At 48.2% G+C, this 57,671-nt stretch carries 53 protein-coding genes, 1 tRNA gene, 1 pseudogene and 1 riboswitch (1 of these 56 running past the window's edge); of the genes and pseudogenes, 19 read left to right on the top strand and 36 right to left on the bottom strand.

From position 1 onward, the window contains the following. Nucleotides 1-568, bottom strand: partial view of an efflux transporter outer membrane subunit gene (locus tag Q0X97_RS06820; protein ID WP_302067221.1) — the 5' portion only. It extends 830 nt beyond the left edge of the window; 568 of the gene's 1,398 nt are visible here — the first part of the coding sequence; it begins with the start codon at nt 566-568; its stop codon lies off the left edge, out of view. Between the two features lie 64 nt (nt 569-632). Continuing rightward, nucleotides 633-1,124: a MarR family transcriptional regulator gene (locus Q0X97_RS06815; protein WP_085389347.1), complete on the bottom strand. Its 492-nt coding sequence runs from the start codon at nt 1,122-1,124 to the stop codon at nt 633-635. 582 nt (nt 1,125-1,706) lie between these two features. Beyond that, nucleotides 1,707-1,751: riboswitch (PreQ1 riboswitch) on the top strand. A gap of 4 nt (nt 1,752-1,755) precedes the next feature. Between Q0X97_RS06815 and queF the strand changes: the two genes are divergently transcribed. Next, nucleotides 1,756-2,229 carry a preQ(1) synthase gene (queF, locus tag Q0X97_RS06810; RefSeq protein ID WP_085389346.1) on the top strand — a complete coding sequence of 158 codons (474 nt, stop codon included), beginning with the start codon at nt 1,756-1,758 and terminating at the stop codon, nt 2,227-2,229. A 203-nt stretch (nt 2,230-2,432) separates the two neighbouring features. Next, entirely contained in the window at nt 2,433-3,113 is a 681-nt protein-coding gene (locus tag Q0X97_RS06805) for a 7-cyano-7-deazaguanine/7-aminomethyl-7-deazaguanine transporter (RefSeq protein WP_302067222.1), read from the top strand. 66 nt (nt 3,114-3,179) lie between these two features. Here Q0X97_RS06805 and Q0X97_RS06800 read toward each other — a convergent pair. Together Q0X97_RS06800 and Q0X97_RS06795 are read right to left on the bottom strand one after the other, a co-directional pair. After that, a tRNA-Arg gene (locus Q0X97_RS06800) sits at nt 3,180-3,254 on the bottom strand. A gap of 14 nt (nt 3,255-3,268) precedes the next feature. Next, a complete protein-coding gene (locus Q0X97_RS06795; RefSeq protein ID WP_302067223.1) occupies nt 3,269-4,243 on the bottom strand; it encodes a polyprenyl synthetase family protein in 975 nt (324 codons plus the stop codon). 243 nt (nt 4,244-4,486) lie between these two features. On the opposite strand from Q0X97_RS06795, the gene rplU reads away from it, so the two are divergent. Both rplU and rpmA read left to right on the top strand, forming a co-directional pair. Beyond that, nucleotides 4,487-4,795 (top strand): 50S ribosomal protein L21, encoded by a 309-nt coding sequence (gene rplU, locus Q0X97_RS06790; RefSeq protein ID WP_302067224.1) that lies wholly within the window; start codon nt 4,487-4,489, stop codon nt 4,793-4,795. A gap of 19 nt (nt 4,796-4,814) precedes the next feature. Continuing rightward, nucleotides 4,815-5,087, top strand: coding sequence for a 50S ribosomal protein L27 (gene rpmA, locus Q0X97_RS06785; RefSeq protein WP_085389342.1), 273 nt, complete (start codon nt 4,815-4,817; stop codon nt 5,085-5,087). A gap of 386 nt (nt 5,088-5,473) precedes the next feature. Here the strand turns inward: rpmA and Q0X97_RS06780 are convergent, their stop codons facing one another. Next, nucleotides 5,474-6,748 carry a hypothetical protein gene (locus tag Q0X97_RS06780; protein WP_302067225.1) on the bottom strand — a complete coding sequence of 425 codons (1,275 nt, stop codon included), beginning with the start codon at nt 6,746-6,748 and terminating at the stop codon, nt 5,474-5,476. Nucleotides 6,749-7,326: 578 nt separating this feature from the next. Then, nucleotides 7,327-8,010 (bottom strand): hypothetical protein, encoded by a 684-nt coding sequence (locus tag Q0X97_RS06775; protein WP_302067226.1) that lies wholly within the window; start codon nt 8,008-8,010, stop codon nt 7,327-7,329. 249 nt (nt 8,011-8,259) lie between these two features. Between Q0X97_RS06775 and Q0X97_RS06770 the strand changes: the two genes are divergently transcribed. The 3 genes from Q0X97_RS06770 (at nt 8,260) to Q0X97_RS06760 (ending at nt 11,231) form a co-directional block, all read left to right on the top strand. After that, a complete protein-coding gene (locus Q0X97_RS06770; protein ID WP_302067227.1) occupies nt 8,260-9,540 on the top strand; it encodes an NAD(P)/FAD-dependent oxidoreductase in 1,281 nt (426 codons plus the stop codon). A gap of 155 nt (nt 9,541-9,695) precedes the next feature. Beyond that, nucleotides 9,696-10,076 (top strand): MAPEG family protein, encoded by a 381-nt coding sequence (locus tag Q0X97_RS06765; protein ID WP_302067228.1) that lies wholly within the window; start codon nt 9,696-9,698, stop codon nt 10,074-10,076. Nucleotides 10,077-10,307: 231 nt separating this feature from the next. Further along, nucleotides 10,308-11,231: a BPSS1780 family membrane protein gene (locus Q0X97_RS06760; protein ID WP_302067229.1), complete on the top strand. Its 924-nt coding sequence runs from the start codon at nt 10,308-10,310 to the stop codon at nt 11,229-11,231. Between the two features lie 95 nt (nt 11,232-11,326). On the opposite strand, the gene ppk1 is transcribed toward Q0X97_RS06760, so the two are convergent. From ppk1 to Q0X97_RS06745, 3 genes are all read right to left on the bottom strand, one after another. Further along, on the bottom strand, nt 11,327-13,384 hold the full coding sequence (gene ppk1, locus Q0X97_RS06755; RefSeq protein ID WP_302067230.1) for a polyphosphate kinase 1: 2,058 nt from the start codon (nt 13,382-13,384) through the stop codon (nt 11,327-11,329). Nucleotides 13,385-13,692: 308 nt separating this feature from the next. Continuing rightward, a complete protein-coding gene (locus tag Q0X97_RS06750) occupies nt 13,693-14,634 on the bottom strand; it encodes a YheT family hydrolase (protein ID WP_302067231.1) in 942 nt (313 codons plus the stop codon). Then, complete coding sequence (locus Q0X97_RS06745; protein WP_302067232.1) at nt 14,631-15,278, bottom strand: phosphatase PAP2 family protein; 648 nt, start codon at nt 15,276-15,278, stop codon at nt 14,631-14,633. The genes Q0X97_RS06750 and Q0X97_RS06745 overlap by 4 nt, the downstream gene beginning before the upstream one ends. Before the next feature lie 852 nt (nt 15,279-16,130). On the opposite strand from Q0X97_RS06745, the gene tkt reads away from it, so the two are divergent. Beyond that, nucleotides 16,131-18,122, top strand: a complete 1,992-nt coding sequence (gene tkt, locus Q0X97_RS06740) for a transketolase (RefSeq protein ID WP_302067233.1) — start codon at nt 16,131-16,133, stop codon at nt 18,120-18,122. Between the two features lie 76 nt (nt 18,123-18,198). Here tkt and luxS read toward each other — a convergent pair whose 3' ends face one another. After that, nucleotides 18,199-18,705 (bottom strand): S-ribosylhomocysteine lyase, encoded by a 507-nt coding sequence (luxS, locus tag Q0X97_RS06735; protein ID WP_302067234.1) that lies wholly within the window; start codon nt 18,703-18,705, stop codon nt 18,199-18,201. A 120-nt stretch (nt 18,706-18,825) separates the two neighbouring features. Continuing rightward, complete coding sequence (gene ppc / locus Q0X97_RS06730; protein WP_302067235.1) at nt 18,826-21,528, bottom strand: phosphoenolpyruvate carboxylase; 2,703 nt, start codon at nt 21,526-21,528, stop codon at nt 18,826-18,828. A gap of 279 nt (nt 21,529-21,807) precedes the next feature. On the opposite strand from ppc, the gene moaC reads away from it, so the two are divergent. The 5 genes from moaC (at nt 21,808) to Q0X97_RS06705 (ending at nt 27,433) form a co-directional block, all read left to right on the top strand. Next, nucleotides 21,808-22,308, top strand: a complete 501-nt coding sequence (gene moaC, locus Q0X97_RS06725; protein WP_302067236.1) for a cyclic pyranopterin monophosphate synthase MoaC — start codon at nt 21,808-21,810, stop codon at nt 22,306-22,308. Between the two features lie 21 nt (nt 22,309-22,329). Continuing rightward, a complete protein-coding gene (locus Q0X97_RS06720) occupies nt 22,330-23,073 on the top strand; it encodes a HesA/MoeB/ThiF family protein (protein WP_302067237.1) in 744 nt (247 codons plus the stop codon). Nucleotides 23,074-23,286: 213 nt separating this feature from the next. Then, the gene (gene msrAB, locus Q0X97_RS06715) at nt 23,287-24,864 is read left to right on the top strand and encodes a bifunctional peptide-methionine (S)-S-oxide reductase MsrA/peptide-methionine (R)-S-oxide reductase MsrB (RefSeq protein WP_302067238.1); all 1,578 of its coding nucleotides are present in this window, start codon (nt 23,287-23,289) and stop codon (nt 24,862-24,864) included. A gap of 136 nt (nt 24,865-25,000) precedes the next feature. Then, a complete protein-coding gene (locus Q0X97_RS06710; RefSeq protein ID WP_302067239.1) occupies nt 25,001-26,806 on the top strand; it encodes a DUF294 nucleotidyltransferase-like domain-containing protein in 1,806 nt (601 codons plus the stop codon). A 9-nt stretch (nt 26,807-26,815) separates the two neighbouring features. Then, nucleotides 26,816-27,433 (top strand): 3'-5' exonuclease, encoded by a 618-nt coding sequence (locus tag Q0X97_RS06705; RefSeq protein ID WP_302067240.1) that lies wholly within the window; start codon nt 26,816-26,818, stop codon nt 27,431-27,433. 125 nt (nt 27,434-27,558) lie between these two features. Here the strand turns inward: Q0X97_RS06705 and plsX are convergent, their stop codons facing one another. From plsX to Q0X97_RS06685, 4 genes are all read right to left on the bottom strand, one after another. Further along, nucleotides 27,559-28,623 carry a phosphate acyltransferase PlsX gene (gene plsX / locus Q0X97_RS06700; protein ID WP_302067241.1) on the bottom strand — a complete coding sequence of 355 codons (1,065 nt, stop codon included), beginning with the start codon at nt 28,621-28,623 and terminating at the stop codon, nt 27,559-27,561. A gap of 253 nt (nt 28,624-28,876) precedes the next feature. Continuing rightward, nucleotides 28,877-29,404 (bottom strand): phosphoribosyltransferase, encoded by a 528-nt coding sequence (locus tag Q0X97_RS06695; protein WP_302067242.1) that lies wholly within the window; start codon nt 29,402-29,404, stop codon nt 28,877-28,879. Between the two features lie 139 nt (nt 29,405-29,543). Further along, nucleotides 29,544-29,723: a 50S ribosomal protein L32 gene (gene rpmF / locus Q0X97_RS06690; protein WP_004283533.1), complete on the bottom strand. Its 180-nt coding sequence runs from the start codon at nt 29,721-29,723 to the stop codon at nt 29,544-29,546. A gap of 37 nt (nt 29,724-29,760) precedes the next feature. Continuing rightward, nucleotides 29,761-30,264 carry a DUF177 domain-containing protein gene (locus Q0X97_RS06685; protein ID WP_302067244.1) on the bottom strand — a complete coding sequence of 168 codons (504 nt, stop codon included), beginning with the start codon at nt 30,262-30,264 and terminating at the stop codon, nt 29,761-29,763. Nucleotides 30,265-30,315: 51 nt separating this feature from the next. Between Q0X97_RS06685 and Q0X97_RS06680 the strand changes: the two genes are divergently transcribed. Next, the gene (locus tag Q0X97_RS06680) at nt 30,316-30,906 is read left to right on the top strand and encodes a nucleoside triphosphate pyrophosphatase (RefSeq protein ID WP_302067245.1); all 591 of its coding nucleotides are present in this window, start codon (nt 30,316-30,318) and stop codon (nt 30,904-30,906) included. A 145-nt stretch (nt 30,907-31,051) separates the two neighbouring features. Further along, nucleotides 31,052-31,762, top strand: a complete 711-nt coding sequence (locus tag Q0X97_RS06675) for an SAM-dependent methyltransferase (RefSeq protein ID WP_302067246.1) — start codon at nt 31,052-31,054, stop codon at nt 31,760-31,762. A gap of 293 nt (nt 31,763-32,055) precedes the next feature. Here Q0X97_RS06675 and Q0X97_RS06670 read toward each other — a convergent pair whose 3' ends face one another. The 16 genes from Q0X97_RS06670 to Q0X97_RS06595 form a co-directional block, all read right to left on the bottom strand. Beyond that, nucleotides 32,056-32,523 carry a chemotaxis protein CheX gene (locus tag Q0X97_RS06670; RefSeq protein ID WP_302067248.1) on the bottom strand — a complete coding sequence of 156 codons (468 nt, stop codon included), beginning with the start codon at nt 32,521-32,523 and terminating at the stop codon, nt 32,056-32,058. 1 nt (nt 32,524) lies between these two features. Then, the gene (locus Q0X97_RS06665) at nt 32,525-32,890 is read right to left on the bottom strand and encodes a response regulator (protein WP_302067249.1); all 366 of its coding nucleotides are present in this window, start codon (nt 32,888-32,890) and stop codon (nt 32,525-32,527) included. 32 nt (nt 32,891-32,922) lie between these two features. Beyond that, complete coding sequence (locus Q0X97_RS06660; protein ID WP_302067250.1) at nt 32,923-35,136, bottom strand: ATP-binding protein; 2,214 nt, start codon at nt 35,134-35,136, stop codon at nt 32,923-32,925. Between the two features lie 482 nt (nt 35,137-35,618). Then, nucleotides 35,619-35,774, bottom strand: coding sequence for a 50S ribosomal protein L33 (gene rpmG / locus Q0X97_RS06655; RefSeq protein ID WP_003684373.1), 156 nt, complete (start codon nt 35,772-35,774; stop codon nt 35,619-35,621). Nucleotides 35,775-35,805: 31 nt separating this feature from the next. Next, nucleotides 35,806-36,039 carry a 50S ribosomal protein L28 gene (gene rpmB, locus Q0X97_RS06650; protein ID WP_085389316.1) on the bottom strand — a complete coding sequence of 78 codons (234 nt, stop codon included), beginning with the start codon at nt 36,037-36,039 and terminating at the stop codon, nt 35,806-35,808. Nucleotides 36,040-36,361: 322 nt separating this feature from the next. Then, a complete protein-coding gene (purH, locus tag Q0X97_RS06645) occupies nt 36,362-37,939 on the bottom strand; it encodes a bifunctional phosphoribosylaminoimidazolecarboxamide formyltransferase/IMP cyclohydrolase (RefSeq protein WP_302067251.1) in 1,578 nt (525 codons plus the stop codon). Nucleotides 37,940-38,022: 83 nt separating this feature from the next. Beyond that, nucleotides 38,023-38,265, bottom strand: a complete 243-nt coding sequence (locus tag Q0X97_RS06640) for a Fis family transcriptional regulator (protein WP_085389582.1) — start codon at nt 38,263-38,265, stop codon at nt 38,023-38,025. 81 nt (nt 38,266-38,346) lie between these two features. Continuing rightward, nucleotides 38,347-38,970 carry a LysE family transporter gene (locus Q0X97_RS06635; RefSeq protein ID WP_302067252.1) on the bottom strand — a complete coding sequence of 208 codons (624 nt, stop codon included), beginning with the start codon at nt 38,968-38,970 and terminating at the stop codon, nt 38,347-38,349. 142 nt (nt 38,971-39,112) lie between these two features. Continuing rightward, the gene (gene dusB, locus Q0X97_RS06630; RefSeq protein WP_302067254.1) at nt 39,113-40,111 is read right to left on the bottom strand and encodes a tRNA dihydrouridine synthase DusB; all 999 of its coding nucleotides are present in this window, start codon (nt 40,109-40,111) and stop codon (nt 39,113-39,115) included. A gap of 175 nt (nt 40,112-40,286) precedes the next feature. Then, nucleotides 40,287-40,487: a hypothetical protein gene (locus Q0X97_RS06625; protein WP_302067255.1), complete on the bottom strand. Its 201-nt coding sequence runs from the start codon at nt 40,485-40,487 to the stop codon at nt 40,287-40,289. 12 nt (nt 40,488-40,499) lie between these two features. Then, a complete protein-coding gene (gene pepP / locus Q0X97_RS06620; protein WP_302067256.1) occupies nt 40,500-41,804 on the bottom strand; it encodes a Xaa-Pro aminopeptidase in 1,305 nt (434 codons plus the stop codon). 113 nt (nt 41,805-41,917) lie between these two features. Then, a complete protein-coding gene (locus tag Q0X97_RS06615; protein WP_302067257.1) occupies nt 41,918-42,292 on the bottom strand; it encodes a VanZ family protein in 375 nt (124 codons plus the stop codon). A 66-nt stretch (nt 42,293-42,358) separates the two neighbouring features. Beyond that, the gene (locus Q0X97_RS06610) at nt 42,359-42,580 is read right to left on the bottom strand and encodes a dioxygenase (RefSeq protein ID WP_302067258.1); all 222 of its coding nucleotides are present in this window, start codon (nt 42,578-42,580) and stop codon (nt 42,359-42,361) included. 815 nt (nt 42,581-43,395) lie between these two features. Continuing rightward, nucleotides 43,396-44,724 (bottom strand): DUF3482 domain-containing protein, encoded by a 1,329-nt coding sequence (locus Q0X97_RS06605; RefSeq protein WP_302067259.1) that lies wholly within the window; start codon nt 44,722-44,724, stop codon nt 43,396-43,398. A gap of 81 nt (nt 44,725-44,805) precedes the next feature. After that, nucleotides 44,806-45,483, bottom strand: coding sequence for a hypothetical protein (locus tag Q0X97_RS06600; RefSeq protein WP_302067260.1), 678 nt, complete (start codon nt 45,481-45,483; stop codon nt 44,806-44,808). 63 nt (nt 45,484-45,546) lie between these two features. After that, on the bottom strand, nt 45,547-46,905 hold the full coding sequence (locus Q0X97_RS06595; protein WP_302067261.1) for a DUF2868 domain-containing protein: 1,359 nt from the start codon (nt 46,903-46,905) through the stop codon (nt 45,547-45,549). 165 nt (nt 46,906-47,070) lie between these two features. Between Q0X97_RS06595 and Q0X97_RS06590 the strand changes: the two genes are divergently transcribed. From Q0X97_RS06590 to efeB, 4 genes are all read left to right on the top strand, one after another. Continuing rightward, nucleotides 47,071-48,120, top strand: a complete 1,050-nt coding sequence (locus tag Q0X97_RS06590) for a hypothetical protein (protein WP_302067262.1) — start codon at nt 47,071-47,073, stop codon at nt 48,118-48,120. Between the two features lie 270 nt (nt 48,121-48,390). After that, nucleotides 48,391-49,227: an iron uptake transporter permease EfeU gene (efeU, locus tag Q0X97_RS06585; protein ID WP_302067263.1), complete on the top strand. Its 837-nt coding sequence runs from the start codon at nt 48,391-48,393 to the stop codon at nt 49,225-49,227. Nucleotides 49,228-49,241: 14 nt separating this feature from the next. Continuing rightward, nucleotides 49,242-50,411, top strand: coding sequence for an iron uptake system protein EfeO (gene efeO, locus Q0X97_RS06580; protein WP_302067264.1), 1,170 nt, complete (start codon nt 49,242-49,244; stop codon nt 50,409-50,411). An 82-nt stretch (nt 50,412-50,493) separates the two neighbouring features. Next, nucleotides 50,494-51,771: an iron uptake transporter deferrochelatase/peroxidase subunit gene (gene efeB, locus Q0X97_RS06575; protein ID WP_302067265.1), complete on the top strand. Its 1,278-nt coding sequence runs from the start codon at nt 50,494-50,496 to the stop codon at nt 51,769-51,771. A gap of 76 nt (nt 51,772-51,847) precedes the next feature. Here efeB and Q0X97_RS06570 read toward each other — a convergent pair whose 3' ends face one another. The 5 genes and pseudogenes from Q0X97_RS06570 to Q0X97_RS06550 all read right to left on the bottom strand — a co-directional run. Further along, entirely contained in the window at nt 51,848-52,708 is an 861-nt protein-coding gene (locus tag Q0X97_RS06570; RefSeq protein WP_302067696.1) for a PoNe immunity protein domain-containing protein, read from the bottom strand. 494 nt (nt 52,709-53,202) lie between these two features. Next, nucleotides 53,203-54,126, bottom strand: coding sequence for a PoNe immunity protein domain-containing protein (locus Q0X97_RS06565; RefSeq protein ID WP_302067695.1), 924 nt, complete (start codon nt 54,124-54,126; stop codon nt 53,203-53,205). A 432-nt stretch (nt 54,127-54,558) separates the two neighbouring features. Further along, entirely contained in the window at nt 54,559-55,422 is an 864-nt protein-coding gene (locus tag Q0X97_RS06560; RefSeq protein ID WP_302067694.1) for a PoNe immunity protein domain-containing protein, read from the bottom strand. 257 nt (nt 55,423-55,679) lie between these two features. Further along, a complete protein-coding gene (locus Q0X97_RS06555; protein ID WP_302067693.1) occupies nt 55,680-57,248 on the bottom strand; it encodes a hypothetical protein in 1,569 nt (522 codons plus the stop codon). Continuing rightward, a pseudogene (locus Q0X97_RS06550) lies at nt 57,248-57,671 on the bottom strand (hypothetical protein); the annotation flags it as partial. The pseudogene Q0X97_RS06550 and the gene Q0X97_RS06555, both read right to left, overlap by 1 nt.

The raw sequence follows: 57,671 nt of genomic DNA, 5'->3' as shown, positions 1-57,671 counted from the left end.
TAATCTTCTGCTGTTCAACCACCGCTTGCCATGCAAAATATTGCGCTGCTACCGCATTGGCCAACTCAAGGCGCAATTGGGCCGCCTCATAAGCAATTGCTTTCCTACGCCCGAGAGCAGAAGCGATGCGAGAACGATTTTTACCCCAGAAATCAAACACCCAGCGATTTTGCAAAGCAGTATGGGCCATTAACAAAGTATGATCAGTATTACCTTGATTAGCAACAGGTTTGGAGTTTGTATATATACCAACTCCTTGTGCGATTAAGCTCACTTGCGTTTTGGAAGAGCCCTGTGCCACACCAAGCTCTGCTTCCGCCTGATCAAGGCGGGCTTTGACTATACGTAGTTTAGGGGAAGTTTGAAGTGCTTCTTTTACTAAAGCATTAAGATTGGGATCACGCAGTTGCTCCCACCAAGCAGCTTGTGCGATTTGAGTTGACTGCCCCTCCGGTAACGAATACGCCGTTGGAACTTCCAACGGCGCCTGCTTACCGAATGGCGCGCAGGCACCGAGCGTACATAAAGTCAGGATGCTCAGCCTGCGAACGATAAATTTAAATTTCATGACGGGCTCTATACTCTATACATATATAGTAGGTTTCGCCCACAACTTTATACTAAACCAACTATTAACCTAACCGAGTCAACAGTTTACTTAGCAGATGTTGAAGTTGGGCATAGTCTTCATCGGTAAAGTCTTCCCATGCCTCGCCGCTTTTGTTAGAAATTTGCGGCCAAATTTTCTGAATGAAAGCTTCACCTTCCGGCGTTAATTTTAACACGATTTGGCGACGATCCTGCTGATTGATATGCCGTTCTACCCAGCCGCGGTCTACCATTTCATCCGATAAGCGGGTTGCACTGGTTCGAGTAAGATCCATCAGATCGCTCAACCGTGATGGCAATATCTCGCTATTCGGGCTTACATATACAGCCATCATAGCGAACCATAGGTTTTCATTAATACCGAATTCTTTCAAACTCTCATTCAAATGGCTGCTTAAGCGCTCGGTAACTACACGCAGCAAACGGCTTGATTGGGTTTGCTGTTCGGAAAATTCAGGTAAACGCCCTGACAACAAGCGCAGAGCATTAACCAATTCAGCTTGCGAAAAACTCATTATATTCTCTTCTCGGTGTTAGTCATGAATAATGCAGCCATCTGCTTTTAAAATACGCTAAAATCTTCATTTAACACATTAAAAAGACAGAATTGCTTCTAAATGCCTACATATTAATCCAACTGTTACCTATCCCGATGAAAAACCAGATAATCGGTTTACACCACCAACAGGCGGCTTGCATTTAGCATACAACTCCCATCCACCTGAAAAATAAACCGCTCATCCTGACTCAACATGCCATCACTGCCTATAATTTAGGCAATTTTAAGACGACAAATTGAAATTACTTAAGTTTGAAGCAAAAACAACAGTCAAATATCGGCTCGTTTTTAGACCTCTTCCCACGACATAGTTCGAACCCACAACATTTCTTTACGCCGTATGCATGTTGCACAATGTTCACTTTTACTCTTTTATATTTTTAAATACAATAAGTTATAAAAAATAAAGTTGTTGATTTTTACTTTTAACAAAAATAAAAGGATAACTTGTATAAAAATCTTTACAGTAACTCCTGTTGCATTTTACATACACACAAACTTTACCTACTGTATTAAAATAAAAATTTATACTTCTATACACACTGTGGTTCGCAAACCTCCCACATTAAAAAACTAAGGACCTTTTCATGACTCGCAAAACAGAAGAATTACACGGTATTTCTTTATTGGGCAATCAAAACACCCAATATAAAACCGAATACGCTCCAGAAGTACTAGAGGCATTTGAAAACAAACATCCTGACAATGATTATTTTGTTAAATTCATTTGCCCTGAATTTACTAGCCTTTGCCCAATGACAGGACAACCGGATTTTGCCACGATTCACATCCGCTATATTCCCCACATCAAAATGGTGGAAAGCAAATCACTCAAACTGTATCTCTTCAGTTTCCGCAATCATGGCGATTTTCATGAAGATTGCGTCAACATCATCATGAAAGACCTAATCAAACTGATGCAACCTAAATATATCGAAGTATTCGGTGAATTTACTCCGCGCGGAGGCATTGCCATCCATCCTTTTGCCAATTACGGCAAGGCTGGTACGGAATTTGAAAAACTCGCCCGTGACCGTCTATTTGCACACGATACTCTTTGATTTCTATAAATCAGCAAACGCACAATATATTTAATCCAATATATTGTTATCTGCCTTACCCATCCGCTAGCCATAAAACGGTTAAGGCAATAACTCCCTATAAATCAATTATCTGAAATTCACTTATTTAAACAGGTATTTATTACCAAAATGCCATGCGATTTCAGTTTGAAACAAAACTGCTTTCCGAAAGATCACTAAATATGTACCAATTTAATTCCGCACAACAAAAAAAAGCCCTCATTTGGCTTTCTCTTTTTCATATTTTAATCATAGCTTCCAGTAATTATCTGGTTCAGTTCCCATTTGAAATCTTTAACATGCATACTACTTGGGGAGCATTTACCTTCCCTTTTATCTTTCTTGCAACTGATTTAACCGTACGTATTTTCGGGCAACGCCTCGCCCACCGTATTATTTTCCGAGTAATGTTACCGGCATTGGTTTTGTCATATGCCTTTTCTGTTTTATTCAGTGAAGGAAACTGGACAGGTTGGAGCTCTTTATCTTCATTTAATACCTTCGTCGGGCGTATTGCACTCGCCAGTTTTTCCGCTTATGCAGTTGGACAATTTTTAGATATTTTTATTTTCAACAAGCTACGCAGTTTAAAATCATGGTGGATTGCACCGACAACATCAACCTTTATCGGCAATGCAATGGATACTTTAGTATTTTTCAGTATCGCATTTTATGCAAGCAGTGATACTTTTATGGCAGCAAACTGGCCGGAAATTGCGTTGGTAGATTACGCATTTAAACTAATCATATGCACCTTATTTTTCCTGCCCGCATACGGCGTTATGTTAAACGTTTTGACAAAAAAACTGACAACCTTGAAAATCAAAGAAAGCGCCAAGGAGTTTATTACACAAAAAATATAGCTATCACTCTTTAGTTTAATTAAAGTAAAAAGGCCGTCTGAAAACTTTTCAGACGGCCTTTAATTGTGGCCCCGCCGACAGGAATCGAACCTGTATTTTACGCTTAGGAGGCATACGTTCTATCCGTTGAACTACGGCGGGATAAAACAAGGCTATTAAGAAACTCTCGCTAACGACTCTTCCGCCAATTGACGCATAGCTTGCGTAACCTCGTTATCAGGCAATATATTCAAACAAGCAACGGCTTTTTCCACAGCTTTTTTTGCTTCGTTAACAGAATAGGATAATGCCTCAGAATGGGTAACATGGCGATAAATTTGATCGAAACAGCTGCGGTCAGCATTTTCCAAAGCTTGACGAACATCTGAGGCTACTGATTCATTCCCTTGCCTCATCAAATAGATAAGCGGCAAAGTCGGTTTACCTTCTGCCAAATCATCACCGACATTTTTGCCGATTTCTACCGTGTCTCCCGAATAATCCAATACATCGTCAATAATCTGAAAAGCCGTACCTACATACATACCGTAGTCTTTTAAGGCTTGCTCTTGCTCCGATGTAGCACCGGCCAAAATTGCCCCCACTTGCGCCGCTGCCTCAAACAATTTGGCAGTTTTATACTGGATAACACGAACGTACTCAGCTTCAGTAATATCAGTATTCCCAATATTCATTAGCTGCATTACTTCACCTTCGGCAATAATATTAGTGGCATCCGCCATGATCTCTAAAATTTTCATACTCCCCGAACCCACCATCAATTGAAAAGCACGGGTATATAAAAAATCACCTACCAACACGGCAGCAGCATTACCAAAAAGATTATTTGCCGTTTCACGTCCGCGACGCAATTTACTCTCATCAACTACATCGTCATGCAATAAAGTTGAAGTATGGATAAACTCTACCATCGCCGCAAGCGAATACAGTTTCTGATCATCATACCCTAAAGCTTTACCAGCCAAAATCGTGATAATCGGACGTAATCGCTTTCCGCCAGCACTAATGATATAAGTGCCGATTTGTGAAATCAAAGCTACTTCAGACTGCACAGCCTGATTAATCACAACATTGACTTTGGCAAGATCGTCATTCAGATGACGTTGGAAATAAGGCAGATTTTCAAGCATGACTTAAACGGTTTCAGGTAATGCGCAAAATAACGCGGATTCTTCGTATAGGATATAAAATAAAACACAACGTTTAATTATAACAGCAAAGGCTGCCTGCTGCATAAGCTCCAATTTCTCAAGGGGTTTCTAACTTAATATTTTAAAAATAAACTTTGACAAAACAGATAAATAAAAATAAAATGCAAAATTCTGTGCATGGGGCACAGATATTTTAAAACCTGAATTCTCATGGAGTTGAGTATGTACGCGGTCGTAAAAACCGGCGGTAAACAATACAAAGTTACCGTTGGCGAAAAATTGAAAATAGAACAGATACCAGCCAAACTCGACAGCCAAATCGAACTGAACGAAGTTTTGATGATTGCTGACGGCGAATCTGTAAAAGTTGGTGCACCCTTTATCGAAGGTGCAAAAGTAACAGCTAAAGTAATCGCTCACGGTCGTGGCGAAAAAGTACGCATTTTCAAAATGCGCCGTCGCAAACACTACCAAAAGCGTCAAGGTCATCGCCAAAATTTCACCCAAATCGAAATCGTGGCAATCGCTTAATTAATTAGGAGTAAATAAAATGGCAACCAAAAAAGCTGGTGGTAGCTCTAAAAACGGTCGCGATTCAGAAGCCAAACGCTTAGGTGTGAAAGCCTTCGGCAATGAACTGATTCCTGCCGGTTCAATCATTGTACGTCAACGTGGTACACGTTTCCATGCAGGCGAAAACGTGGGTATGGGTAAAGACCATACTCTGTTTGCAAAAGTTGACGGTTATGTTGAGTTCAAAACCAAAGGTGCACTAAACCGTAAAACCGTAAGTGTGCGCCCTTATACCGGTGCTGATGAATAATTAAGTTAGTATATCAGTACAATTAAATAAATATAAAACTGCACTTTGAAAGTTCTACTTTTAAAGTGCAGTTTTCTGTTAAATGGAATGTAGATAAAGAAATAATATCTTACAGAAATATTACTCTACACAACACCCCATGCTGATAAATTCAATTTAGATATTCTGCTACGCCAAACAACAGTAAAAAATAACTAAACTATAGCTGTAAATCTAATATACAAGATTGAAAGCTTAAGGCAATGATGCCACTAACTCTTTATTACTATCAAATTTTATAATTACCGCTTAGGCTTATTTAATTTTAATAAAACTAAAACAGAGGCCGTCTGAAGAACTTTTTTCAGACGGCCTCTTGGCTAACTAAGTGTATCAATAAACTTTAATTACTGGTTAGCTTTATCAGCTTTTTTTGCAGTTGCACCGATAACACCCTCCCAGCCACCTTTTTTATCCTCAAAAGATGCTCGGCCAGTCAGTACACTACCATCTTTACCATAAAACCCACCGTTGAAATTTCCATTAAACTTAGGCTTTTCTCCTTCATTATTATGAAAAAATAAATAGCCACCAACTGAACCATCTTCTCTTACACCAACACGATCATTACTGCGCACCGTTTTCATCTCACGCAAAGTCCATAAACCGCCAAAGTTATCATGAATATTCATACTCATCTTCTTTTCTCCAACATGATAAATGGCTGAAACGTCTGCTTCCTGTTGGCGTGAATCTGCATTATATTGATACAACATTTTACCGCTATATTTGATATCCCCCATACCAACAGGGCGTTGTTGCATGCTTTGATCTACATCTTGAAGATAAAAATAACTTAAAGAATTATAATTTTCTTTATTAATATCTTTCTTCTGCTCACTTACTCTAGCATAACCATAATAGCCGACTAAAGTACCAGCATTATCACGTAAAGTCTCCATTTTAGGAGTGCCTGCAAAACTATGCGGCTGCAATACAGACAATTCTACTTTTTTATTATTTTCGTTGAAAATCAGTTTAATCAAATCATAGACTGTTCCATTCTTATCATAAAGGCGTAAACGATCAAAAACATCCTTATCGACTAACCTTGGGACAGGAGGCTGTTGCGGCTTTTCCATTTTCGTCAGATCCGCTTGAAGGCTGTCTGGTTGTGGTTTTTCTACAGGCGGATTTACTTGTGGTTGTTCTGCTTTCGGCTCTTCCGTCTTTGGCTGCTCTGCGGGCGGATTTACTTGTGGTTGTTCCGCTTTCGGCTCTTCCGCCTTTGGCTGCTCTGCGGGCGGATTTACTTGTGGTTGTTCCGCTTTCGGCTCTTCTGCCTTTGGCTTCTCCACAGGCTGAGTTGCCTGTGGTTGCTTTTGTTCTTCCTTTTTAGGTTGCTCTGCAACTGGAGCAACTTTTGGCTGTTGCAGCTTTTCAGCTTTTGATTCTTCTGCCTTCGATTTCTCTACAGACAGATTGGCTTGTGATTGTTCCGGTTCTTTTTCTTCTTTCTTTTCTACTTCAGGAGCAGACGGTTTTTGTTGTTCTGCCTCGGGAGTAGGCCTGGAAGCCGGCATGGCTGAGGGTGCTTTTCCGCCACTGCTACCGCATGCGGATAAAGCAAACATGGTTAATAGAGTAAGTGTACTGTTTACCCATAATTCTTTTTTCATCATTATTCCTGTTTATTTATATTAAAAATTTATATCCAAACAACATGTATTGCAAAGTTTTGTAATTCTATTTCTCTGTTTGTTTCCGAGTCAAATATTTGTATCTGAAAGCACGTTATTCTTTCCGGTTTTAGACAACACTACCAACAATTACAGCTTTGGACGGCTTTTGTAACAACGCCAAATGCAATCGGAATTCGAAACATAATGTAGAAGAATTAAACACATGAGGAAAGGTAATACACAATTTAGAAACGCTTCTCTCGAAATAGCGGTTTAGTAAGAACTCAATCTATTCATTAATTATTCCGCAATTATTCCGCCGACCAAACTTATTTCTTTTTTATTTAAGAAAAGGCCGTCTGAAAAATCGTATCGGTTTTTCAAATCTAAGTGTCCATATCAAATACGCTGTGATATGAGCCACAATAAGGCCTCTCCAAATAAAAAGACTCAAATCCCATGCGACATGGAATTTTGAGTCTTACAAAGAAATTGCTTGGATTGCCGGCTCGAATTTTAGAACCCAATTTAAATCGGAAGCAGTTTTTTCTTTTGTTGTTACAGGGTATGTAATAACGTCAATGAACACTTTTTACAGTATATTCAATCTTATCTATCCTGCCGTTGGCATTGTTATTGACTACTAGAATTTTGGGGATAAACATCTGATAGCTGGGCAAATAATATCCCTGAAAATTTTGGACAATACGCAATGTCCCTTCTTCATTACTTAAAAGAGCATTGCAATTGGCCAATTGAATCTGCCCTTTTAGGTTTTTATGCAGTTTCGCTGCATTGTCTGCCGCTCCCAACTGACAATATTCGCGCCAAGCCAGCTGTCCGTTGGCATCAACCAACGTTGAACTGTTATAAATATTTTCACCATTGGTTGACCAGTAGGCAGGAGAAGGACGTAAATCAACATTTTCGGAACGAAAAGCATTGTTATCCATTTTCCAATCCAGCTCCCAATGATTCATTAAAATCAGGCTTTCTACTTTTGGTTTCCCTTTAGCCGTGCTGACTTTACGCAATAAATTTTTTGAAGTTAATGAGAACTTGTCGGTTTGCTCGTATGTTTGGGCATTCTGCGCATTGCTTTGCTCGGTAACGGAATAAACTATTTTACGGATACGGTGTTCGGGCTTACCAGCCTGATATGATGCAGCAGCCGCTGAAACCGACTGCTGATTCCCAACCTTGCTTGCACACGCTGTAAGCAAGAAAGGGAAGATAATTAACGGCACAAATATTTTACGCATTTTAATCATTCCTTACATGAATACCGTGGTTAGACAAGAGGCCGTCTGAAAGTTTCGGGCGGCTTGGCTTTATTTTGCTACACTCAAAATGATATCAACAAACGTATATATGAAAACTAACTACAAAAAATGTCGAAAATTGCAGTAAAATAATAAAAATCACACGATATAAGTTATTTTATAACTCAAAAAAACAAATCACTCCTGCATTTTTTTGTTACTTCATATTTCACATCAGAGACATTTATTATGCATTACGACATTATTATTGTAGGCGGCGGTGCCGGCGGCTTGGAATTGGCTTCCAAACTCGGACGTGCACTCGGACGTAAAAACGGCCCCGAAAAAATCTTGCTGATCGACCGTTCGGTATTCCATATTTGGAAACCTACCCTGCACGAAGTGGCTGCGGGCACACTGAATCCCCAGCAGGAAGGCTTATCGTACAGTATTTTAGGCCGCTCCAACCATTTCAGCTTTGTGTTGGGCGAATTGGTTAAATTTGATCCCGAAGCAAAAAAACTGACCTTGAAGGAAGTTTATCAGGCTGACGGCACTTTAATTATTCCCGAACGCCATATTACCTTCAACCGTTGCGTGCTTGCCGTCGGCAGCGGTTCCAACTTCTTCGGCACCCCCGGCAGCGAACACGCATATGTGCTTGAAAATGCCCAAGATGCGCAAAATTTCCACACTCATCTGCTGAATCTGTTTGCCAAAGCCGCCTATTCCGTCAATAAGCAGCTTAATGTAGTGATCGTCGGTGCCGGCGCTACCGGCGTAGAGCTTTCCGCCGAAATGATGGAAGCCTATCACGAAATCCAAAGCACCTCCGGTTCGGAACAGCGTTTCCGCATCAATCTTACTCTGATTGAAGCTGCTTCGCGTATTCTGGCGGGATTGCCCGAGAAAGTTTCATCGCAAGCACTCCAAGCCCTGCAACAAAAACAGATTAAGGTAATGACTTCCACCAAGGTCCTGCAAATTTACCCTGATAAAGTCGAAACCGACCAAGGGAATATTTCTGCCGATGTCGTGGTATGGGCCGCAGGCATTAAAGCGGCCAACAGGAACCGTGAATACGGGCTGCCGGTCAACCGCATCAACCAGTTTGAAGTCAATACCCAACTGCAAACGCCGTTTGAAGGCATTTATGCAATGGGAGACTGTGCAGCCTGCGAATGGGAAGACGGCAAATTCGTACCGGCCCGCGCCCAAGCGGCGCATCAGCAAGCTGATTTCTTATGCGATCTGCTGCTTGCCTACACCAAAAACCGTTCTTTTAGCAAAACATTCCTCTATAAAGATTCCGGTTCGCTGGTATCGCTCGGCAACAACCACGGCGTAGGCAATCTGATGGGCAGTTTATCGGGCGGCAGTTTCTTTATCGAAGGATTGATTGCCAAATACATGTATATGTCGCTGCATTTGATGCATCATAAAACCATACTCGGCTACGGTAAAACCATTCTGCTGGCTTTGGCACGGGCCATGCAGAAGCGGGTATCGGGTAGATTGAAATTGCATTAACCAACGCTTCCAAGCCTTATAGCCGCGAATCCGACCATACTGTTGCTTGCAATAATCATCGGGTTTCGCGGCTATAAGTGCTTTGGACATGCTATGATTTGGCCGCACATACTACATGAGTGCGTTCTGCATCAAACTGAAATACAGGAGGGTTTATGAACTATATCCACATCATCGCCTTACTGGCTTTATTGCAATACGGCTTCTTCGGCATCATGGTAGGGTATGCAAGAGGCAAATACGGCATTCATGCACCGGCCACATCGGGTAACGAACATTTCGAGCGCGCTTTCCGCATTCATGCCAATACGCTTGAGCAACTGGTTATTTTTCTACCCACGTTGTTTATTGCCGGAGCTTATTGGCCGAATGCCGTTATTGCACTGATCGGATTGGTTTACCTCTGCGGCCGCTTCATTTATTGGCGCGCTTATACTAAAAATCCGCAAACAAGAGCAATTGGTTTTCTATTAACAGCCGTTTCGAACATCATTCTGATTATTGCCGGATTAACAGGGGTATTCTTTAATTCCTAAAACAACCAGTATCTTGTACTACGCAACTACTCATATGAATAGTTAGAGGCCGTCTGAAAAACACGTGCAACACAGTTTCTGTGCAGCCGGATCTTTTCAGACGGCCTCTTCTTTTCCCACCCCCTCGCATTCCGTTCAAGCCTATTTTTCAGCGGCTTATCCGCATTCGATGACATTCATTAAATTTCCATTACAATATTTAACTTCGTATTTCAACTGCGGAACAAGCCCATGTCTTCCACCAGCACCAATCTGATTGCGACTCCAGAACCCGACGGCGTTTTCTTGTCGGAAGCTCTTGAAAGCTCGCCGCAACTGCTCGCCAAACCCAACCGTTTGAGTGCGCGCTGCGGCCTTTCATGGATGAAGCAGGCTTGGGAAATTTTTAAAATGATGCCTGACGTCTGGATGCTCTCCATTCTGATAATCGGCATGATTTTTATCGCGTTGGCGGTGCTGGCCATCTTACTGGCATCCGTTTCCCCGCTACTGGGCAACATCGCCAACATCGGTTTTAACTTCATATGGCTTTTCGTTATCGCAGGCTTTGCCCATACCGCCAATGCCCTTTTAAACGGCGACGAAGTAGGCATCGGCACGCTTTTTAACGGCATTTTCAGTCAATTAAAAAACATTTCGATACTTATCCTGATCCATTTGACCTTATTTGCGCTGGCGGCAGTTATAACCCTTGTGTTGATTCCGCAATTACCGGTACTTTATCCGGACTTGCCGCAAAGTTTGCAAGCCATCCATCCTCAAGCCACTTTCTTCAGCGCCTCGGTATTTTTGATACTGTTAGCCATGATGATGTGGTATGCCCCCGTTTTGATCGCTTTACACGACATCAAACCGTGGGCGGCCATGAAAATGAGCTTATATGCATGTTGGCGCAATATCCTGCCGCTTATCGTTTTTATTGTCTCCGCCTTTTTTGTTTTTCTCGGCATCGCGGTTATTGTGGGCACGGTTTCCGCCATTTCCGTTATGATGTTGAGTCTGCTCGGTGATATCGGCTCCATAACAGGAATATTGCTTATCCTTGTGATACATCTTGCTTTTTGTTTGATTTATATCCCTACCATGCTGTTAATCTATTACACCAGCTACCGTGATGTGTGGACCGACCTACCCCTCGAACAAACCGACATATAAATCAAATAAACTTATAATTCCACAACGGTATATCCATACGAAAGGCCGTCTGAAAATAAGGTTTTCAGACGGCCTCTGCCTACGGATTCAATTTATTAATGCCCGTATTCTTTCCATAAATCATTTTGCAGGCTTACCTCTGCCTCGCCTTCGGCAGGAACCGCGCGGATATAGCTGCCGTCAGGCTGCATCAACCACGCCTGCGTGTTGTCCTGTAAAGCCAAAGTCAGTCCTTCGCGGATAATGCGCGTTTTCAACTCGGGCAACTCTATCGGCGTACAGGTTTCGATGCGGCGGAAGAAATTGCGGCCCATCCAGTCGGCGCTGGAAATATAGGTATCTTCTTTGCCGTTGTTATAGAAATAATACACGCGCGAGTGTTCAAGCTGGCGGCCGATGATGGAACGCACCCGAATATTGTCCGACAATCCCGGCACTTGCGGGCGCAAAGCGCACATGCCGCGCACGATCAAATCGATTTGCACGCCGGCCGCACTGGCCGCATACAAGGCTTCGATAACGGTAGGTTCGAGCAAGGCATTCATCTTGGCCACAATCCGCGCAGGCTTGCCCGCTTTGGCATTCTTGGCTTCGCGTTCGATGCTGTCCATAACCATTTTATGCAGGGTAAACGGGCTTTGATACAGCTTGTTCAAACGAATGGGCTGGCCCAAGCCGGTGATTTCCATAAAGATGGTGTTAACATCGGCGGTAATCTTCTCATCGGCGGTAATCAAACCGAAGTCGGTATAAATCCGCGACGTACCTTGGTGGTAGTTTCCCGTACCCAAGTGCGCATAGCGTTTGAGCACTCCGTCTTCACGGCGCACCACCAAAGCCATCTTGGCGTGGATTTTATAGCCGAACACGCCGTAAACCACGTGCGCTCCGGCATCTTCAAGCTGTTGAGCCCAGTTGACGTTATTGGCTTCGTCAAAACGCGCCATCAATTCAACCACCACCGTAACCTGCTTGCCCGCATGCGTGGCTTTCAGCAAAGCCTTTACCAGCTCGGACGTACTGCCGGTGCGGTAAATCGTCATTTTCACCGCCACCACATCTGGATCCGCCGCAGCTTCGCGGATAAAGCGGACGACGGGTTCAAACGATTGGTAAGGGTGGTGCAGCAAAACCGGTGCTTTGGCGGCCGCATTGATTACCGATTCGTTTTTACTCAAATGCTTGGGCAAATCCGCGGTATAAGGCGGGAATTTCAAGTCGGGGCGGTCTACCATATCGGGCACGGCCATCAGCCGCACCAAATTTACCGGGCCTTTAACCTGATAGAGTTCGGACGGCTCCAATTTGAAATGGCTCAATAAAAATTCATAGATATGCGCGGGGCAGGTTTCCGCCACTTCCAAACGCACGCCGTCTCCGTATTCCCGATCCTGCAATTCGCTCTGAATCGCCGCCCGCAGGTTTTTCAAATCTTCTTCGTCCACCGTCAAATCACTGTCGCGGGTGAGGCGGAATTGATGGCAGCCTTTTACATCCATGCCCGGGAAAAGTTTGTAAACGTACTCGTGCAAAATCGACGACAAAAACACAAAGCCGTTATCGCCGTTGCAGACCTCTTTCGGCAGTTGCAGCACGCGCGGCAAAATACGCGGAGCCTGCACAATCGCCATGCCGGAAGCCCTGCCGAACGCATCGGTGCCGACCAACTCGACGGCGAAATTGAGCGACTTATTCAGCGGACGCGGGAAAGGGTGCGAAGGATCGAGACCGATCGGCGTAAGAATCGGCAGCAACTCGCGGGCGAAGTAGTCTTCAATCCATTCCCGTTGTGCGGGTGTCCAGTTGCGGCGGCGGTAAAAATGGATGCCTTCCTTGCCCAACGCCGGTTGCAACTCTTCATTGAACAAAGCGTACTGTTCGCGTATTAAAGCGCGTGCTTCGCGGGTGGCGGCGGCAATGGTTTCGGCCGGTGTGCGGCCGCTGTCGAGTATATGGTTGGGGCGTTGTTTCAATTCGCGTTTCAAATACGCCATGCGGACTTCAAAAAATTCGTCCAGATTCGACGAAACGATGCACAAGAAGCGCAACCGCTCCAACAGCGGCACGCGCGTATCCTGCGCCTGTACCAACACGCGGCGGTTGAAGGCTAAAAGGCTCAATTCCCGGCAAAGTAATCGATTTTGTTCAGGCATTCGAAGTCTCCCAAAAGACAATAGACGGTTGTTGCCTAACCGAACCTTTCATGTCAAAGCATCTCGGCTTTAATTTATTATGCGGTTCCGCTCACAGTTTCAGACGGCAACAAAATAACTTTATAACAAATCCATTCAAAAGTAATAAATTATAACGTTTTCCTGTGCTGCTTTGCGATAAAGCAAGTAAGAGGGAAGTAAAGGTTTTCAGACGGCATTTTTATAGCAGGCCGGAGACTTGGTTTGAGTCGGAAAACGATTGCGGAAACAACCGCCGTAAAGGTTATTTTGGCGGCGGCGGTAAATTTTCAGACGGCCTGTTCAAAATAAGCCAATACGGTTTGGGGCAGCCAATTCAGATGGCCTTTGCCGCTGCCGCTCACAAACCCGACATGCCCGCCATACGGCGGCTGCAGCAGCGTAACGTGTCGGGAAACTTCGGTATGGTCGGGCAACGCTTCCGAAGGCAGAAACGGGTCATTGACGGCGTTCAGCAATAAGGTAGGTATTCGGATTTCCGGCAGTAACGGCTTGCACGAAGCGCGGCGGTAATAATCGTACCGGTCGGCAAAGCCGTGCAACGGAGCGGTAAAAAAATCGTCGAAATCCCCCAATGTTTTGCACTGCTGCAATTTATCGGTATGAAAACCGTTGGCGCGGGCTTTCGGCAAGAGGGAGCCGAGAAAATAACGGGTGTAGAGCAAACGGGTGAGGCCGCTGTCGAAACGGGTGCCGGCGGCGGCCAAATCTACGGGGGCGGACACCACCGCAGCGGCTTTCGGTATGGCACGGCCGCCCTGCTCGCCCAGATATTTCGCCAGCACGTTACCGCCGAGCGACACACCGACGGTGTAAATATGCGGGTAACGCGCCGCCAAAGTATCGAGCATAAACTTGATTTCGGCCGTGTCGCCGGAATGGTAAAACACCGGCGCGGTATTAGGCACGCCGCCGCAACTGCGGAAATGCGCCACCACACCGTTCCATCCTTTTTCCAATACCGCCCGCATCAAGGCGACGGCGTAATGGCTGCGGCTGCTGCCCTCCAAGCCGTGGAACAACACAACCAACGGAGCATCGGCACGGGGGCTGTCGATAAAATCATAAGCCACCAACGTTTGGCCGGTGCTGTCGGGCAACAGTTCGCGGCGGTAGGCGGGCGGCGGAGACTGCAACGTTTTGGCATATAAAGTTTCAAGATTGCCGCTGCGCAGCCAGAGGGGAGTATGAAGCGGAGGCAGGTTTGTCATTTAGATTCGGGCAGCTTACGGAATAAAACAAGATGCAGGCCGAGCACGGTGCTGACACCAGTAATCCAGCCCACCAATACATCGGTAGGATAGTGTACACCTAAAACGATGCGCGAAAAGCCCATCAACAGCGTAAACGCAACCGCCGCGGCGATAATGTATTTCCGATAAGGCGAATACCAATATACCAATACGATCAAAGTAGCGATGGCAGCGGCAAACGTGCTGTGCCCGCTGGGAAAAGAAGCATTGGTTTCTTCGACGATACGCGGCCAGAATTCGGGGCGCGGGCGGTTGAAAAACTGTTTGGCGGTAAACATAACCGCAGTAGACAAAGCCGCTCCCAACAGCACGAACAAAGCATAACCGCGCCGCCTCCGCAAATAAAGCCACAGCGCAAACAATACGGTAATCGGCGTGGCAACGGCACTTTTACCGAGATGGTGCAACGCAACGGCAACGGGCGCAAAAGCCGCACCCGCATGCTCGTGCACCCACATCATCAGCGGCTGTTCGAAAACGAAATGCTGTTGGGCTCTGATGTCGTCGGCGATAAAACCGGCAATAACCAAAGGAATAACGATGCCCAGAAAGAGGACAAGCAACAAAGGGAAAGGCGGAATATAAGCGCGTAAAGGCAGCATGCGGATACCGTTCAAAATTTATTGACACGGCATTATAGTGAATCGCCCCCGCTTTTCTACAAAAGACAGCAAAAAAACCGCATTTTCCCGCAACCCGCCTGCTTTCAACCGGTTTTACCGGCGTTTGCTGCCGCAACAAAACCGCTTCCGCGCCGCTTGCACGACACTCCGGCCGATCACTGTTCAAGAACCGCTTCAACATTTAAGATTTGTAAAAGCATTCAATTCCATTTTCATTTAGTTATTGATAATAATTGTATTTTTCCCATTGGAAATTTGAGTAAAAAGTAAAGATATGTATAGACTTTATTGATATGATGTAGTCGTAGTATTCCATAATAAACAATAAGCCGTTTCAAACGGATAATCGAAAACCGATACGAACCGACACTCAGACCAAGTAATTTGCAGCCAAAGCAACATTATCGCCGTATTTAACGGTTATTTCGTAGCAAGCGGCATTTACCATCATACGGAGGTCGTTATGTCTATGTTCTTTTTAAACATCATTATCCTGATTAGCTGCATATCCGTGCTCACTTTGGGAGCTTTATGGCTTTCGGGGCAGGATTTCTAAACCGGCCGCAGCCATCCGCTCTAAAGAGGCCGTCTGAAAATGTTTTCAGACGGCCTCTCTCTGATTGAGCCTCCGATATCCGACAACGAAAGCCCTTTGAAACCTTTGCCGAAACACCGGCCGCAATCCGTTCAAACCCAAGTCGTTTCAAACGGCTTTTTTCTTTTCAGACGGCCTCAATCCATGCAAGAGGCCGTCTGAAACCGCCTTGAAACCACGGTCGAATCAGGCGATAATCAAAACCGTTTCCACCACCAACCAGCAAAGGTATCCAAATGGCTTCTCAACTGGCAAACGCCATCCGTTTTCTTTCCGTCGACGCAGTTCAAAAAGCCAATTCCGGCCACCCCGGTGCGCCGATGGGCATGGCTGAAATGGCCGAAGTGCTGTGGACGAAATTTTTAAACCACAACCCCGCCAACCCCAAATTCTACAACCGCGACCGTTTCGTCCTTTCCAACGGCCACGCATCCATGATTCTTTACAGCCTGCTGCACCTTACCGGCTACAACGTATCCATTGAAGACCTGAAAAACTTCCGCCAACTGCACAGCAAAACCCCCGGCCACCCCGAATACGGCTACACCGACGGCGTGGAAACCACCACCGGCCCGTTGGGGCAAGGCATTGCCAACGCAGTCGGCATGGCGCTGGCCGAAAAAATCCTCGCCGCCGAATTCAATAAAGACGGCCTTGATATCGTCGACCACCACACCTACGTATTCATGGGCGACGGCTGCCTGATGGAAGGCGTGTCGCACGAAGCCTGCTCGCTGGCCGGCACTTTGGGCTTGGGCAAACTGATCGTGCTCTACGACGACAACAATATTTCCATCGACGGCAAAGTCGACGGCTGGTTTACCGAAAACATTCCGCAACGCTTCGAAAGCTACGGCTGGCATGTGGTGCCGAACGTAAACGGCCACGACACCGCCGCCATTCAGACGGCCATCGAAGCGGCCAAAGCCGAAACCGGCAAACCCTCCATCATCTGCTGCAAAACCCTGATCGGCAAAGGCGCGGCCACCAAAGAAGGCAGCCACAAAACCCACGGCGCACCGTTGGGGGCCGAAGAAATCGAAGCCACCCGCAAACATTTGGGCTGGAACCACGGCCCGTTTGAAATCCCGCAAGACGTTTACACCGCATGGAGCGCCAAAGAAAAAGGCGCGAAACTCGAAGCCGAATGGAACGAAAAATTCGCCCGTTATCAAGAAAAATTCCCCGCCGAAGCTGCCGAATTCGTGCGCCGCATGAACGGCACTCTGCCGGAGAACTTCGATGCCTATGTTCAGACGGCCTTAAAAGAAGTGTGCAGTAAAGCCGAAAAAATCGCCACCCGCAAGGCCAGCCAAAACAGCATTGAAATCCTCGCCAAAGTCTTACCCGAATTTGTCGGCGGTTCCGCCGACCTCACCCCGTCGAACCTTACCGATTGGTCGGCAAGCAAAGCCGTAACCAGCGAAAACGGCGGCAACTATATCCACTACGGCGTGCGCGAATTCGGCATGGCCGCCATCATGAACGGCATGACCCTGCACGGCGGCGTGAAACCCTTCGGCGCCACCTTCCTGATGTTCAGCGAATACGCCCGCAACGCCCTGCGCATGGCCTCGCTGATGAAAATCAACCCGATTTTCGTGTTTACCCACGACTCCATCGGCCTCGGCGAAGACGGCCCCACCCACCAACCCGTCGAGCAAACTGCCACCCTACGCCTGATTCCCAACATGGCCGTATGGCGTCCGTGCGACACCGCCGAATCACTGGTGGCATGGGCTGAAGCCACCAAAGCGGCCGACCATCCGAGCTGTCTGATTTTCAGCCGCCAAAACCTGCCGTTTATCCCACGCAACCAAGCCCAGTTGGATAACATCAAACGCGGCGGCTATGTCATCAGCGAAGTCGAAAACGGCCAAGCCCAAGCCGTGGTGATTGCCACCGGTTCCGAAGTCGAGTTGGCTCTGAACGCACAAAAAGCATTGGCCGAACAAGGCATTGCCGTAAACGTTGTTTCCATGCCTTCCACCAACGTATTCGACCGGCAAGATGCCGCCTACCGCAACAGCGTACTGCCGCAAAACCTGCCGCGCATCGCCGTGGAAGCAGGCGTTACCGACGGCTGGTACAAATACGTCGGCCTGAACGGTGCCGTAGTCGGCCTCGACCGCTTCGGCGAATCGGCTCCGGCGGAACTGCTGTTTAAAGAATTCGGCTTTACCGTTGATAATGTGGTAAACACCGTAAAAGCCGTGCTGAAAGGTTAAGCATAGGCTAGTTGTGAAAGAGGCCGTCTGAAAACACTTTTCAGACGGCCTCTTTTAGTACCATTCAAACAGCTTCTTACTCTTTCAACAAACTTTCGTCCAGCGTCAAATCTTCGTTTTTGTTTACGCTGATTTTGCGGTCCAGCACGTTTTGGGCGATGCCTTGCGCTTCAATCAGCGAGTGCATTTGGTAAGTGCCGCATTGGTATTCGTTCAGTTCGGGAATCTGGTTCTGGTCTTTTACGTTCAACACATCCCGCATCGAAGCCAGCCATGCGTCGGCGACTTTTTGCTCGTCGGGGGTTCCGATCAGGCTCATGTAGAAACCGGTGCGGCAGCCCATCGGGGAAATGTCGATGATTTCCACATCGGCTCCGTTCAGATGTTCGCGCATAAAGCCGGCAAAAAGGTGCTCCAACGTGTGAATGCCTTTTTCGGACAAGATTTCCTGATTCGGCACGCAGAAGCGCAGATCGTAAACGGTAATGTTGTCGCCTTTCGGTGTTTGCATGGTTTTGGCAATACGCACGGCGGGGGCGTGCATACGGGTGTGGTCAACTTTGAAACTGTCGAGCAGGGGCATGGCGGTTTCCTTTTAATCTTACGGGTTCGGGCATGTATGATAGCATTTTTTGATTGCAGAGGCCGTCTGAAAACAAACCGTATTCCTGTTTTCAGACGGCCTCTGTCGAATGTTTCCGCATCAGCCGGTATTGCGCAAACCCTGTGCGACTCCGTTGATGGTGAGATGTACCATTTGCAGCAGATAGGGGTTTTCGGGGTCTTTGCGCAGCCGTTTGAGCAGGGCCACCTGCAAGCCGTTGAGGGCGTTCAGATACGGCATCCGCAAGGCCAGCGAGCGGGCCAAACTGCGGTTGTCGCTGAGCAGTTCGCCAGTTTGCAGAATATCCAGCAGGGCTTTGTGGCTTCTGAGGTATTCTTCTTTGATCATACCGAAAATTTCGGCGGCGCGTTGCGGCGACTCGCTCAAACCGGCGTAGTTTTCCGCCAGCGTCAAGTCGGTTTTCGCCATCACTTGCTCCATATTCGACAACATGGCTTGGAAGAAGGGGTTGTCTTGTGCGTGCCGCTGCATGTCTTTCAGACGGCCTGCATCTTGCCGGCACAACTCTTCCACCGCGCTGCCGAAGCCGTACCACGCGGGCAGCATCAGGCGGTTTTGCGTCCATGAGAATACCCACGGAATCGCACGCAGGTCTTGAATGCGCGCCAGTGTTTTGCGGCTGGCGGGGCGGCTGCCGAGGTTGAGGGTGGCGATTTCGCGGATCGGGCTGGTTTGCAGGAAATAGTCGATGAAGCCGTCGCAGGTAATCAGGGCGCGGTAGTGCTTGAATGCGCTGTCGGACAATGCCTGCATCAGGTTGCCGTCGGGGTCTTTCTGGTTCGGCAGCAAGCTGGCTTCGAGCGTGGCGGCAACCAGTGTTTCGAGGTTGCGGTGGGCGTTGTTGAAGTCGGCGTATTTGGCACTGATCACTTCGCCCTGCTCGGTAATGCGTATCTGCCCCGCTACGCTGCCCTGCGGCTGTGCCAACACTGCTTGGTAGGAAGGGCCGCCGCCGCGTCCGACGCTGCCGCCGCGCCCGTGAAACAGCCGCATTCTGATGCCGTAGCGGGCGAAAAGCGCCACCAAGCCTTGTTCCGCCTGATACAGCCCCCACGAGCTGCTCACATAGCCGCCGTCTTTATTGCTGTCGGAATAGCCGAGCATGATTTCCTGAATATTGTCGCGGCCGACAAGCAAATCGCGATACCACGGCAGGTTGAACATGGTTTCCATCACGGCACAGGAGTTTTCGAGCGCTTCTATGGTTTCAAACAGCGGCACGATATTGACGCGGCTCACAGGCTTGCCGTTTTCCAACACCAGCAAGCCGCTCTCTTTCAGCAACAAGGCCAGCGCCAGCAGATCGCTGGGGGCTTCGGCATTGGAGATAATGCTTTGGTTGATGGCTTTTTCGCCGAACTCGTCTTTGATTTTGCGTGCTTCATGGAAAATCGCCAGCTCGTGCCGCGTGTGTTCGCTGTATACGGTGTAGGGATTGTAAAGCGGGCGTTGGTTTTGCAGTTCGCGCAATAAAACGGCTTGTTTTTCCTGCTCCGGCAAAGCCTCGTAATCTTCCAATCCGGCATGCCGGAACAATTCGGCCACCACTTCGGCGTGTTTGCCGCCATGCTGACGCAAATCGAGCGGCATCATGAAGAAACCGAACACCGAAGCGGTGCGGATAATGTCGGCCAAGCGCGCTCCGGCCAGCAACTCGCTGCCATTGTCGCTTAAAGATTGCTGCAATGTTTTCAAATCGGCAATAAAACTTTCGGCATCGGGATACGGCTCCAGCGTGCCGAAACGGCACCCCAAAGTCAGGCCGAGTTTGTGTGCTTTGCCGATTAAGCGCGCCATGATGTAGGCAATGGCGCGGCGGTACGGCTCTTCTTCGTGGGCGATGGCGGTATCGGGGGATTGGGCGGACAATGCCGTTACGCCCTCATTCACCCGCACCCTGCGCACCGACAGCGGCAGGTCCTGATACAGCTCGCTCAATTGGCGGCGGTAATAGTGGAATACGGTATCGGCATGACGGGTAAACGCATGGCGCAAGGTGTCGGCGGAAACAAACGGATTGCCGTCGCGGTCGCCGCCTATCCAGCCGCCGATTTGCAACAAATCGGGAATGCGGATATCGGACCACACGGTTTGAAAGGTTTTTTCCATCGAACGGTAGAGTTTGGGCAGCGCATAGAAAAAACTCAGCGGAAAAATCGACACGCCGTTGTTGATTTCATCTTTTACCGTGATCTTGAAATGGCGGGTTTCGCTGGTTTGCCACAAAGCCAAAAGCGACGTGTCGATTTCGCGTTGCAGCTCTTCCAAAGCCTCCGCGCTGCGGCAGAACTCGCGTTGCGGCAGCAGCATGCGGATGCGGCGGTGGAAATTCAAAGTGGCCTGACGCTGCACTTCGGTGGGATGCGCGGTCAATACCGCGGCGATATGCGTTTGGTCCAATTGTTTTTGCAGGGTATCGGCATCGATGTGGTGTTTGCGCAGCTTGCGCACGGTTTCCACCAAACTGCCTTCCGCCGCACTCGTTCCCGCGCTTTCATGCGCCAAACGGCGGCGTTCGTGGTGCACATCCTCGGCAATATTCAAAATCTGGGCGAACATGCCGCAGGCAATAATCAGGTTTTGAGTTTGCTTTTCGTCCAATTGCGGCAATATTTTTTCGATGACCGCACTGCTGTCTTCCGCGTCGGACAACGCTTTTACCGTGTTTAACACCGCATCGGTCGTTTCATTTTGCAACAATTTGAACAACGCCTGTTTCAGAAACGCTGCATCGGCGGCCAACGCCGCATCTTTCGGATTATTGAGGATGTGAAGCTGCATATCTGTTTCTTTCTTAATCAAATGGTAAGGCCGAACGAAATTATTCTATAACAAGGTATTCAATCACACTAGAATTGTCAGCAATGTAGTTTTTTGTAATTTGATTTAAATCTGAAAAAACATTGGAGGCCGTCTGAAAAAGCGTTTGTTTCTGCATAAAAAATGCCGCATAAATCGCCGATTCCGTAGGCGGCGGGCCGAAAATGACTTAAAATATCACCCAATTTGCCGCCGGTATTTTCAGACGGCCTTTCAATCAAAACACATTCAGGAAACATCATGATCGACTTAACCCATTTCAACGAAAACAACGAAGCCCACATGGTAGACATTGCCGCCAAAATGCCCACCCAACGCATCGCCCGTGCCAGCGGCTATATCAACATGAGCCACGACACCATCAAACTGGTTATCGAAGGTTCCGCACAAAAAGGCGATGTGCTCGGCATTGCCCGCATTGCTGCCATCCAAGCCACCAAACAAACCGGCTTTCTGATTCCCCTGTGCCACCCGATTTCACTCACCCACGTTCGCGTAGACTTTGAAATCGATATCGATCTGGCGCGCGTAAAAGCCACCGTAACCGCCAGCACCGAAGGCAAAACCGGCGTGGAAATGGAAGCCCTTACCGGTGTCAACATCGCCCTGCTCACCATCTACGACATGCTCAAAGCCGTCGATAAAGCCATGGTGATCACCCAAATCCACCTTGAAGAAAAAACCGGCGGCAAGAGCGGCCCGTTTGTTTTCGACAACAGCCTCGAAAACCTCAGCTACTAAAACCAAAATCAACACTCCCCCATGGACGACCGCGACCTCCTGCGTTACAGCCGACACATTCTGCTCGACGAAATCGGCATAGAAGGCCAGCAAAAGCTGCTTAATGCCCGCGCGTTGATTGTCGGCTGCGGCGGATTAGGCGCGGCCGCCCTGCCCTATCTGGCCGCTGCGGGAGTAGGCAGTTTGACCATTGCCGACGACGACACCATAGACGACACCAACCTGCAACGCCAAATCGTCTTCACCGAAGCCGACATCGGCAAAAGCAAAGCCGAAGTGATGAAAGGCCGTCTGAACACTCTCAACAGCCGCGTTCGCATCATCGCTTTAAACGAACGCTTAACCGAAGCCCGTTTAACCGACTTGATGCGGGAGGCCGACATCGTGCTCGACTGCTGCGACAATTTTGCCACACGGCTGGCCGTCAACCGCGCTTCCGTTGTCACCCGCACCCCGTTGGTTTCCGGAGCCGCCGTGCGTTTTGAAGGCCAAATTGCCGTTTACCGCCCCGATCTGCCCGACGCACCCTGTTATGCCTGCCTGTTCGACGGCGACCACGCCAAAGACGGGGCATGCGCGGTGTTCGGCGTATTTTCGCCTCTGGTCGGCATCATCGGCACCACACAAGCCGCCGAAGCCCTAAAAATCCTTATCGGCGCCAGCCGTGAGGCGCACGGCGAACTTTTGGTTTACGATGCGCTAAATAACGAATGGCAGCGTTTTCCTTTTGAAAAAAATCCGCAATGCCGCGTATGCCGGATTTGATAAAAAGAACTTTCACACTTAAGAGGCCGTCTGAAAAGCAGTATTTCAGACGGCCTTGATTTTTGTCTTTCCCCGCAAGGCCGTCTGAAAACGCACCCCATACCACCCAAACTTTTCCTAAAAAATGTTAACCATTTACTTTACAAGCCTTAATGTAAGGATTTACCGCACGAACCGTCTGCTGTATAGAATTCCCATAGATAGGAGAGCACCATGAATTCCCCCAAACGCTCCGGTTGGAAGGTGTTTACCATCGTTGCAGCACTGGCCGCCGCTACGGCCACACTGCTGCCGCAAACACAATCCGCAGCCGCTGCGCCCGTGCCGCAAGTATTACAAAAGCTGCACGATACCCACGGCAAACCTGCCGGAAACTATCTAAAAAAAGACAAACCCACACTAATTAAATTTTGGGCAAGCTGGTGTCCGCTGTGTCTGTCCGAGCTGGGGCACACCGAGGCATGGGTAAAAGACAGCCGTTTTAAGACGGCCAATCTGATTACCGTGGCCTCTCCGGGCTTTCTCGGCGAGAAAAAACCGGGCGAATTCCAGCAATGGTATGCCGGCCTGAACTATCCCAACCTGCCGGTGATTGCGGATGAAGGTGGTACAATCGCCAAAAGCCTGAATATCAGCGTTTACCCTTCATGGGCGGTGCTCAACAAAAAAGGCGAAGTCGCCCGCATCGTTAAAGGCAGCATCAACGAAGCGCAGGCATTGGCATTGATAGACAACCCCGATGCCGACATAGGCCGTCTGAAAACCCAGTTTTACAAACCGAGCGACAAGAAAAAGGAATCTGCTGTGATAAACACCAAAACCATTTATCTGGCCGGAGGCTGCTTCTGGGGCTTGGAAGCCTACTTCCAACGTATTCCCGGCGTTGTGGATGCCGTATCCGGATACGCCAACGGCAAAACCGACCGTCCGTCTTATGAAGACGTGGTCTACCGCGATACCGGCCATGCCGAAACCGTAAAAGTAACCTACGATGCCGACAAGCTCAGCCTCGACGATATCCTGCAATACTATTTCCGCGTAATCGACCCCACCAGCCTCAACAAACAAGGCAACGACCGCGGTACTCAATACCGTACCGGCGTTTACTACACCAATCCTGCCGAAAAAGCCGTTGTAGAAGCCGCCTTGAAAAAAGAGCAAACCAAATACAAACTGCCGCTGGTGGTAGAAAACCTGCCTCTGAAACATTTCTATGAAGCAGAGGAATACCATCAGGATTACCTGATCAAAAACCCCAACGGCTACTGCCACATCGACATCCGCAAGGCCGACGAACCGCTGCCCGGCAAGAGCGCACCGAAAACCGAAAAAGGTTTTAATGCCGCCACTTACCGCAAACCGAGCGATGCCGAACTGAGACGCAGATTGACTGACGAGCAATACCGTGTTACCCAAAAAAGCGGCACCGAGTATGCCTTCAGCCACGAATACGACCATCTGTTCGACCCGGGTATCTATGTGGATGTCGTTAGCGGCGAGCCCCTGTTCAGCTCTGCCGACAAATACAACTCCCACTGCGGCTGGCCGAGCTTTACCCGCCCGATTGAACAAGCAGCCGTTACCGAACACGACGATTTCAGCTACAACATGCGCCGCATCGAAGTGCGCAGCCGTGCCGCCGATTCACACTTAGGCCACGTGTTCCCCGACGGCCCGAAAGACAAAGGCGGTTTGCGCTACTGCATCAACGGTGCCAGCCTGCGTTTCATTCCGTTGGATAAAATGGATGCCGAAGGCTACGGCCATCTGAAATCAAGCGTTACCCGTTAATACGCTTTACAAACCAAGCAGCAAAACAGGCCGTCTGAAACACTTTTCAGACGGCCTGCTCTTTATCCAACAAACGTGGCATAATTGAACGAAAAATATAATTCTTTATAAAAAACAAATAACAAAGGAGAGAGATATGGACAGGTTCGATTTCGGCTACGCACCTTACGACAGCCTCAACCTCAACCAACGCCAAATTCTGCAACAATCAGTCGACATCGCTTTTTTCGACGACGACGAAACCATCATCCGCCCGCAACAGCCGATCGAGCATCTTTACGTTGTGATTAAAGGGTTAGTTAAAGAAATCGGCAGCGACGGAGAAGTGGTCGCACTTTACCACCCGCGCGATACTTTCGAAGCCCGTGCGTTGGTGGAAGGCACAAGCCAAAATCAGTTTGTGGTAGCGGAGCAGGCTTTGGTGTACACGATTCCCAAAACCGCCGTTACCGAAATCATGGAATCCAACGCCCAATTCGGCGCTTATTTTTATGCTTCGGTGGCGGAAAAATTTGCCAGCCTTTCCGGCAATAAAAACGAAGACGAGTTCGCCAGCCTCTTCACCGCCAAAGTGCGTGATGCCTACCGCCACAACACTGCTTGGCTTGACGGCTCCGCTACCATTCTCGAAGCCGCGCAAACCATGCGCGACAATAAAACCAAATCGTTGCTGGTACGCCATGAAGGGCGTATCGGCCTGTTTACCGAATCGGTATTCCGCAACATTGTGATAGCCGGTGCGCCAAGCGACGATCCCGCACATAAATGGGCCACATTCGACTTAATCTCGATAGACAGCGACGACTTCATATTCAACGCCTTATTGCGCATGACCCAGTTTCATATCCAACGCGTCATCGTGGAAGACAACGGCGAAGTTATCGGCGCATTGGAACAAATCGACATTCTCGCCTACGTATCCAACCACAGCCATCTGGTCGCACAACGGCTCGAACGCGCCCAAAGCATAGACGAATTGGTGGCCATCGCCGCGCAGATGAACGATTCGATTCAAGCCTTGCGCAAAAACGGCGTGCGCGCACCGCAGCTTGCACAGCTGATGCAGGTATTGAACAGCAGCCTGTTTGAAAAAGCATGGCGCATGATTGCCCCGCCTGAAATTTACGAACAATCCTGCTTGGTGGTTATGGGTTCGGAAGGACGCGGCGAACAAGTGTTGAAAACCGACCAAGACAACGCCCTGATTATGCGCGAAGGCATAGATACCGAAGCCGCCGCCCAAGCTGCCGGAGCATTTTCCGCCACGCTTGAGCGTTTAGGCTACCCGCCATGCAAAGGCCGCATCATGGTCAACAACCCCGAATGGTGCAAAACCCTGCCCGAATTCAAAAAAATGGTTGCAAGCTGGTGTGCCTCGCCCAGCCCCGCAACCATGATGAATCTGGCCATCTTTGTCGATGCCAAAGCGGTTGCCGGTAATGCTTCGCTGCTGGATGAAGTCAGAGCGCACCTGCGTAAACGGCTGAGCAACGATGTAGGCATGCTGATGACCTTCGCACGTGCGGTAGAACAGTTCGACAGCCACGGACAAGGTTTTTTCTCGCAACTGCTGCGCCGTGAAACCACCGAAAAAATGGACATCAAAAAAATGGGCCTCTTCCCCGTGGTGCACGGTGTACGCGCGTTAAGTTTGGAGGCAAGGCTTGATGAAACCAACACTTTCGAGCGCATTCAGAAACTGGTTCAACTCAAAGTATTAGACGAACAGCTCGGCAAAGACATCGCCGAAGCCCAGCGTTATTTGATGGAACTCCGCTTGAAAGCCGGCCTGCTCTCGCTGCATAACGGTCAGGTTAAAGAACCGAATCAGGTGGACGTGCACAGCCTGTCGACACTGGAACGCGATCTGCTCAAGGATGCCTTGCAAGTAGTGAAACGCTTCAAAAACGTTATCCGCCATCATTTCCATCTGAATACCTAGGAGGCGGAAATGAAATTTATCGAACACTTTCTGCGTGCACGGGAACGCAAAAAGCTGACCGATCCGCAATATGGTTTTCTGTATGAAGAACACCCCGACGAATTGGTCAGCTTCGATTGCGAAACCACCAGTTTGGATGTGAAAGAAGCCGAAATCATTTCCATCGGTGCCGTTAAAATTCGTGGCAATCGGGTGCTGACCAGCGATTCTTTTTATGTGCTGGTAAAACCCGAAGGCATGATGGAAGCCGCCAACGTAACCATCCACGGCCTGCGGCCGAAAGATTTGAGCGACGGCATTCCTGTTGAAGAGGCCCTGCGGCGTTTTCTCCATTTCATCGGCGGCAGACCGGTAGTCGGCTATTTTTTGGAATACGATGTAGCAATGGTCAATAAATTCATGAAACCCCTGTTGGGTGTTAAATTGCCAAACCGTCAGATTGAAGTGTCCAGCATCTATTACCGGCAGGAAATCGACAAGAAATTCTACGACAGCTATGTCGACTTGCGGATGACTCCGATGATTAGAAAGCTCGGCATTCCCGATTTGCCGCGCCATGATGCGTTAAACGATTCGATTAATGTCGCCATGATGTATCTGGCGCTACAAGCCCGAAGCAAACGCTAAACCCTTGTGCATCAATACCCCCTTATACTCAAGAGGCCGTCTGAAAACTTTTCAGACGGCCTCTGCCCTTAAATTCAGCTTCTTACCGAAAGCCTGCTGCTTCTTGGCAAGCCTTTTAAGAGAAACTATTCGATATTGTCGGCCATTACCGCCTGCTCGTTTTCCAGCCTTTTTTCAGCCAGTAACGCCAACTGCGAAGCGACACCCTGTTCGATTTTATCCAAACTGTCGGCGCGGGCTTCATGGTAAGCCTCTTCCAGCGCGTAAGCAAAACCCGTTGCGTCCGTACCGCCGTGGCTTTTTACCACAACTCCGCGCAATCCCAGAAAAATGGCTCCGTTGAAGCGGCGCGGATCGAATTTGTTTTTAAATCCTTTCAAAGCAGGAAAAGCCACCAATGCGGCAGCTTTGGTAAACAGGCTGGCCTTGAATTCGTGTTTGATTGCGCCGCCCAAAAACTTAACGGCACCTTCGATGGTTTTCAAAACAACATTGCCGACAAAACCGTCTGCCACAACCACATCCACTTCACCGCTGAAAACAGCATTGCCTTCCACGTTGCCCACGAAATTGAGGCTGCTGCTTTGCAGCAATTCAAACGCCTGCTTTATCGTTTCCGTGCCTTTAATCTCTTCCGTGCCGACATTCAGTAAACCGATACGCGGCCTGCCTTTTTCCGGATACAAGGCTTGGAACAATTCGCTGCCGATAACGGCGAACTGCATCAACTGGTCTGCCGAACAATCGACATTGGCACCCAAATCCAGCATCAGCGTCATGTGGTTATCGGCCGACGGCAGAAATTTGGCAATGGCAGGGCGTTCGATGCCCGGAATGGTTTTCAATACAAAACGTGCGGTTGCCATTAATGCACCGGTGTTACCGGCCGATACCGCCGCTTGCGCATTGCCCTCTTTCACTTGGTTGATGGCAACGCGCATTGATGAATCTTTTTTGTTTTTCAACGCCAACTGCGGCGGCTCGTCCATCGCCACAACTTGAGAGGCACGGCAAATATCGATTCGCTCCATCGGCGCATTAGCGGCCGTCAATGCTTCACGAACCAAAGCATCGTCCCCCACCATAATCAATCGGGCATCCGTACGCTGTTTGAGAAAAGCAACGGCACCAGGCACGGTTACGCTTAAACCGGCATCGCCCCCCATGGCATCTACGGCCAAAGTAATCATGAGTAATTCTCCGTATAACGGTTTCAGACGGCCTCTTCCAAATCTTAAGGCCGTCTGAAAACCGGCTCTTAAAGAACCGGCCGCAACCACACGGCAATGCCGCCGCGCGGTTGCATGTAATGCTTCAATACGCCGTCTGTTTTTTAAACCGAATACAACACTAGGCTTCGCTTTTTGTCCGGCGGATTTCAGACGGCCTCATCTCTATTATTTCTATTTAACAGGTCGCCAAAGACAACAGGCAAACGAACCGTCAATCACGGCTTTCTGCCGCCAAACGGTTATGTTCATCAATATCTTCCGCATCCCACGGATAGTTAATCCACCAGTCTTGCACGGTAACACCGCTGAAATACGGCATGCCTTCCGGCAATTTACCTGTTTTTTCTTTGATTTTTTCATGCAAAACAGCAATCCCGACCGTTCCGAAATTTTCCTTGGCAAATTCGTTCAAACAATACTCGAGAGTAACGCGGCTGTCGTCCACCTCATCTACTACCAATACGTTTTTACCGTGCAAGGCTTCCGGAATCGGATCAAGCCATTGGATTTTTTTAACACTATCCGTAGCCTTGCCTTGAAATTCACTGTCGTAATAAGCGGTGGTAACGGCATAAATCGGAATGCCAAGAAAACAACGTAATATACGTGCCGGAATAAAGCCGCCCCCGCCGATGGCGATCATCGCATCGTATTTCACATCCGATGCTTGAATTTTTTCGGCAAGTTTTTTAATTACACGGTGAATATCGTCGTAGGTGTACCAGATTTTCTTTTTCATATTCGGATACCGGCAAAACATCCGGCTGCATTTCAGACGGCATCTTTATACAACCGGCAGTCGATTAATGCAAAAAAGCCAGTAATTGCGGTTTTAAAGGCAATCTTCTGGCTTTCATCTTTATCAATCAGGCAAAAACTTATTCGCCTTTGGCTTTTACCACTTTACGGCCACGGTACATACCGTTGGGAGAAATGTGGTGCGGGCGGTGTACTTCGCCGGTTGCGCTGTCTACCGACAATGCAGGAGCGGTCAGGGCATCGTGTGAACGGTGCATACCGCGTTTAGAGGGAGATTTTTTATTTTGTTGAACGGCCATTTCAAGCTCCTAAAAATATATAAAACTGTAAAACCGGTTAGCGGCTGCTTTTCAGCCCTGCCAAAACGGCAAACGGATTGGGTTTGTCCTGATTTGTTTCATCCAGCACGGCATTAGCGCAATTCTCATGACGTGGAGAAAACGGCAGCGCCATCAGGATTTGGTCTTCCACCAACTCTCGCACGTTCAGCTCTTTTTCAATCAGCATGCCTTCGAGTTCTTCATCGGAAAGCATGGCTTCATCGAGGCTTTCTTCATCGTCAAACAAAACGATGCGACTTGTTTCATCCAACTCAAACGGCATCGGGTTGATGCAACGCTGGCAAAACAGCGGCAAAACACCTTTAACATTCAAGTCTAAAAACAAACGCTGCCAGCGGTCTCGCCCGCCTTGCAGCGTAAACGACACTTCGGCTTGCTTGTCGGCAAAATATTCGTGCGACCAAACGCGTTCGTCCAACTGGCTCAGCAAAAATTTGCCTTGCAAACTCTGCTTCTCTGCGGCGAAAGCTGCGGGGTCAATCAAATTAGGGTATGACATAAACGGGGTATGATATAATTTCAGCGGTTTAACGTCAATGTTTTTACACACATGAATACAAAACTGCCGCTTATTTTAGGCTCAAGCTCGATATTCCGCCAACAGCAGTTGCAGCGCTTGGGCTTGTCTTTTCAGACGGCCTCCCCTGATTTCGACGAAACCCCTCAAAACGGCGAATCTCCCGAAGCCACCGCTCTGCGTCTTGCCGCCGGCAAAGCCCGCTCTCTGGCAACAGCCTTTCCGCAAGCCTTAATCATCGGTGCAGATCAAGTAGCATGGTGCAATGGCAAGCAATTAGGCAAGCCGTTGAACGTCGCAAAAGCACAACAGATGCTGGCCGAACTCAGTGGTAAGCGTATCGAGTTTTACAGTGCCGTCGTGCTGCTGAATACACTTTCAGACGGCCTCCATACCCATGTTGATAAAACCGTTGTAACCATGCGGGAATTAAGCCCCGATCAAATCAACCGTTATCTTAAACGCGAATCGGATGCCGTGTACTGCGCCGGAGCAGCAAAAAGCGAGGGATTAGGTGCGGCCTTGCTCGAACGGATTGACAGCGTCGACCCGAATGCGCTCATTGGTCTGCCCATTTTCAAACTGATCGACTTTCTGAAAGCAGAAGGTGTGGAAATTTTATAAACCCTCCGGCTGGAAATCCGTGCAAAGTGCCTGAATGTGTATTCGATTCAATGCATACGGCACGAGGCACAACAATATGCTGCAAAGGGCATTTACATGAAAGTATGGCCGTCTGAAAACTTTATTCCATTAACCGGAAACAAAGATGAACCCGATTCTCTACTTAATCCCTACTCCGCTCGGCTCTTCGGACACTCCCTGCCTGCTGCCTCATGAGCAAACCCAAATTACCAGTTTGACAGACTTTGTCGTTGAAGCCGAAAAAACCGCTCGGGCCCACTTAAAGCACTTGGGCGTTACTACGCCTATCCGCGAACTGAACTTGCAAACGCTCAACGAGCATACCAACCCCAGCACCCTACCCGAACTATTGAAACCCTTACAAGAGGGTCGCAGTATGGGCTTGGTTAGCGAAGCAGGCTGCCCTGCTGTTGCGGATCCGGGAGCGGATTTAGTAGCCTTGGCGCATGCCAACGGTTTTGAAGTGCGTCCGCTGGTCGGCCCTTCCAGCTTGCTGTTGGCACTGATGGCTTCGGGAGCAAACGGACAGAATTTCGCCTTTAAAGGCTATCTGCCTGCCGATAAAACCGAGCGTATCGATACATTAAAAGCCTTGGAGCATCGTTCTCGCCAACATAACGAAACCCAGTTGTTCATCGAAACCCCTTACCGCAATGATGCCTTACTGAACGATGCCGTTGCTACGCTTAATCCGACCACACGCCTTTGTATTGCCTGTGATTTAACCCTGCCCTCACAAACCATTATCAGCAAAACCGTCAACGATTGGCGAAAATTATCGGGCTTACCGAATTTGAAAAAACGTCCGACTATTTTTGTACTGCATGCCGCATAGAGGCCGTCTGAAAACATGCTTCCGAAAATTTAGATATTGCTGTGAAAATTAAAATACCTACAAAGCGGCAGGCTGCCAGACAGCGCTGCCGTTATGGAACCATGCTCCAGCGTTGGTTTACGAAATTATTCTCTTTGAATCAAGGCAAAGCAACACAGTGAGAATTTTTCAGTTTTAATTTTATATCAATAAAAAAGCAAAAGATCGGCTCTAAATATTACACCTGAAACAGTTTAAATTCTGTTTAAATTAGGTGCAATACTTAGAGCCGATTCGTACAGCCCTTTTTAAAATCAACGCTTCTCGGCAGTATTTCGATATAAAGCTACAACAATAGCTGCTTGATGCTTTTTCCACTCCAGGGGAATAACGAATGATCTGCCATGACGAGGAAGCATAATTTCATCAGGAGCACCACGAATGACGATAGGCACGGAAATTTCAAATCTTTCGCCAAATTCACTACGTGCATTTCCCGCAATCGTATTGGCAACCTCACCTACCAAATCCATAACGTTTTCTTCAGAAATATCGCTTTCCCCCATCAACTCAAGCAAACGCCCTACCATGTTTTCCGGAGAAGTAAAATAAACAACCCCTTTATTACGACCCGAAATGGTAATCACCCCTGAATAATGCTGAGCCGCCGGCATAGTATTTTCAACAAGATAAGGCGTACCAACGAAAATTTCTTCGCCTGCAACTTGATTAAAATATTTTTGCACGCCTTCTAAAAACACCTGTAATTGTGTTTCTTTCATCTTACAATCCTTCTGACATTTCCTTTAATGCTTCAAACAAATCGTCGTCGGTAAAAGGTTTATAAAGAAATCCTCTCGCACCATATTCCAAAGCCTTAATACCCGTAGCTTTATCCGCAAGTGCGGAAATCACTAAAATATTGGCATTTTCGTCAATATCCATAATCTTTTGTATACAAGCGAGTCCATCCATTTCCGGCATTGTCAGATCCATAGTCACCAAGTTGGGACGCAATACATCATATAGCTGTACAGCATCTTTTCCATTGGCCGCCGTCGCCACTACTTCAAATTCCATACTCTCCGAACCGCGGGTAATACGTTTACGAATAACGTTGGAATCATCTACAACCATAACTGTGAGCATTATCTTTCCTCTAAGAAATCTAGTTTTAAATCTTATATTCGTTTGGGCACGGTTAATGTAACTCGTGTATACGAATTCACACGGGTTGCCAAGGCAACTTTCCCTTTCATTTGCTTAATGCGGTCACTGATAATATCCATACCTACGCCACGCCCCGCGTCTTGATTACTTCCTTCCATAGTGGAAAAACCATGTATAAATATTTTTTGAATCAGACTTCTGGTATCCAGTTTAGCAGCTTCTTCTTTGGAATACATACCCCGCTCAACCAACTTACTGCGAATAAGTTCGGTATTGATACCGGCACCGTCATCTTCGACAATCAACTCGATAGAATCACCAACCTCTTTCATTTCCATCCGAACATGCCCGGTAGACAATTTGTGTTTATTCAAACGTATTTCAGGCTTTTCAATACCATGTACGACTGCATTACGAAGTAATTGCACGGCCAACTCACGCAACTGGGTTTTAATGGTCATATTGATACTCATACTATCCATACCCAAACAGCTGAAATCAACACGCTTGCCACAACGCTCAGACAATTCTTCCGCATACTTCGTCAACTGACTCTTAGCCGGCTCTGGATTAGCTGCATGGCGGCTTGCAGCTATTGATCTGCCGACTCTGCCTGTATTTCCTTCTTGGCCGGAAATATGATTAATCCGCTTATTCAAATCTTCAATAGATTGCGTCAAGCTAAACAATTCTTCCAGAGAAACCGTTAATGTCAGGAAATCCTCACCATTAAGCGTTTTCTTATTCTGCAACTCTCTCAAACTGGTTTCCAAATTTTCTGCAATCGATACGAATCCATGTAAATTTAATGAACTTGCATCACCCTTTAAACCATGTACTTCTCGGAAAATCGTCCGCAGTTTGGCAAAGAAATCGGCCTGTACTTTCACAGGTTGCTTTAACACTTCATTAATATTGTTGTTACGCTTCTTGGTATTTTCAATAAAATCAGTCATCAATTGCGGATCTGCTTTCAAAATGAAAGTCAGCATTTCCATTTGTAAATCATTTTGCTCGCGTTCTTTGGTAATTTTTTCTTCAAGCAATACCGCATTGGTAACATCAGTCACGCTAACCAATACACGCACAATCTCTCCGCCATCATAAACTCGGTTGAATTTAAAATCCAAATAACGTTTTTCTTTCACCCCGGATTCGTTCATTACATTCATCGGGCTATGGATTAAAGGATTCAAACTGGCAATCAAACGCTCTTTTGTACGTGGATTATATAGTTGTTGGACAAAACTACCTGCTGTTTCCAGATCTTCCGGATTAGCCACCATATCAGACAGTACACTCAACATATTCTGCCCGCCAAGATTTTGCTTACCCCACAAACGCTCTAATTCGCTTGAATATTGTGAACCGATATTTAAATCTTTATCCAGTAGGAAAAGACCGCTATTAATAGTTTGCATGATTTCCGTGTTTTCACGTCGTGCAACGGCAGTAGCCAAATCCGCCTTGCCTAAACGACGCATAAAGAAACCGACGAAAAATAAGAAATAGAGAAGTGATAAAGCAATGCCTGAAATCTGAATCCACCGCAACAATGCCGTTTTTTCAGTAATATCTTCATTAAGACCAATGATAATCTCATCGATGCCTTCATAAAGCGCATCCTGATTATCGCTCGCAAATGTCGAAACCTTTCTGGCAAACTCTTTATTTTGATTTGAAGCAACAGAATATTTAATTGCATCTTCAATTAAAGAATTGTAGTCTCTCCAGATACTCTGTACCTTTTGCAAAGACTGCCGAGTATCCCCTACTTTCAGAGGAGCTACACTATCGAACCCATCAATGACATCATAAGCACCGCCTTTATCCAATACATTCAACAGGCTTTTAGCAGTTTTTTGATATTCGTCCAGCATTTTTTGTTTTTCGACCTGCGCTGCAATATATTCAGGATCATTGGTTGCTTCAACGTTGCCGTCTGCACCACTATTTACTTTTGCTTTGTCTGTCTCCGGAAGAGATTTTTCCATACTCAACAACTGCAATGATTGAGTAGTCGTTAACATGTCGTAAACGGTATCGCTCAACGTACCTGCCACATCGATTTGCAATTGGCTTCTTTGGATTTGCCCTGAAATCCGATAGCCTGCAAACATTAGACCCGAAACGAATAACAAAAATACTGCAATCGAAATAATCATATTCCGATAACGTTTAAATGAAAATTTTTGCTCATTGACTGTTTTTTGGGCGTTATCCATAAATCTTCCCCTACAAAACTTAAAAATGAGACCGTTACCGGCCAAGCAGCCTGTTACGACATCACATGAAAGGTCAAGAGATAGCTTTGTTTAATAATCATATTCCCCGTAAAGCTTCTCTTCTTAAATAGGGGGCTAATATACCAAACAATTTTACCGACTTCAGCAATGTCATTAAAATTATCTGACTGGGGTAAACTTCTAAAGTTCATACTCTTATTAGAATCAATAGTTTTCGTTGCAATGCATACTGAAATTTTTTTGTTGCAAAACACATACAATTGTTAACTATACTTAACAAAATTTACAATCTCAATCCATTCTATGCTATTTAAATAAAATCATAACCTTATCAAATATTCCATATGGATTGGAAAGTTTTAATAATGAATTTTGTCAATTTAGTTCCTTTTGCTTCTTGCAAAATGAAAAAAAGCCTTTGCATGAACAAAGGCTTTTTTATGTTTAGAAACAAAACTGCTTTATTTCAATTTGGTTTCTTTGTAAATAACGTGTTTTCGGGCTACGGGATCAAATTTTTTGATCTCCAGTTTGCCAGGCATAGTACGTTTGTTTTTGGTAGTGGTGTAGAAATGACCAGTACCGGCAGATGATTCCAATTTGATTTTATCGCGCATTGCAGTATTCCTTAATCAAAATACATTTAAATTAAGCTTCGCCGCGAGCACGCAAATCAGCCAAAACGGCATCAATGCCTACTTTGTCGATAGTACGCAACGCAGCGCTTGATACGCGCAGGCGAACCCAGCGGTTTTCACTCTCTACCCAAAAACGACGTGATTGCAAGTTAGGCAAAAAACGACGTTTGGTTTTGTTGTTGGCGTGTGATACGTTATTGCCAGACATCGGGCGTTTACCGGTCACTTTGCAAACTCGTGCCATGGTTAGTCTCCAAACTTCTAAAATAGTAAAACGCGATTTATACCATAAAAAGCGGTTTCTGTTCAAGCTCGTTTTTGAAACGGTTACGCTTTTACGATAACAATATATAAAAATGTTGTTTCTCTAAAACATAGAACGGCAACATTCCGAATGATAATATGTAAAACAAGTCGTGATGCGTAAGCGGAGCATTTATTGATCAATTGAACCGATACATAAGGCTCTGTATGCTTTATAAAATGATTCGGCTTATCGGCATACGCAAGCTTTACCATAGGCCGTCTGAAAATAGTTTTCAGACGGCCTATGGTGTTTCTAAACATCAATGGCGGAAGTGGCGGATTCCGGTCAATACCATTGCAATATCATGCTCATCTGCAGCGGCAAAAACTTCTTCATCACGCCTTGAGCCGCCCGGATGAATAATGGCTTTAATGCCTTGCTCGGCAATGACATCGATACCATCGCGGAAAGGGAAGAAGGCATCGGATGCGGCACAGGCACCGTTTAGGTCGAAACCGCCGTCTTGGGCTTTACGCGCGGCAATACGGGTCGAATCGACACGACTCATCTGGCCCGCGCCGATGCCATAGGTTTGACCGCCTTTGCCGAATACAATGGCGTTGGATTTGACGAATTTGGCCACATTCCACACAAACATCAAATCTTGCCATTCCTGCTCGGTAGGCTGGCGCTTCGATACCACTTTTAAATCTTCGCGCTTGATGCGGTGGATATCGGGTGTTTGCACCAGAAGCCCTCCGCCGACACGTTTCAGCTCGAAGCGGTTGGCTCCGGCCAAAAGAGGCACTTCCAACACGCGCACGTTTTTCTTGGCTGCGATGATTTCTTTCGCTTTATCAGTAAATTTAGGTGCCATCAACACTTCGAGGAACTGGCCGGTAACGGCTTCCACCGTATCGGCATCCACTTCCCGATTGAACGCGATAATGCCACCGAATGCGCTGGTAGTATCGGTGGCAAACGCTAATTTGTAAGCAGTTAGCGTATCATTTGCCACGGCCACTCCGCACGGATTGGCGTGTTTCACAATCACGCAGGCGGGTTGGTCGAATGCTTTTACGGCCTCCCAAGCGGCATCTGCGTCGGCGATGTTATTGTATGACAATTCTTTTCCCTGCAACTGGCTGTATGCGGAAAGGCTGCCGGCAGCGGGATAAAGGTCGCGGTAAAACGCAGCCTGCTGGTGCGGGTTTTCACCGTAGCGCATTTCCTGCACTTTAACCCAACTTTGGTTGATTTGGTTCGGAAACTCGTTTACTTCCGGCTCGCCGCAAAGTTTTTCATCCGACACGCTGGTTAAGTAGTTGGAAATCATGCCGTCGTATTGGGCGGTGTGGCTGAATGCTTTGCAAGAGAGGTTGAAACGGGTTTTGTCGCTCAATATTCCGCTGTTGCTTTGCAGCTCTTCAACCACTTTGTCGAAGTCGCCGTTATCGGTAACGATGGCGACATGTTTCCAGTTTTTGGCAGCGGAACGCACCATAGTGGGGCCGCCGATATCGATGTTTTCAATTGCATCTTCCAAGATGCAGCCCGGTTTGGCGATGGTGGCGGCAAAAGGATAAAGATTCACGCATACCAAGTCGATGGTATCGATACCGTGTTCTTTCATTTTGGCAACGTGTTCGTCTAAATCGCGGCGGCCCAGAATACCGCCGTGGATTTTCGGATGCAGTGTTTTCACGCGGCCGTCGAGCATTTCGGGGAAGCCGGTATAGTCGGCCACTTCGATAACCGGCACACCGGCATCGGCCAGCATTTTGGCAGTACCGCCGGTAGACAGAATTTCAACGCCCAGCCTAGTTAAAGCTTGGGCAAATTCAACAACACCTGTTTTGTCAGACAAACTGATCAACGCTCTTTTTACTGCTGCCATGTTTCCATTTCCTTTTGACTAGGCAATATAAAAAATTAAAAGCAGGCCGGTTTCTTGGTAGAAACCCTCCTGCCTATCGGACATTATTCGATTAACCCGTGCTGCAACAGTTTTTTCCGTAAAGTGTTACGGTTCAACCCCAGCATAACCGCTGCCTTCGACTGGTTGCCGCCGCATTCCGACATCACGCATTCCAACAGCGGCTTTTCCACTTGATGCAACACCATATCGTAGACCGCACAAGGTACTTCTCCGTTTAAATCTCTAAAATACTGCTTTAAATTTTGCTCGATGCAATGAGCAATATCGGGAATATTGTTTTTCATAACAGCTTCTTTATTATTGATTATTGCAAACAGGCTTTTCAGACGGCCTCTCAGATGCACAGGCCGTCTGAAACGACTTCATCAACGGCCGGCAATCACTTTTACACCCAGTAACACCAGCAGGCCACCGCATAGACGGTCTATCCAATGCCCGACACGCCGGAAACGGTGGTTAACCGCGGGCATGGAGAGCATACAGGAAACAGCGGCAAACCATAAAAACAGGATAACCGCCATCCATGCGCCGTAAACAGCAAGTTGCCATGCGGGCATATCGGGAGAAAGCACAACGGTAAACAATGAAAGCATAAATACGACGGCTTTCGGATTCAGCACGTTACATAAGAAACCGCGCCGTATGGTTTTGAATGCGGGCTCGGCGGCCAAAGCCATCCGCCCGATTTCCGTAGCGGTTTGCGCTTGCGCGCGCAAGCCTTTGATACCGATGTAAATCAGGTAGGATCCGCCGATGATTTTTACCGCCAACAATAGATTTTCCGAATGAGCGACAACCGCAGCCAACCCCAACACCGAGTAAACCACATGTACGCCGAATCCCAGCGCAATGCCCAAACTGGTAAGAATGCCGGCAGAACGGTTGCGGCATAGCGATTGCTGCGACACCAAGACAAAATCAGGCCCGGGCGAAGCCACCGCCAGCAGATGGATGCCGGTAATCACCCAAAAGCCCTGCCAAAAATCCATGATGTTTCTCCTTGGTTTATTTTTATTTTTGCTTTTTATTATGCCCGAACAACGGCACCGCTTTTTCTTTCCGAACAAGCCGTTCCAAATCTGCCGTTCTGCATGCCGCCACACTCTCGGCCGAACCTGTTTTCAGACGGCCTCAACGGTAACCGCACACCCAACGGTCTGTTTTTTCCTGCAGCTTTTCCAAATACAGAGCCAATGCATCGTATTGTTCTGCCGCACCGTCCAAACGGTTGATTTCACGGCGGGCGGCTTCTCCGTCGGGCATTTCGTCTATATACCACCCGATATGCTTGCGGGCGATGCGCACACCTGCGGTTTCGCCGTAAAAATCGTGCATGGCCCGAAGATGTTGCAGCACGGTTTCGCTGCATTCCGCCACACTTAACGGTTCGGGGAAGCTGCCGTGCTCCGCATAATGTTTCAAATCGCGAAACAGCCACGGCCTGCCTTGCGCACCCCGCCCTATCATCACGCCGTCCGCTCCGGTTTGTTTTAAGACGGCCTCGGCTTTCTGCGGGCTGGCAATATCGCCGTTTACCCATAAAGGTATGTTCAGACGGCCTTTCACTTCGGCAATCAAATCATAGCTGGCTTCGCCCTTATACATCTGCGTGCGCGTACGCCCGTGTACGGCAAGTGCGGCTATGCCGGCATCTTCGGCGATACGGGCGACGGCTAAAACATTTTTATGCTCGTCGTGCCAGCCTAAACGGGTTTTCAGCGTTACCGGCACATCGACGGCACCGACCACGGCATTCAGGATATCGGCCACCAACAGCTCGTTTTGCAGTAAGGCACTGCCTGCCAACACGTTGCACACCTTCTTTGCCGGACAACCCATATTGATATCGATTACCTGCGCACCTTGTTCGACATTGTAACGCGCCGCATCCGCCATTTGTATCGGATCGCTGCCGGCAATCTGCACAGCGACAACGCCGTTTTCTCCGCTGAAATCGCTGCGGCGCAGGGTTTTGCGCGTGTTCCTGAGCGTCGGGTCGCTGGTCAGCATTTCGCCTACCGCCCAACCTGCCCCGAAATCCCTGCAAAGCCTGCGGAACGGTTTGTCGGTAATGCCGGCCATCGGCGCCAATGCGATGGGGTTGTCGATAAAATATGCGCCGATATACATAGAAAAATGTTCAGGAAGAAATTTTGAGATTGTACATTTTTTAAGCAGGTTTTCCAATCGGAAATTACCCTACGGCAGGTAAATTTTGGCGGAGCGGAAAAGCAGATGCCCGTAAGATAAGGCCGTCTGAAAACGTTTTCAGACGGCCTGAGTGCAGCTTAACAATAAACCGCCCTCAGCGTCCGAACAATTCGGCAACCATTTTCACCTGCTCTTCGGTATAAGCCTGCCCGCCTATTTTTGCGGCCACGGCAAACTCGCCGCTCAAGCCTTTCGCCGTACAAACCTCCTGCCAACCTTGCAGACGTTCTTCGTCCGTACGTTCGTTTTTCAGACGGCGTATGGTTTGTACGGTTTCTTTAGTTTGCCGGTTCATACTCCCTCCCGTTCAACCGCGCATGATTTCTTCAATTTCGGCAACTTCTTTCGGTACGGTAACCGTATAAACTTCGCAGCCGTTTGCCGTTACGCAAACATTGTCTTCAATGCGGATGCCGATATTATGGAACGCTTCCGGCACATCAGCGGCGGCATTCACATAAATTCCGGGTTCGATGGTGGTGCACATACCCGGCTTCAGCAATACGGGCTGGCCGTTGAACCAGCGGCCTCCGACATCATGCACATCCAAACCCACCCAATGCCCCAAACCGTGCATGTAAAAACGTTGGTAGGCATTCGATTCGATATTGCCCTCCACCGAACCTTGCAACAGTTTGAGATCCACCATGCCCTGCACCAAAATGCCCAAAGCGTTGCGGTGAATATCCGCCCAGTTGGTTCCGGGTTTAACCGCATCAATCGCGGTTTTGTTTGCCGCCAGCACCACTTCGTAAAGATCTTTTTGGGCGGCGTTGAATTTGCCGTTCACCGGAAACGTACGGGTAATATCGCCCGCATAGCCCTGATATTCGGCCCCCGCGTCAATCAGCAGCAAATCACCGTCTCTCAGCAAATCTTTATTTTCGACATAGTGCAGGCAGCAGGCATTTTTTCCGCCGGCAACAATAGTGTTATAGGAAGGGAAACGTGCGCCGTGGCGCATAAATTCATGCAATATTTCCGCCTCGATCTGCAATTCACCCATGCCCGGCCGGGTTTTCTGCATGGCTCGGATATGCGCCAGCGCGCTGATTTCTCCCGCTTTCCTTAATAAATCGATTTCGCTGTCGTCTTTGATTAAGCGCATCGCATCCAGCAACACCGACAAATCGGCAAGCGTGTCGGGCGCATAAGTATTGGCCTGAATACGCTGCCCCGCCCCTTGCCGAACGCGGCTCCAATGCTGCATCAGCACGCAGTCTTGTTCGGAATATTGCCCCCACAGCGCATATAAGCGGCGCTTGTTGGTAAGGGCTTCGGAAATATGGTTGCACCATTCGTCGATGCTGTGGGCCGCATCAAAACCGAAAACCTCACGTGCCGCTTCCGGGCCGTAGCGGAAACCGTCCCACGTTTCGCGTAACGGATCTTTATCGCGGCAATAGAGCGTACTTGTTTGCGCCGTGCCGTCGAGCACCAACGCGGCTTTGGTTTCAGGAAAGCCGGTAAGGTAATGGAAATAACTGTCTTGGCGAAAAGGGAACGAAGTATCGTTGCTGCGACGCTGCTCAGGTGCTGAAAACAGCACGGCAATGCTGTCGCGGCCGATTTGTTGCAGTAATTTGGCACGGCGTTCGGCAAAAGGTTTCATAACATGATTCTTTCTTATCCAACATAATATAAATAGAAACAGCAGAGGCCGTCTGAAAACATTTGCTCGGCAAAAACTGCACCACGCTTGTTTTCAGACGGCCTGAAGCCTCTTTATGATGATTCCGGCTTATTTGCACCCACTTTCCGCGCCAACCACAAGGCCGTTGCCGCTCCGGCGATATCAGCCAAAGCATCGGCTGCGCTGCCCTCGCGGGTTTGGGTAAACATCGCCTGCGCCGCCTCGCTTGCCACAGCCAGCAAAGCGGCAACAACCAGCAATGCAATATAAGGAATCGGTCGGCGTTCACTCATAAAGGCTTTGGCACACAACCAGATTTGGGCAAAAAACAAAGCGAAATGCGCCGCTTTATCAAAATGTGCAAACGGCGGTACGGAGCCGTCAGCCTCTCGGAATATCAAAAAATATACCCCCGCCGCAAACCACAGCAATGCAAACAGAGAAAATTTATTGGCGGGAATGTTCATAAGCGGCAAATACCATTAGTCAGTATTAAAAACAGCAAACCGGATAAAATCTTGCAAAAGCACCGCTTATCCGATGTCTGCGTCTTCCCCCTCCTCTTCCAACCAAGTTTGGCAAATCTCGGCCAAACGCACAAATTTACCTTCGCGCCGGCGCAGGATATCGCGCCACTTTGCCACTTCCTCCGCACTCGGAGCTTCGTCGATGCTACATTCATGCAGGAAAAAATCCAATGTTTCGGCAACAATGGCGGGCGATTCGGTTTCAATTAATTCTGTAAGTGCCGACATAACAAATAAGGCCGTCTGAAAAACATTATGTATTTTAACGTGTTTGAAAGGCTTGATATAGCCCGAACAGAACGCATGGAAAAATGTTGTTTATCGAACATTGCACCAACCTGCCACTAAGTAATTAGACAACAATTTTGCGCAAAAAAATCGGCCCATTAAAGGCCGTCTGAAACAATACAACTTAGAGGATAAATCGGAAAATATCGGAAAAAAAATGCACACATTCCGTAGAATGTGTGCCAAGTCTACAAAGGAGAAATAGAGGAGAAACTATTAACTGACTACTCGAACCAGCTAACGGAGCGAATTATGCACGCCCAACACCATAACCGTCAAGATATTTTCTTATTATATTTCTTAATATGGTCGTTTTAATTTTTTTATGTAGCTTTATTTCTAAAATAAATATCCATTTACGAACAAAAGCCAACCCCAACCGACAACATCAGAGCTTCTTCACTCCTCTTGTCTTGCAAAAAAAACCGGCTTAAAAAAACAAATCAAGCGGACAAAAAAATGCGCATATCTTTGGGATATGCGCCAAGTCTACAAAGGAGAAATAGAGGAGAAAAATCAAGCTGCATTGAGCAACTCGATGGAAAGCATTGTGCCTTTATCTCCGTAACAGGTCAATTCCATTTTGCGGTTTTGTTCGATTTACTCCAAAAAAGTACCATAAAAACAACAAATTTATGTTGTTTTATTTTCGATTTTAACAACAAAAAATGCCTATAGCATTGAAATTTCAGTATTTTATGCATTAAAAATAATTATTGGGGCACAATTGTTCCAATTTGAAAATATCCGTTTTTTTACAACTTCTTCGCCAATCCCTTCGCCGCTTCCGCCCGCTCGCGCCGGCTTTGCTCCGGCAAATGCGTATTCAAAGAAGACCACTTCGGCTGGCTTCTGGCTTTATTCAATTCAGACGGCAGTTTGGAAGGCTGCCACGGCGTTTTGCCGCTCAACATCTGAATCTGGGCTTGTGCCGCATGGCCGCGTTTTTGCAGCGCGTTCAGCAAATCCAAAGCGCGGGCGGCCAGTAATGTGATGGTTTCAGGGTCGATATGCAGCGTTTGAATGCCGGATAATTTATCGCTGATGGTTTGCATGTTCGGCAGCACACCGCCAAGCACGCCGCCGATGGCCGTGCCCAAACCGAGCGAACCGCCCAGCGTTACCATGTCCACGCCCAAGCCGATTAACGCGCCCGTGGCTGCGCCCGTGCCGGTGCGGATGCCGTATTCTTTGAGCAAATCCGCGTCAAACGGGTCTTGGCGGAATTCTTTCAACGCCCATTCGCCCGTGTCGATTTCGCTGTGGTAAAAACGGTAGGTTTGGAACAACTGCTGTTGAAGCTGGCGTTCCAACTGGCGCACGGCGGCCTGCATGGTTTGCAATACCGGCTCGGGGTTGTCGTCTTCGTCGATTTCCTGTTTATACGCAGCAACATCAAGCAGAAAATGGGCGATATCGTGTTTGGCATCGCTGTCGAGTTTCTGCCATTCGCGGCGGCGCATCCCCATCAAGCGGTCGAGCGTATCGCGTTCGGGCAGCATGGTGGCGAGATTGTCCCACAAGCGGATTTCGCCTTCAAAATCAAAGGCGACGGTATCGAATCCGCTGTAAACATGCAGCCCGCGCCGTGCCAGCATAGTTGTCCATTCGCTTAAATCCTGCCCTTCGATAAAGTTGAATACGGGCATCACGGGTTTGGCGCACCACGAAAGCACGGTCAGCTCGTCTTTATATTTGTTCAACACCGGCTCGCGCGCATCCACCACATACAAAGCCATATCGCTCTGCAAAAGCTGGCGCAGCACTTTGGCTTCCTGATTGAAATCGCCCGCCGCTTCGGGGCTGTCGAGAAACTGCTGTAAACGCTCGATGCCGTCTGAACGGCCGGAAGTATTGGCTTCCAACCAATCCAGCACACCGCCCGCATCTTCCAAACCGGGCGTGTCGTAAAGGTAAACCAGCGTATTGCTGCCGTCGCTAATCGCCGCCTCTTCCACATGGCGCGTGGTGGCGGGCGCGTTTTTAACTTCGCCGAACTGACTGTCGCGCAGCAAAGTACGCAGCAGAGAGGTTTTACCGGTGTTGGTGTGGCCGACGACGGCTAGAGATAGGGGATTTTGCATAACTATTTAATTATATGAATTTATTACTATGCTAATTTGAACAATTTAAATAACAATAGATCAAGTATTGTTATCAGCAAGTCAAATATCCAATACAACATCTGCCAAAACTTCAGTGTGAGCAAACAACAACATTTCAACTTCTTGAATAGAAGTGTCACAAGCAATCGCCACCTCTTTCAATAGTTTTAAATAATTGTAATAAACATCTTTAGATGGCATTGACTGATATTGCTTCCGATTGTTTTTTTTCATAAGTTTAAATTTATCAGACGCTTCTGCTATTTTTGTATTACGACTCGATAAAACTGGAAAAAACTTTGATTTATATTTCCCTTGCAATAATAATGCATTCAATGAAAAAGCGACTCTAGAGTCAAATATTGCGTAGGTTCGAGGTTCTACAATACTCAGAACTTTAGACCAAGATGAAATACCTGTTATTCCTTTTCGTTTGATTAAGTCTTGTGGTTCTAACTCCGCATAGCCACTTATCGTATTTTTATCATTTGTACGAATACCACCCCAATTTTTAACATACCATTTTGCCAACTTTTCCCTTTTCTCCAAAGAAGAAACTTTCCAATGCTCATGTAGTTGCTGACGTAATTGAAGATTTTTCTTAGCTAAATCCCAATTCTGATCTATGTTTATATGCACTCCTTCTGGCAAACTATCAAGTCGAAATTTATCCCAAGTGTAATCCCTGCTCAAATTATCTAATTGGCTTAGAACATATTCATTCACGATGCAAAACATGCAGTATCCTTTCAAATTTACAAATAAAAGCCATTACATATAAGTCATTGAATAATTTATATTTCATACATCAAATACATTTTGACTTATCTCCAACCGCTCCCGCTGGCTAACCCCAGCAGGATCCAACCACGGCAAACTGCGTTCGGTTAGGGCTGCGTGCCATTGACTTAAATAGTCTTCGAGGCCGTCTGAAAAGTCTTTTTCCACCAGCAATTGCACCACTGCTCCGCCTTGTGCGGCTTCGGCCAGAGCGGTGATTTGGCGCAGGATGCCGCGGTCGGGCACGCTGCGGGCGCGGATGCCGATCAGCAGTTGTGCGGGCTGTGTCTGCAATTCGTTTTTTAAGACGGCCACGGCATCGCGGCTGTCGGCGGTGCCTTTGTCGAGCCAATCTTGTCCTAAGATGTGTTTGAACCATGTTTTGTCGGGCCATTCGGCATCGAGCATCACGGCCCATTTGGGGGATTGGTTGAGGCTGATTTTGGGGACGACGGCGGTAACGGTTTCGCTTTGGGTGTCGGCATCGACGACGCGCTGCTGCCATTGTTGGATGATTTGTTGGTAATAGGGTTTTTCAAGCGGCAGCGGGCTTTGGGTGCGGCGGGAAAGGATTTTGCATACGAGCCATGCGGCGAAGCGCGGCAGCAGACCGTAGCAGATGATGCTGCCGATTAAGAGGCCCCCCCATTGTCGGGAGGCGGTGATGTCGTTGTTCAGACGGCTGTTTAAGACGGCCTCGGTATCGGGCACGGGAAAGCCGAGTTTGGCGGGCAGCCATGATAAAACCTGCACGGCTTTAACGAAGGTGCCGTCGCTCAACAGGGTGCTTTCCCAATTGAAGGTGTATTGGCGCACGGTGAGCAGCAGCACGACGGCGGCGAGCATGCCGAGCAGGGTCGCCAGCCACAGGCGGTGGGTGGTTTGGCCGATCAGCCAGCGGGTGGCGGGTTTGCTCCATTCGTCGCTATACAGGCGCAAAATGGCTTGGTTGACGGGGTCTTTGCCGCGTATCCACATGGCGGGATTGGCGAAAAATCCGTTGGGTTTGAAGCGCATGCCTACGGCGGCAAGCCACACCAGCAGCATCAGGGTGTGCAAACCGAGTACGCCTGCCAACACGAAAAAGAAGTTCAGCCCCGATTGCTGCATTAGGGTAACGGTGCCGGCAAATCCGCTCACCAGCCAAAACACGGTAGCCGCCAGCAGCAGCCATGCAAACAGGCTGCGGACGCGGGCGAGGCTGTCTTGCAGCTTGTGGTCGCTGTCGATCATTTCGGCGCGGCGGTTGAGTTTGGTTTCGGGATTGCCGTCGGCGTGGCGCAGGGCTTCGGTGATGGGTTGCGGGTCGGCAGGGAAAATGTAGCTGCGTTCCTGAAGCAGGCGCACGAGTTCGGTAAGCTGGCGGTGTGGGTTGAGCATTATCGGTATGAGGCCGTCTGAAAATAAAGCGTTATTCTAGCATAGGCTTGTTTTCAGACGGCCTCGGCGGTTATACCAGAATTGACGCGATAGGCCGTCTGAACGGCCTTATGGCAAATGCCGTATAAATTTAGTATGCTACCTACACTCATAGGAGCATAGATCATGAAACTAATCCGCCACCTTTCCTTCGGCCTGATAGCCGGCATCGCAACTGCTGCCGCTTGGGCCGAAAACGCACCTGCGGCAGAAGCACTTGCCGAAACAGCCGTCGTTGAAGAACAACCTGTTTATGTACTGATTGTCCAACCGCAGCCTACTCCCGAAACACCTGAAAACAATACTTGGGTAGACCGCCGCCGCAAAGACGTTCAAACCACCATCCGCGGGTGGGCGCATGCGATGGATGACTGGTTCGGCACGCCCGATCCCAACGACCCGGCCTCCGCCAACCTGCGTATCCTGATTGATACCGAATGGAACCGATACGATGATTTTTCGGTAAAACCGCGCATCCGAGGCAAAGTAAAACTGCCTGTGCTGCAAAAACGCCTCAACGTGGTGTTCGGTGATGATTCTTTGGACAACCAGCCGCAGAAAACCGGCCACTTATACGATGAAAATATCCATCAAAACAAAACTTTCGATAAAACCCAAACCCGCGAAAGCAACTCTTCTCTGGCCTTGCGCTGGTCCGACATCGGCAAATACACCGGTATCGACACCGATGCCGATATCGGTATCCGTTCCGGCAACGATCTTTACGTGCGCTTGAAAGGCAGCAAAGACTGGCGGCTCGGCGGCGATTTCAACACGCGGCTCGAACAGATTTACCGCTACGGCATAGACAGCAAACATTATGTGCGCACCAACTGGGAAGTACGCCATGCGCCTTCCGAAAAGCCTTTTATCGCCAACCACTTGCACGTTCAATACGCCAACGACGAAAAGCATGAAAACTGGTCGTGGGGCAACAGCCTTTACCGCCAACATGATTTCCCGAAAAACAAACGCCTGAATTACGGCGTTTACAGCGGCGGCGAAATCAAAAACAAAAAAGCCAAGCTCAACAGCTACGGCCCGTTTGTGAGCTGGCGGCAACCCGTTTGGCGCGAATGGCTGTTTGTGCAAACCGAGTTGAACTACCTCAACAACCGCAATGAAAACCGCAGCCACCACCCCGGCGTATTGGTGCGGGTGGAAGCATTGTTTTAAAACCGCCGCCCGAGCCAAGCTCCGTCAGTATAGGCAAGGTATCCGCGCGATACCTTGCTTCAATCCGTTAAGCACTGCATCAAACACCGCTCCACTTTCTCTTCCCCTTCCGATTCAGCCCCGCTCTTCCCCCTTCATGCCGACGTTTCAGGAACCAACCTTTCATCTTGCTCTCAAACGCAATAATCAAAATTATTTGCATTTCTATTTAAATAGGCATATAAAATTAATAATCTTGATTCATATAACATTGATTTACAAAGTAAAATTATGTTTATTGCTTTCCTGATTATGCTGCGCGAAGGCATTGAAGCCGCGCTGATTGTCGGCATTGTGGCCGGATTTTTACACCAGTCGGGCAACGGCCATTTGATGCCGAAAGTATGGCTGGGTGCGCTCTCCGCCGCGTTGATGTGTCTGCTGTTGGGCTACGGCATCCATACCGCCACCGGCGAAATTCCGCAAAAACAGCAGGAATTCGTGGTCGGCATCATCGGGCTGGTGGCCGTTGCCATGCTGACTTACATGATTTTGTGGATGCAGAAAGCGGCGCGCTCCATGAAGCAGCATCTGCACGATTCGGTTCAGACGGCCTTAAACCGCGGCAGCGGTCAAGGCTGGGCATTGGTGGGCATGGCTTTTCTGGCGGTGGCGCGCGAAGGTTTGGAGAGCGTGTTTTTCCTGCTCGCCGTATTCCAGCAAAGCCCGAGCTGGCAAATGCCTGCGGGCGCGGTGCTGGGTTTGGCGGCGGCGGTTGTAATCGGTGCGTTGATTTATCAGGGCGGCATGCGTCTGAATTTGGCGAGATTTTTCCGCTGGACGGGCGTGTTCCTCATCATCGTCGCCGCCGGTTTGCTGGCCGGTTCGTTGCGCGCGCTGCATGAAGCGGGTGTATGGAACCATCTGCAAACCATCGTTTTCGACATTTCCCATATCCTGCACGAAGACAGCCCGCTGGGCGTATTGCTCGGCGGCTTTTTCGGCTACACCGACCACCCGACCCAAGGCGAGGTTTTGGCGTGGCTGCTGTATTTGGTGCCCGTGATGTATTGGTTTTTACGCGGCAGCTCACCGGCTGCATCTGTTGGAAAATCCCCAGTAAATTGAGAAAGAGGTCAAACATGAAGAAACTGAATATCACCGCTTTATCCGTGCTGCTGGCACTCGGCCTTACCGCCTGCCAACCGCCAGAAGCCGAAAAAACCGCCGCGCCCGCATCCGGCGCGCCGGCCGAAACCAAAGCACAAGACGGCAGCTTCAATATGGCGGTCAACGATGAAAAATGCGAACCGATGGAATTAACCGTACCCAGCGGCGAAGTGGTGTTCAACATCAAAAACAACAGCAGCCGCAAGCTCGAATGGGAAATCTTAAAAGGCGTGATGGTGGTGGACGAACGTGAAAACATTGCCCCCGGCCTTGCCGACAAAATGACCGTTACTCTGCTACCCGGCGAATACGAAATGACCTGCGGCCTACTCAACAACCCGCGCGGCAAACTCACCGTAACCGACAGCGGCTTCAAACAAGCGGGCGGCGAAGCGGATATGGCCAAACTCGCCCAACCACTGGCCGACTACAAAACCTACGTTCAACAGGAAGCCGACCAACTGGTCAGCAAAACCGCCGCTTTCGTTGCCGCCGTGAAAGCGGGCGAAATCGACAAAGCCAAAGCCATGTTTGCCGACACCCGCACCCACTACGAACGCATCGAGCCGATTGCCGAACTGTTTAACGAACTCGACCCCGCCATCGACGCGCGTGAAGACGACTTCAAAGCCGGCCCCAAAGACCCGGCCTTCAGCGGCTTCCACCGCATCGAACACGCCTTGTGGATTGAAAAAACCACCAAAGGCGTTGAAGCCATGGCCGACAAGCTCGAACAAGACGTGAAAAAACTCAAACAGGAAATCGACGTGCTGACCTTCCCGCCCAACAAAGTAGTCGGCGGCGCGGCCGTATTGATTGAAGAAGTGGCCAACAGCAAAATCAGCGGCGAAGAAGACCGTTACAGCCACACCGACTTGAGCGACTTCAACGCCAACATGGAAGGCGCACAAAAAATCGTCGATCTGTTCCGCCCGCTGATTGCCGAGAAAAACAAAGCTCTGCTCGATAACGTCGATGCCAACTTCAAAGCCGTCAACGACATTCTGATGAAATACAAAACCGCCGACGGCTTTGAAACCTACGACAAACTCAGCGAAACCGACCGCAAAACCCTGCAAGCGCCGATCAACAGCTTGGCCGAAGACTTAGCCAAACTGCGCGGCACACTCGGTTTGAACTAACCTTTTACAGCCATATTTCAGACGGCTTCCCAAGCATCAATTGCTTGAGGCCGTCTGAAAATACCCTCACAGCAAAAACATCATGAGCAACGAAAACCAACCCCCTATCCAACCCGAAAAACGTACTTTCCTCAAGGCCGCCGTTGCCGCAGCCGCCACCGGAGCAGCCGCAGCGGCAGGCGGTTTCACATGGGGAGAAAAAAAAGGCCGTAACGAAGAAAAAGCCGCCAACTTGGAACATTCGACCGAAAGCTACGACTGCTACGGCCAACACCAAGCAGGCATCACCACCCCGCACCAACAATTCGGCATCATGGCCGCTTTCGACGTGCTCGCCAAAACCCCGAAAGACTTGGAAAAACTGTTCCGCATCATCACCGCCCGCACCGAATTCCTCACCCAAGGCGGCGAACTGCAAGACGGCGATGCCAAACTGCCGCCTTCCGGCAGCGGCATACTCGGCAAAACCATCCGCCCCGACGGATTAACCATTACCCTGAGCGTCGGCGCCAGCCTGTTTGACCAACGTTTCGGACTCGCCGCCAAAAAACCCAAACACTTGCAGGAAATGAAAGACTTCTTCAACGACAAGCTGCAAGCCGACTGGTGCGACGGCGACATCAGCCTGCAAATCTGCGCGTTCACCCCCGAAACCTGCCAAAACGCCCTGCGCGACATCATCAAAAACACCGCCCGATACGCCATCATCCGCTGGAGCATAGACGGCTTCCTGCCCAAATCCGCCCCCGGTTCCGCCCCGCGCAACCTGCTCGGCTTCCACGACGGCACCGCCAACCCCAACGTAACCGACCCAAAAACCGCCGATCAGGTGTTATGGACGGGCATCGCCCCCAACAGCCAAGACGAACCCGCGTGGACGAAAAACGGCAGCTACCAAGCCGTGCGCATCATCCGCCACTTCGTCGAATTTTGGGACAGAACACCGCTGCAAGAGCAGGAAACCATTTTCGGACGCGAAAAATACAGCGGCGCACCGCTGGGCATGAAATACGAAAACGACACGCCCGATTACAAAAAAGACCCTGAAGGCAAAGTGATTCCCAAAGACAGCCACATACGCGTCGCCAACCCGCGCGACCCCGAATTTATGAAGAAACACCAACTTTTCAGACGACCTTACAACTATTCGCGCGGCCTCTCCAAAGCCGGCCAACTCGATGTCGGTTTGGTGTTCATCTGCTATCAGGCCAATCTGGAAGACGGCTTCATCTTCGTGCAAAAACTGCTCGATACCGAGCCGCTGGAAGAATACATCAGCCCCTTCGGCGGCGGCTATTTCTTCACGCTGCCGGGCGTTGAAAAAGGCGGTTTCTTCGGCCAAAGCCTCTTAGGTGTTTGATTGGCTTTCAAACCGGATAACTTGAGGCCGTCTGAAAAGTTTTACGCTTTTTCAGACGGCCTCTACATATAGCCGGCTAATGTTGCTGCAACCGCTGCAATTCTTCTTCGCCAAACCGCACCTTACGGCCGTCGTCGCGTTTCAATAGCCGCCAAACGGTATCCTGCCGGTAAACGGGATCGCCGTTTTCATCATATTCTGCGCTGACACGTCCGGCGGGTAACGGTTCCCCTTGTTCCACCATGATTTCATGGCCGATAAAGTTGTCCACGCCGTATTTGCCTGCAAACGGCGCAGACATTCCCGCTTTCAATAGCAACGGCAGGTGGCCGCTGCGATCTTCGGCCTGTAAGCGTTGCCGTTTTTGCTCCCGCGCCCAGTCGACCATATCTTTCGGGTAATAAGGATATTTCCGCAATTCGGTATCGTCCAAATCATCCAGATAAGCGATGGCGGCGGCTTCAAAACTCCAGTAGCCGCAAAAACCGTTTTGTTCGGGGTCGAGATGGGATTGGTATTCCAAATCACTCATACCAACCATTTCTTGGTACCAGTCTTTCAAATAAGCATGAAGGATGGTTATTTTTTCTGCCTTGTCTTTTTCCCTAATAGCATCGGAAATCAAAATCGCATGGTCGCCCATTTGTACATATTCAGGATCGGGGCGGTCTTTAAAACGGTAATAGAAAAAGTCTTCGATGGTGCTGTCGGGCTCCAAACCATCGGCCGCATTGTCTAGAATCACTTGCAGCAACCGCTCCAGCAGGTCCTCACGATGCAATAGGTAACAAACGGCAATAAGTTGGATGACTTTCAGATATTCGTCGGCTTCATTCCATTTTAGAGGGCCGCAGTAATAGCCTATATCTAACAGTTCTTCTTTATTTTCTAGCCAAAATTGCGTAGAGATTTCTAGTGCATTAATGATGTCATCCAATATTGGTGGTAATTCTGAAATAAATGCTCCAGCAGTGTATTTGATCTTTAAAAAATCCCATAATATTTTTGCTTTATAAAATAATGTTTGCCGTTCATCCAAATCTGTTGAAGACTCTATTTCTGCAAACATATCAAGATTATCCTCTAGTCTTTTATGCATTTCTATCCACCTATCTTCACTTAAGAAATGCTGTCTGCGTTTTATATGAAAAGGGATTTGTTCTGTATCGTTCATTTTCTTACTCCTGACTAAATCAGTTAACGCTGTTTAGTAGATTTACGGGCTTTTTTAGACGGTTGAGCGGTCGTCCGTGTCTTGACCCAAGCATCAATATCCACATCGGTAAACACCCGTGTGGGCTCGTGTTTCTGGTGTTTGGCCATTGCCCACAATAATTCATTATATTTCTTCGTACCGGTAACATATTGCAGTAATACAAAGGCCGTCTGAAAAGTTTTACGCTTTTTCAGACGGCCTCTGCATATAGCCGGCTAATGTTGCTGCAACCGCTGCAATTCTTCTTCGCCAAACCGCACCTTACCGCCGTCATCGCGTTTCAACAGCCGCCAAACGGTATCCTGCCGGTACACGGGCTCGCCGTTTTCATCATATTGTGCGCTGACACGTCCGGCAGGTAACGGTTCCCCCTGCCCCACCATGATTTCATGACCGATAAAGTTGTCCACGTCGTATTTGCCTGCAAACGGCGCAGACATTCCCGCTTTCAATAGCAACGGCAGGTGGCCGCTGCGATCTTCGGCCTGCAAGCGTTGCCGTTTTTGCTCCCGCGCCCAGTCGACCATATCTTTCGGGTAATAAGGATATTTCCGCAATTCGGTATCGTCCAAATCATCCAGATAAGCGATGGCGGCAGCTTCAAAACTCCAGTAGCCGCAAAAACCGTTTTGTTCGGGGTCGAGATGGGATTGGTATTCCAAATCACTCATACCTACCATTTCTTGGTACCAGTCTTTCAGATAAGTATCGAGATAGCGCAACTGTTTGGCTTTGTCATCGTCGCGCATGGCATTGGACAATAAAGCCGCATATTCACCAAACTGCACATAATCGGGGTCTTCCCTGTCTTTAAAACGGTAATAGAAAAAGTCTTCGATAGTGCTGTCGGGCTCCAAACCATCGGCCGCGTTGTCTAGAATCACTTGCAGCAACCGCTTCAACAGATCTTCACGTTGCAGAAGATAGCAAACGGAAATTAATCCGAGAACTTTTAGATAGTGTTCAACATAGAACCACGGCATAGGAGCTGTATAGTAACCAATCTGATTTAAGGCTTCTTTGTTTTGTTGCCAGAATTGAGAGGAAACTTCCAATACGTTGATGATTTCATCTAGTACTAAAGGCAGTTTAGAAATAGGTTCTCCTGCCGTATAGTCTATTCTTAACAAATCCCACAAATCATCAGCTTTATATTTAAAGAAGTTTCTTCTTTCTAAATCGTTACTTTCCCAATCATCATTGTTAATTATTATGTTTTTTTTGAATAATAAAAGTTTGTTTAAGTATCTATCCTTGCTCAAAAAATGCTGTCTACGCTTTTGATTAAACCGTTTTTGTTCCTCGATTTCGTTCATTTTCATATTCCTGTGAAGTTATTTTTTACGTTTGTTAGCTTTAGTTGAACCTTTGCCCACATTTTCTCGGGTACGCCTGCTTACCCACAAGTCAATTTCCACATCTGTAAACACCCGTGTCGGTTCGTGTTTCTGATGCTTGGCCATTGCCCACAATAATTCATTATATTTCTTCGTACCGGTAACATATTGCAGTACTACAAAGGCCGTCTGAAAAGTTTTACGCTTTTTCAGACGGCCTCTGCATATAGCCGGCTAATGTTGTTGCAACCGCTGCAATTCTTCTTCGCCAAACCGCACCTTACCGCCGTCATCGCGTTTCAGCAGCCGCCAAACGGTATCCTGCCGGTACACGGGCTCACCGTTTTCATCATATTGTGCGCTGACACGTCCGGCAGGTAACGGTTCCCCCTGCCCCACCATGATTTCATGACCGATAAAGTTGTCCACGCCGTATTTGCCTGCAAACGGCGCAGGCATTCCCGCTTTCAGCAGCAACGGCAGGTGGCCGCTGCGGTCTCCGGCCTGCAAGCGTTGCCGTTTTTGCTCCCGCGCCCAGTCGACCATATCTTTCGGGTAATAAGGATATTTCCGCAATTCGGTATCGTCCAAATCATCCAGATAAGCGATGGCGGCGGCTTCAAAACTCCAGTAGCCGCAAAAACCGTTTTGTTCGGGGTCGAGATGGGATTGGTATTCCGAATCACTCATGCCAACCATTTCTTGGTACCAGTCTTTCAAATAAGCATGAAGGATGGTTATTTTTTCTGCCTTGTCTTTTTCCCTAATAGCATCGGAAATCAAAATCGCATGGTCGCCCATTTGTACATATTCGGGATCGGGGCGGTCTTTAAAACGGTAATAGAAAAAGTCTTCAATGGTGCTGTCGGGCTCCAAACCATCGGCCGCGTTGTCTAGAATCACTTGCAGCAACCGCTCCAGCAGATCTTCGCGTTGCAGAAGGTAACAAATGGCAATAAGTTGGATGACTTTCAGATATTCGTCGACTTCATTCCATTTTAGAGGGCCGCAGTAATAGCCTATATCTCGTAGTTCTTTCTCATGTTGCAACCAAAATTGTGTAGAGATTTCTAATATATTGATGATGTCATCCAACATTGGCGGCAATTCGAAGATAGGTTGGCCTGCTGTATAATTTAAACGTAAGAAATCCCAATCATCATGAGTCTTTAGATAAATTAAATACTGGGTATTTACTCGTCCACTTTTCCATTTTTCAGTCCAAAATTGTAAGTTTGAAGGACGCTCCTGTATTTCCTTTTCCCATTTTGCTTGATGCAAAAAATGCTGTCTGCGTTTTATATGAAAAGGGATTTGTTCTGTATCGTTCATTTTCTTACTCCTGACTAAATCAGTTAACGCTGTTTAGTAGATTTACGGGCTTTTTTAGGCGGTTGAGCGGTCGTTCGCGCCTTGACCCAAGCATCAATATCCGCATCGGTAAATACCCTTGTAGGCTCGTGTTTTTGGTGTTTATTCATTACTTGTGATAATTCATTGTATTTTTTAACATCCACCGCATATTGCAACACTTCTGAGTAAGCTGCCAGATGTTCTGCTATCGCGTCAGAGTTGAAAAAAACCACTCGGCGTGAATAGTTTCCTAATACTTGTTTATATCCTTTTTGCAATTTTGCATTACACCATTGTGTACTCATCTGTAACTGCTGCCGATTCTGTACCGTCCGACGCTCCGTTTTATCTCGATTATCAGTCAGCAACGCTCCCAACGATTTTGTCAGCGAAGTCGCACTCGCTTTCGCTTCAACGATACAGTAAGTCTTGCCGCCTATTTTACCGTCCACCTTCCACAGCGAATCTATCCCTTTCGGATTGACGGACGGAACGTGCAATTGATACAGCACGCCGCCGTAATTGATTTTATGGCAGCTGCCGCTGCTTTTGCCACCTTTGTCATGAGCCGCTCTGCCTCCGACCTGTTTCAGCATCCAATAATCGGCCATATGCTCGCCGACGATGCCGGTAAGTGCGTTACCGGCCAAACCTACGGTATTTTGTACTGCTGAAGCCACCCTGCCCCTATTGGTGGCGGCATTTTGGGCATCTTTGCCATTGTTCAGTTTGGGATGCTGTTTCTGCTCTAAGGCTTTTTCATTCTTTTGCCTTTTTTGGGCGGCGTTTCGCCCGGCTATACCGACCGCTGCCGGCCGGTTGTTTTTATTGCGGTGGGTATGCGATGCCGCTCCCTGTATGGCGGCAGTTACCAATTCCGCATGTTCTCCCAGCAAATCCTTCAAAAACCTCCGAACAGTTTCCGAACCTCTGAGTATGGCACTCTCCATATTTGCTTTGAATCTTCTTGTAACCGGAATTTGTCCTTTAGCCAAACTTACCAGCAATGCAGGGAGACTTACCTCGGTATGTGTCCATTGCCATCTGTCAACCGGACGCAAAGTTATGCTGCCCTTAGCAAGTACGTTCAGCATTTCCAAGTATGCATCAATGGCTTCACGACTTTTAGTGATGGCGGTATTTACAGCCTGATTCCATTTTTGGACATGATTGACATAATCCCGTGCTTTTCCAATAAATGCACCGTGTCTTTTACCGAGAGCACCTTCCAGCATAAGAATACCGTTGCGAACGCCGTTTCCGGCATGACGGTTGCGCCATATGGGTTTAAGTACACCTTTAAATAAACTGCCGACTTCGGGCATCCATCCAAAAGTAGTAAAAGCTATATCTGCATAATCATCTTGATCCAATTGCCAGTTTTTTTCTTTGAGGCGGTATATCAATCCAATGGTGTCTTGGGCGTCTAATATTTGATCAATGCCCGGAATCAACCCTACTAAACCCCTTACCATAATGGCGGTGGAGCTTTGCTGTTTGCCTCCCTCAAATTCACCTAAAACCAGCGTTTTCAGAAACTGTTTCACATCTTCTATGGTTGGCATATCCATTAATGTTTTTCCTTTTTATGTGCCGAGTTTTCTTGATTCAACCAAACACGATGTATTTCTTCTTCCGTATAAGCAGATTCATCTTGTTTTTTCTTCTCTTGTACCGGCTTCCATTCTCTTATATCTTCTCCGAACACCACATGAAACCTGCCATTTGGCGCATCTTCAATGTGTGCGTAACCATTTTCATCCAACACGCCTGAGATAATCGTTCCGTCCTCAAAATGGACATCGAAAGGAGCATTAACTACAGGCATTAAATCATCATACGTGTAATAGATATCAACCCCTTTGTTAATGGTAAATCTGGGGAGCGGATATTTATGTTCCGCCTCTTCCGTAACTTCCCAAGCGGCTGCTTTTACTCTGGCTACTTTAGGCTGGCCGATTTCTATCTCGCCGTCTTTCAGCTTGATGTAGCCG

Origin of the sequence: Neisseria sp. MVDL19-042950 (assembly GCF_030504625.1) — a bacterium.
Taxonomy (GTDB): domain Bacteria; phylum Pseudomonadota; class Gammaproteobacteria; order Burkholderiales; family Neisseriaceae; genus Neisseria.
The sequence above is the reverse complement of the archived record's forward strand: the minus strand, read 5'-3'. Positions and strand labels throughout refer to the sequence as shown.

Excerpts from the sequence above, each read along its gene's own strand:
- Q0X97_RS06745 (WP_302067232.1), bottom strand. The coding sequence starts at position 15,278 with ATGCTGCCTTTACGCGCTTATATTCCGCCTTTCCCTTTGTTGCTTGTC.
- Q0X97_RS06795 (WP_302067223.1), bottom strand. The coding sequence starts at position 4,243 with ATGCTTGAAAATCTGCCTTATTTCCAACGTCATCTGAATGACGATCTT.
- Q0X97_RS06775 (WP_302067226.1), bottom strand. The coding sequence starts at position 8,010 with ATGCGTAAAATATTTGTGCCGTTAATTATCTTCCCTTTCTTGCTTACA.
- Q0X97_RS06815 (WP_085389347.1), bottom strand. The coding sequence starts at position 1,124 with ATGAGTTTTTCGCAAGCTGAATTGGTTAATGCTCTGCGCTTGTTGTCA.
- tkt (WP_302067233.1), top strand. The coding sequence starts at position 16,131 with ATGGCTTCTCAACTGGCAAACGCCATCCGTTTTCTTTCCGTCGACGCA.
- Q0X97_RS06610 (WP_302067258.1), bottom strand. The coding sequence starts at position 42,580 with ATGTCGGCACTTACAGAATTAATTGAAACCGAATCGCCCGCCATTGTT.
- Q0X97_RS06685 (WP_302067244.1), bottom strand. The coding sequence starts at position 30,264 with ATGTCATACCCTAATTTGATTGACCCCGCAGCTTTCGCCGCAGAGAAG.
- efeU (WP_302067263.1), top strand. The coding sequence starts at position 48,391 with ATGTTTATTGCTTTCCTGATTATGCTGCGCGAAGGCATTGAAGCCGCG.
- plsX (WP_302067241.1), bottom strand. The coding sequence starts at position 28,623 with ATGATTACTTTGGCCGTAGATGCCATGGGGGGCGATGCCGGTTTAAGC.
- Q0X97_RS06595 (WP_302067261.1), bottom strand. The coding sequence starts at position 46,905 with ATGCTCAACCCACACCGCCAGCTTACCGAACTCGTGCGCCTGCTTCAG.
- Q0X97_RS06805 (WP_302067222.1), top strand. The coding sequence starts at position 2,433 with ATGTACCAATTTAATTCCGCACAACAAAAAAAAGCCCTCATTTGGCTT.
- Q0X97_RS06670 (WP_302067248.1), bottom strand. The coding sequence starts at position 32,523 with ATGAAAGAAACACAATTACAGGTGTTTTTAGAAGGCGTGCAAAAATAT.
- Q0X97_RS06760 (WP_302067229.1), top strand. The coding sequence starts at position 10,308 with ATGTCTTCCACCAGCACCAATCTGATTGCGACTCCAGAACCCGACGGC.
- pepP (WP_302067256.1), bottom strand. The coding sequence starts at position 41,804 with ATGAAACCTTTTGCCGAACGCCGTGCCAAATTACTGCAACAAATCGGC.
- Q0X97_RS06680 (WP_302067245.1), top strand. The coding sequence starts at position 30,316 with ATGAATACAAAACTGCCGCTTATTTTAGGCTCAAGCTCGATATTCCGC.
- Q0X97_RS06720 (WP_302067237.1), top strand. The coding sequence starts at position 22,330 with ATGGACGACCGCGACCTCCTGCGTTACAGCCGACACATTCTGCTCGAC.
- queF (WP_085389346.1), top strand. The coding sequence starts at position 1,756 with ATGACTCGCAAAACAGAAGAATTACACGGTATTTCTTTATTGGGCAAT.
- Q0X97_RS06625 (WP_302067255.1), bottom strand. The coding sequence starts at position 40,487 with ATGAACCGGCAAACTAAAGAAACCGTACAAACCATACGCCGTCTGAAA.
- rpmG (WP_003684373.1), bottom strand. The coding sequence starts at position 35,774 with ATGCGCGATAAAATCAAATTGGAATCATCTGCCGGTACTGGTCATTTC.
- Q0X97_RS06765 (WP_302067228.1), top strand. The coding sequence starts at position 9,696 with ATGAACTATATCCACATCATCGCCTTACTGGCTTTATTGCAATACGGC.
- Q0X97_RS06665 (WP_302067249.1), bottom strand. The coding sequence starts at position 32,890 with ATGCTCACAGTTATGGTTGTAGATGATTCCAACGTTATTCGTAAACGT.
- Q0X97_RS06555 (WP_302067693.1), bottom strand. The coding sequence starts at position 57,248 with ATGGATATGCCAACCATAGAAGATGTGAAACAGTTTCTGAAAACGCTG.
- Q0X97_RS06770 (WP_302067227.1), top strand. The coding sequence starts at position 8,260 with ATGCATTACGACATTATTATTGTAGGCGGCGGTGCCGGCGGCTTGGAA.
- rpmA (WP_085389342.1), top strand. The coding sequence starts at position 4,815 with ATGGCAACCAAAAAAGCTGGTGGTAGCTCTAAAAACGGTCGCGATTCA.
- Q0X97_RS06560 (WP_302067694.1), bottom strand. The coding sequence starts at position 55,422 with ATGTTGGATGACATCATCAATATATTAGAAATCTCTACACAATTTTGG.
- Q0X97_RS06695 (WP_302067242.1), bottom strand. The coding sequence starts at position 29,404 with ATGAAAAAGAAAATCTGGTACACCTACGACGATATTCACCGTGTAATT.
- purH (WP_302067251.1), bottom strand. The coding sequence starts at position 37,939 with ATGGCAGCAGTAAAAAGAGCGTTGATCAGTTTGTCTGACAAAACAGGT.
- Q0X97_RS06780 (WP_302067225.1), bottom strand. The coding sequence starts at position 6,748 with ATGATGAAAAAAGAATTATGGGTAAACAGTACACTTACTCTATTAACC.
- moaC (WP_302067236.1), top strand. The coding sequence starts at position 21,808 with ATGATCGACTTAACCCATTTCAACGAAAACAACGAAGCCCACATGGTA.
- ppc (WP_302067235.1), bottom strand. The coding sequence starts at position 21,528 with ATGCAGCTTCACATCCTCAATAATCCGAAAGATGCGGCGTTGGCCGCC.
- msrAB (WP_302067238.1), top strand. The coding sequence starts at position 23,287 with ATGAATTCCCCCAAACGCTCCGGTTGGAAGGTGTTTACCATCGTTGCA.
- efeB (WP_302067265.1), top strand. The coding sequence starts at position 50,494 with ATGAGCAACGAAAACCAACCCCCTATCCAACCCGAAAAACGTACTTTC.
- Q0X97_RS06660 (WP_302067250.1), bottom strand. The coding sequence starts at position 35,136 with ATGGATAACGCCCAAAAAACAGTCAATGAGCAAAAATTTTCATTTAAA.
- Q0X97_RS06705 (WP_302067240.1), top strand. The coding sequence starts at position 26,816 with ATGAAATTTATCGAACACTTTCTGCGTGCACGGGAACGCAAAAAGCTG.
- Q0X97_RS06600 (WP_302067260.1), bottom strand. The coding sequence starts at position 45,483 with ATGTTTTGCATCGTGAATGAATATGTTCTAAGCCAATTAGATAATTTG.
- Q0X97_RS06710 (WP_302067239.1), top strand. The coding sequence starts at position 25,001 with ATGGACAGGTTCGATTTCGGCTACGCACCTTACGACAGCCTCAACCTC.
- Q0X97_RS06590 (WP_302067262.1), top strand. The coding sequence starts at position 47,071 with ATGAAACTAATCCGCCACCTTTCCTTCGGCCTGATAGCCGGCATCGCA.
- Q0X97_RS06640 (WP_085389582.1), bottom strand. The coding sequence starts at position 38,265 with ATGAAAAACAATATTCCCGATATTGCTCATTGCATCGAGCAAAATTTA.
- Q0X97_RS06605 (WP_302067259.1), bottom strand. The coding sequence starts at position 44,724 with ATGCAAAATCCCCTATCTCTAGCCGTCGTCGGCCACACCAACACCGGT.
- Q0X97_RS06675 (WP_302067246.1), top strand. The coding sequence starts at position 31,052 with ATGAACCCGATTCTCTACTTAATCCCTACTCCGCTCGGCTCTTCGGAC.
- Q0X97_RS06635 (WP_302067252.1), bottom strand. The coding sequence starts at position 38,970 with ATGGATTTTTGGCAGGGCTTTTGGGTGATTACCGGCATCCATCTGCTG.
- dusB (WP_302067254.1), bottom strand. The coding sequence starts at position 40,111 with ATGTATATCGGCGCATATTTTATCGACAACCCCATCGCATTGGCGCCG.
- Q0X97_RS06615 (WP_302067257.1), bottom strand. The coding sequence starts at position 42,292 with ATGAACATTCCCGCCAATAAATTTTCTCTGTTTGCATTGCTGTGGTTT.
- ppk1 (WP_302067230.1), bottom strand. The coding sequence starts at position 13,384 with ATGCCTGAACAAAATCGATTACTTTGCCGGGAATTGAGCCTTTTAGCC.
- luxS (WP_302067234.1), bottom strand. The coding sequence starts at position 18,705 with ATGCCCCTGCTCGACAGTTTCAAAGTTGACCACACCCGTATGCACGCC.
- Q0X97_RS06750 (WP_302067231.1), bottom strand. The coding sequence starts at position 14,634 with ATGACAAACCTGCCTCCGCTTCATACTCCCCTCTGGCTGCGCAGCGGC.
- rpmF (WP_004283533.1), bottom strand. The coding sequence starts at position 29,723 with ATGGCCGTTCAACAAAATAAAAAATCTCCCTCTAAACGCGGTATGCAC.
- rpmB (WP_085389316.1), bottom strand. The coding sequence starts at position 36,039 with ATGGCACGAGTTTGCAAAGTGACCGGTAAACGCCCGATGTCTGGCAAT.
- rplU (WP_302067224.1), top strand. The coding sequence starts at position 4,487 with ATGTACGCGGTCGTAAAAACCGGCGGTAAACAATACAAAGTTACCGTT.
- efeO (WP_302067264.1), top strand. The coding sequence starts at position 49,242 with ATGAAGAAACTGAATATCACCGCTTTATCCGTGCTGCTGGCACTCGGC.